This is a genomic window from Hyphomicrobium sp., from assembly GCF_041674905.1.
GTDB lineage: Bacteria > Pseudomonadota > Alphaproteobacteria > Rhizobiales > Hyphomicrobiaceae > Hyphomicrobium_B.
The window spans coordinates 1-57,015 of record NZ_JBAYUV010000011.1 but is presented as its reverse complement, the minus strand read 5'-3'; the positions used below and the strand labels follow the sequence as shown (position 1 = coordinate 57,015).

The window sequence follows — 57,015 nt, the reverse complement described above, 5'->3', positions numbered from 1 at the left end:
AGGACGTGGTCGCTTCAAGGATATCAACCAGTGGCCTGAGCCCGAGCGTACGCTATGGTCCCGTGGCCTCTCTGCAGCTAGCCGCCTGCAAGCAACGGGGCATGCCGCGCGGTGGAGGCCAGCTACCAAGCACAGCAAAAATCGGGGCCTAGGCACATTCCTTCATTGGCTTGATCTTACCGGCCAACTCATCGCGGGAGAAACTCCCGGAGAGCGTACGACGCCCGAGCGTATCGATGCCTACCGGACCTATCTCTCTGAATCTGTAGGAGAGGTCACTGTTGGTATACTGCTAAGTGGGCTTGAGCGCGGATTGAGCGTTGTCGCTCCCGGTCACGACGTGACCTATCTGAACAAAGTAATCGCGACCTACCCGAAGAAAGGCGATCCTCTAAAGAAGCGTGCACGCATGCAGAACCCTGCGGTTCTGCTGCAGCTCGGCTTGGACTTGATGGATGAATCGGAGTTGCAAAAACGAAAAAACAGGCACGATGCGATCCGCTTTCGCGACGGCCTTATGATCGGACTGCTCGCGTGTCGAACACCGCGCTTGAAAAATCTTACGGCAATTGACGTCCGCCGTCATCTGCACGTGAGCGATGCAGGTTGGTCGCTCGAGTTTCAGTCGTCCGAGACAAAAAACCATAAGCATTGGCTAAACTCGTGGCCCCAGATTCTCGACCAGCGTTTAGAGAGATACCTAGCGGTCTATCGGCCCATGCTCTGTGGAGATTACGATGGCGAGGCCCTTTGGATTTCGGATCGTTCTCAGCCCCTCACTGACAACGGCATCTATTACGCCGTCACCGGGCGTACGAAGGCCGCTTTCGGTCGAAGCGTCAATCCGCATCTCTTCCGAGATTGTGCCGCGACTTCGGTCGCTGTCCATTCTCCTGAGCATGTGGCCGTCGGATCTCACGTACTTGGGAACGGCTTCAAGACGTCTCAGACCTATTACAACCAGGCGCAATGCATCGAGGCGAGCCAACAGCTAAACGACGCTATGGAAAGCCGGCGACGGAGGTCACGAAAAAACTGTAGGAGAAACCACCGTCGATAAAATCGCCCCCTGCTGCATCACGACGCGCCGCTCATCAAGAAATCTAGTCCTGCGATAAGCAGCACGAACTTTATCGCAGTTCGCGTGAGCCAACGCAGCTTTAGCAACTTCGTCGCGCACGCCCTGTTCAGCTGCCCAGCCCTTGAATGACTTGAACACGTGCGGACTTCCGAACAGGTCGTTATCTCGCATGAACTTTGAGAGCGTGTTGTGGGAGACAGGTTTTCTGCGCGCAGTTGGAAGTACGACCGCCCCCTCATGCAGGAGGCGCTTGTCTTTCAACACACTCACCGCCTGCCGCAAGGGCGGCACGACATGCTGCTTACCCTGCTTCGTTCACCAACTTGTGGCAGCATCAAACCCTGGGATCGTCCACAACCCATTTCGACATCAATTTCTTGCCAAAGAGCGCTGCGTGCTTGGGCGGAAGCGACGCAGTCAAAATCAAAAATTCGAAGAGTAGTCGGCTAGCTGGCGCTGCCGCGCTAAGCGCCACTCAGGGGCGCAGTGGTGCTTTGTTTTCCGGTGTCCGGTGCCTAGCGGTTATCAACCTACGCAAGAGGCGGCGCAAGGCGGTTCGCCTCCACGTCTGCGCTCGTTGGAGCCGCGTCCGAGTTCTCGTTAGCGTCGTCAGGTCGCCTGCATGCGGATGTGTCGCCGCACTATCGCGTCCTCAACTAACCCGAATCCATGGGATTACCGGTCACGGACCGGTACGAGCGGCGTGCGATTTGCTATCGTTTTTCGAAAGATCGAGGGCCGCCCGAAACTGCCTGTTTGTATGTGGTACTGATCGGTTGCTGCGATCTTTGACCCGGGACACAATTCTGAAAAGGCGCATTTGTTGCGCACAGAGGGAGTGGGACGATGCTTCGGGCCATAAAGATTGCTGGTCAGGCGACGTACGCATCCGATGGGCAGCACCTTGATCCGTGCAAGCAGATCAACTTCATCTTTGGCACCAACGGCTCCGGCAAGACCACGATATCGCGCGTGATCGCCGATCCCGCCGCAAACCCCACTTGCGAACTGAGTTGGGCAAACGGCCGCGAACTGGAGCGGCTCGTCTATAATTCCGACTTCGTCGATAACAACTTTAAGTCGACCGTGAAGGGTATCTTTACGCTCGGTGAGGAGTCCGCCGAAACACTTGAGAATATCGACAAGGCAAAGGACACTCAGCATAAGCTCCAGGAGGGCCTGGCCAATCTTCAGAACAAACTCACCGGTGCTAACGGCGATGGCGGCGTGCTAGGCGATTTGAAGAAGCTACGTCGTGCATTCGAGGAGATGTGCTGGTCTATCAAGGGTCGGCATGAGGCTCATTTTCAAGAAGCTTTCGAGGGCCTGCGCAACTCAAAAGCAAGGTTTTGCGACCGGGTTCTGCTTGAGCAAGAGTACAACACGTCAGCGGCCTATGGTCTAGACGACCTCAAGACCCGGGCGAAGTCCGTATTCCAAAAAGGCCTCATCCATTTCAGCCGGATCGATGTACCGAGCTTCAGTGAACTTATTCAGCTTGAGGAAGCTCGAATCCTCGGCAAGCGGGTGGTCGGCAAGGAAGACGTCAACGTGTCCGCCCTTATCGAACGTCTGGGCAATAGCGACTGGGTTAAGCAGGGCCGTACCTACCTCGATCAGAGCGGCGGTACGTGCCCCTTTTGCCAGCAACAGCTGCAGAACAATCTTGCGCGCGACCTCAACGACTATTTCGACGAAAGCTTTGCACGGGACCTGACGGCCATTGAACGTCTTCAGTCGGCGTACGACTCTTATTCAGCGTCTCTCCTGAAACGGCTCGGCGAGGTCGCGGCGACGGAGGGCAGCCACCTTTCTGTTATGAACCTGGAGTCCAAGATCGACCGGCTCGCGCAACGGATCCAGCTGAACATGCAGTTGATCGCCCGTAAGAAGTCGGAGCCGAGCGCCATCGTCGCGCTTGCGAGCCTAGCAGACGTGGCTGCAGAGATCGTCGAACAGCTGAAAGCTGCTAACGTTCAGATCACCGGGCACAATGAACTGGTCGACAACATCGCGGCTGAACGCAAGCGGCTCATCGCAGAGGCTTGGCGCTACGTCCTGGACGAAAATAAAGCAGATATCGAGCGATATCTCGAAGACAAGGCCGTGCTCGACCGGAATGTCAGCAGCATAAATACTGCCATAGAAGTCAAGAAGGCACAGTTAGCCTCGGTCACAAGAGAAATAGCGGCGCTTGAACGTTCCATTACAAGCGTCGAACCCACGGTCACAGAGATCAATGCCATCCTTGCGTCGTTCGGGTTCACAAGCTTCAGGCTCGCCACGGCAGGCGACCTGGGTAGCCTCTACAAACTCGTGCGCCATGACGGCAGCGACGCGCTAAAGACCTTAAGCGAGGGGGAAAAAAGTTTTATCACTTTCCTCTACTTTTACCACTTGATCCGAGGCAGCGTGTCTTCGAGCGGCATGTCGGCCGACCGGGTCATTGTTTTCGACGATCCCGTCTCCAGCCTCGACAGCGACGTCCTCTTCATCGTGAGTACGCTTATTAAGCGGGTGCTCGAGGATGCCTGCGCCGGTAATAGCCTAGTGAAGCAGGTCTTCGTCCTGACGCACAACATCTACTTCCATAAGGAAGTGACTTACGACGCAAAGCGCCAGCACGGGTGCCGACTCCATGAGACTTTCTGGATCGTGCGCAAGCAGGAAAACGTGTCTCTCCTCGCGCACTACGATCACAACCCGATCAAAACGTCTTATGAGCTGTTATGGTCGCAGGTGCGTGATGCGGACCGCACTAACATCACCATTCAGAACACGCTCCGCCGCATTCTCGAGAGTTATTTCAAGCTTCTGGGCAATATGGATCGCGACGAGATCGTCGCCATGTTCGAAGGCCGCGACAAGCAGATCTGCGCATCACTCTTTTCGTGGGTGAATGATGGCTCGCATGCTGTCCACGACGATCTATACATTTCTGCTGACGGCAGCGTTGTGGAACGTTACCTCACGGTCTTCAAGCAGATCTTCGAAAAGACCAAGCACATGGGGCATTACTGTATGATGATGCGTACAGTTCCGGATGCTAGCTTCGGTGCGCCCCTGGCTGCTGAGGGTGCATCAGCCGCAGCATAGCTCGATGCCTCTCTGTCTCCGCCATCTTGTCGATATGAAGCTGTCCAAAAAGTAGTCGGCCACTATCAAACCATGAGCAATCGGAAATCATAATCAGTCGCACCTTCCAATGCGGAGCCTTCGATCTCCGGTTTGTGTAAAAGCACCTAAATAATTATTCAGCCCCAACGACGAAGCGGGCCCAGTCGTCCATCAAAGCCCGGCGTTCATCTAGAAACCGCGTTCTCAAATAGGCGGCGCGGATTTCATTGCGGTCGGAGTGAGCGAGCGCAGCTTCTGAGACCTCATCTCGAGTGCCGTGTTCTGCGGCCCAATCCTTAAAAGCTGACCTAAATCCGTGCGGCGTTCCGGCAACCGCACCAAGCCGCATCAGCTTCGAAAGTGTATTGTCTGATAGCGGCTCTCCATTCGCGCCGGCGAAAATCAGTTGAGATTGTGGACTGAGTTGGTTCATCTCTTCGAGCACACGTAGAGCCTGTTCAGACAGCGGCACGGTGTGAGTCTTCCGATTCTTCATTCGTCGACCAGTCTCGGCACTGAATCCTGGTATGCTCCACGTTTTTTGCCCGAAGTCTATTTCTTGCCAAAGCGCGCCGCGCGCTTCTCCAGATCGCGTGACGGTAAGGATAAGGAACTCGAAAAGTAGCCTTGTGGTCGGCGATGAAGAGCTTTTTCGCAGAGCCTGAAGGAATGTGGGGACCTCCTGCCAAGGCAACGCGGGGTGATGTTGAACGGTTCGACGAAGGCACCCGAGTTCTTGAGCCACTCCGATGCACGGGTTCGCCTTTTCTCGCGTACCACGCAGGATGGCGCTATCAAACGTCGCCTTCAGACGCTGTAAAACACGCCCGGCGGTCTCGGGCTTGCTAAACCAAATTGGCTTCATGATATCGATCACTTCACCAGCGGTAATCTCGGCGACCGGTCGCTTTCCGATGCTCGGTAACACGTAGTCGCGCATGGTGTTCTGCCATTGCTGGACGTGCTTGCCGTTGGAGAGATGCTGCTTTCGAACCGCGAAAAAATCCTCAAATGCTTGCGTGAAGGTTATGCCCCTGGCTCTCGAGATCCGCCGCTGTTCCTTCCGGATGTCGATTCCGTCCTTCGCGGCCAGCCGCATGGGCACGGCCTTTTTGCGAGCGTCATTCAAACTGACATCTGGCCAGACGCCGAGACCTCGCTCCACACGCCGACCGTTGATCGTCACGCGCAGCACCCAGCGCTTCGTGCCAACCGCTGTCAGGACCAGTCGAAGGCCGGCGCCGTCCTCATAAAGTCCGGGGATCTTCAGCTTTGCGACCTTGAGTGCGGTCAGCCGATTCGCTGTTCGCAGTCGGTGCTTGCTTTCGCCGTCGAGCGGCATGTGCCCTCCGATCAGCCACCCTCATAATCACCCTAAAATCTATTCATTGCCTGTCATCGGCAGGCACGGGCAGGCGGTAAATCCGAGTTTATGACGGCCGCAGATGCTGGGCAAGTTGCTTTAAAGAAGAGAAAAAATGTCTTCGCAGGCGCCGCCTGGCGCATACTGACTGGAGCGAAATGCTACCTCCCCCGACGGTCTTGGCGGAGAGAGTGGGATTCGAACCCACGAGACCCTTACGAGCCTACACGCGTTCCAGGCGTGCGCCTTCAACCACTCGGCCATCTCTCCGCGTCGCAATTGCGAGGCGGCGCGCACTATACGCATCGAGGCTCCGAGCGCAACGTGCAACGGACCGGTATTCGTGCTCTCTGGCCTGTGTCTCTTGACCGCGCTCCCGCCCAGCCGCAAAAAAGCGCGGGTAACCAAGCAAACGGGCTCCATGACCAGTTCGCAGCTTCTCAAAACGCTCGCCGTTTTATCCATTTCCTGTGTTGCTGCTGCCGCTTGGCTATGGCACTCGACGGGCGAGCCGCCGAATCACTGGCTGTTCCGCATCGCGGAGATGGCCTTCTTCGCGGCCTTGATCATCGCCATCGTGAGCCCTGACACGCGGCCCCGCATGCTGATGCGCTTTCTGGCAGCTCTGTTCGCGCTTTTTGCCCTGATCTCATTTGCCTCCGACATTTCTCGCCCGGCCATCGACGGCCAAGGTCCGGGCGCTATGTCGTTGCTGCAGCATATGCAGACGCTTGCCCCGACGTTCGTCGCCGCGCTCCAGCGATCGATCGAGAACGCGACCGGCGCGTTCGTCTGGGACCCTCTCCTTACGTCAATTCTGTCCCTGCCGGCCTGGCTGCTTTTCCTGGCATTTGCCATCGGGGCCGGATTCCTCGGGCGGCCGAGGCGTCGCGTCCGCATATTCGTCAACGACTACTGATAGGATCGGCACGTCTCGCTGTGCCGCATCGGGCCGGCGGCAGAATTGTCCCAGCGCCGCAACGTTCCCGCTCCTGACGACGTATACTAGCCGCAACACCCCAAAAAAGAATAAGGAGCAAATCCATGTTCGCCAAAAGTCGCGCCGCTATGCCGACGCCGGAAACCGCCCTGCGCGGCCGGTCGACGCCGATCCTGCCCGCATCCGCCGAGCATTATCTATTTTCACGACCGCTGCACGGCCCCTATCCTGATGGCTTCGAGACCGCGATCTTCGGTCTCGGCTGCTTCTGGGGCGCGGAGCGTCTGTTCTGGCAGCTCGGCGACGGCATCTGGATCACCGCCGTCGGTTACGCCGGGGGATACACCGAGAACCCGACCTACGAGGAGGTCTGCTCCGGACACAGCGGCCACACCGAGGTTGTCGTCGTCGTGTACGACCCCAAGGTGCTGCCCTACGAGCACCTGCTGAAGACGTTCTGGGAAGCCCATGACCCGACACAGGGCTTTCGCCAGGGCAACGATGTCGGCACGCAGTACCGCTCGGCGATCTACACGACGACTCCCGCGCAGCTCGAAGCGGCCCGCGCGGCCGAGCAGACCTATGCCAAAGCCATCGCCGCGAAAGGCTATGGCCCGATCACGACCGAAATCAAAAGTGCTGGTCCGATATATCTCGCTGAGGACTATCACCAGCAATATCTGGCGAAGGTCCCGCATGGATATTGCGGCCTGGCCGGAACTGGCGTCGCGTGCCCGTCACCGCACGCTTAAACTTTACGAAATCACTGACGACGAACCCGCCGCCGGGATGATCACTTCGTCTCGGCGGTGGTCGTCTTTTTGACATGGGGACGGAGCGCCGGATGCGCCGCGGCCGCCGATGCCGGAACGATGGCGAGACCGGCCGACCTTGCGAACGCCGCGCGCGCCGCAGCCGCTTTCGCCAGCACCTGGTGAACCGTGACCTTCGTCATCAGCGCTTCCTTGGGAACCGGCACCGGGTCTGGGTTAGCAGCCAGCAAGGCACGACATTCGGGTGGCAGGTCCGCCAGCATGATCGGAGGCGCTGGTGGCCGCACGCTGACGCTGGCTGGCGGCTTTGGGACCGGCGGTGACGTCGACGGCTTCGCCGGTATGACTTTCGCCAGCCACTGATCGACTTCTTTACCGCACCCGTCATCGCCCGTCGGCGGAGGCTGTGGTTTGCACCCGGCAAAGTCGGCCGGACATTTGATGCGCATATGGAAATGGTAATAGTGCCCGTAGAACGGCCGCACCTTGCCGAGCCATTGCCGATCCGTACCGGCGGCGGTGCACAGCGCCTTCTTGATCGCCGGATGCACGAAGATGCGTTCGACTTCCGGATACGACGCGGCGCGCTTGATCAGCGAGACTTGCTTGTCCGTGAAGACTTTCGGATCAACCGCGACACCAGTATCGTCGAGCATCGACGTCGCGTTCAGCGTCTCGCGCTCCTTCCGCGTCAGCCGCCGCTTCGGCATCGGCGTCAGCCAAATATCGGCATCGAGACCAACCTGATGGCTCGCATGCCCCGTGATCATCGGACCGCCGCGCGGCTGCGCGATATCACCAACGAGAAGCCCCGGCCAGCCATCCTGGTCCTGCGCCTCGCCGGCAAATCTCTTGATCAGCGAGATGAGCTGCGGATGCCCCCAGTTTCGATTGCGTGACAGCCGCATCTCTTGCCACGTTGGCCCATCGATCGGCAGAGCCTCGGCACCCGAGAGGCAGCCGCGAGAATAATAGCCGATCGCCCGCGCAGCCAGCGGCGCCGGCTTTTTGACGACACCGAATAGCTGTTTCGCGCCAACGAATTCCGGCCACTTCGGCGCGCCACCGCCCGCTTTCAGACTTGCCGTGATCGACGTGCTTGTCCCGGCGATCGGCTCCGTCGTGAGCGTGATCGATCTTGCTGTCGAATTGCCCTGCGCAGGAGCGGCATCCTTGCCTGCATCCTGGGAAGCAGAGTTGTTGCTGTCAGGCTCCGTGCCGCCACCCCCCTCTGCATCAGACGAGCCGTCGGCCGACTGCGTCAGCAGACCGTTGCCGGGAGCGAACGCGGGGAGATTGTGGTCGCCGCTCGCGGGCACCGATTTCGGATCAGGGCTCGATTTCGGCGCAGCAGGCTGCCCGCCGTTGGCCCGCGCCTGCGGGTCCGGCTGCAACGGCCCGGCAAAACTGGCGGTAACCGGCGACAGGCCATCGGCCCCGACCAGGAATATCCCAGCCAAGCCTAGCGCAAAAAACAGCGCGAATAGCCTCACGGCCCTCATGCTCGATCCCGCTTTTGCGAAAGACGAGTCCCCTTATACTCCATAGTCGGGCAAAAATCCGACCCGCGATCCTCAAACGCCGCGAAGCCGGTCGCGCGTGACCCAAAAGCCGGTCTGGCAGGTTGAAAAGCCACTCCGATGATTTGACTCGCTAAGAGAAAACTTCGCCGTGCAATGGACAACGGTGTTCAATTTCCGAAGTTCCCTCGCTATGAAGCGTGGCAGCATAAACGAAAGGACTCGATCTGACATTCTCGCTTGAAACCGGCCCCGCCGACGCCCGCGATCGCCTCATCCTCGCGCACGGCGCGGGAGCAAGCATCGAGTCTCCTTTTTTCGCGAGCATCATGGACTTGCTGGCGGCGCGCAACATCGCGACGACGGGCTTTGAGTTTGCCTACATGGCTGCCCGGCGCACCGGCCGTTCGAAGCGCCCGCCGCCCAAAGCCGAAGCACTGACGGCGGAATATCGCGACGCTGTTCGCTCTCTGACGAAAAACCGGAAGAAGCCGTCGAAACCAGTCATCGGCGGCAAATCCTTGGGCGGAAGGGTCGCGAGCCTGATCGCCGACGAACTTTATGCTGCCGGAGAAATCTCCGGCCTCGTCTGCCTCGGATATCCCTTCCATCCACCGCACCTGCCGGAAAAGCTGCGCACGGCCCATCTCGAAACGCTCGAATGTCCAACGCTGATCATCCAGGGCGAACGCGACCCGTTTGGAAGCCGCGCCGAAGTCGAGGCTTTGCCGCTATCAAAAAACATCAAGCTGGTCTGGATGAACGATGGCGACCACGATTTCGGCCCGCGCGGGCGTTCGGGCTTCACGCGCAAAGGCAATCTTGCTCAAGCGGCGGATGCTGTTGCGGCATTTGTCTCGAGCCTCCCGCAGCCGCGTTGACGCGATCTCCCGTGCAACCTACGGTGCCTGCCATCTACGATATCCGGCCGGACACGCTCACATTTCGCCGCCCGGATACGGCTCGCCTCCCTCACGCCATCTCACAAAACAAAGATAGCCGCCGCAAATGACCTCCCTTGCCTTCACCGACGCACAAGCCGCCGCCAGCGAAGCCTCGAAGGCTTGGCCGTTCGAAGAAGCCCGGCGCTTGATCAAGCGGTTGGAACGGCTTCCAGGCGGCGCTGAAAAGACGGTCCTGTTCGAAACCGGATACGGCCCCTCGGGCCTGCCGCATATCGGCACCTTCGGCGAGGTCGCCCGCACGACGATGGTCCGTCACGCATTCGAGCTTCTGACCGATGGCAAGCGCAAGACGCGGCTGCTGTGCTTTTCCGACGACATGGACGGCATGCGCAAGATTCCGGACACCGTACCGGACAAGAAGGCGCTCGAGCCCTATATCCAGATGCCGCTGACCAAGGTGCCCGATCCCTTCGGCGGCAAGTATCCGAGCTTCGGCGACCACAACAACGCGATGCTCCGCCGCTTCCTCGACACCTTCGGCTTCGACTACGAATTCGCGAGCGCCACCGAATACTATAAGGCCGGCCGCTTCGACGAAATTCTCCTCCGTGCTGTCGAGCGCTACGACGACATCATGGCCGTGATGCTGCCGACCCTCGGCGCCGAACGGCAGGTGAGCTATAGCCCGTTTCTCCCCATCTCGCCGATTAGCGGCCGCGTGCTGTACGTGCCGATGAAGGAAGTCGACGCCAAGGCCGGCACGATCACCTTCGCCGACGAGGACGGCCGTGACGTGACACTCCCCGTCACGGGCGGCCACGTGAAGCTGCAATGGAAACCCGATTTCGGCATGCGGTGGGCCGCACTCGGCGTCGACTTCGAAATGTTCGGCAAGGATCACCAGACAAACGCACCGATCTACGATCGGATTTGCGAAATCTTGGGCGGCGTCGCACCCCAGCATTACGTGTACGAACTCTTCCTCGACGACAACGGCGAGAAGATCTCGAAGTCCAAGGGCAACGGCATCACCATCGACCAGTGGCTGACCTACGCCTCGCCCGAAAGCCTGGCGCTGTTCATGTTCCAGAAACCGAGAAGCGCCAAGAAGCTCTATTTCGACGTCATCCCGCGCGCCGTCGACGAATACCTGCAGTTCCTCTCGGCCTATCCGAAGCAGGACGGCAAGCAGCAGCTCGACAATCCCGTCTGGCACATCCACGCGGGCCAACCGCCAAAACCCGAGCTGCCGATCACCTTCGGCCTGCTCTTGAACCTCGTGTCGGTCTCACACGCCCACAGCAAGGACGTGCTCTGGGGCTTTCTTGCGCGCTATGCGCCGGGCGCAACGCCTGAGAACAATCCGATCCTCGATCGGCTCGCGGGATATGCGATCCGCTACTACGAGGACTTCGTCAAACCGACAAAGAAATTCCGCGCGCCCGACGACGTCGAAACCGCTGCCCTGCAAAGCCTCGACGCCACGCTTGCGGCGCTCCCGGCGGACTCCGACGGCGACAAAATACAGAATGCGCTGCTCGATGTCGGCCGTGCCATCCCCCGCTATCAAGACCCGGCGAAGCTCAGCCCAAGCGGCGGTCCCGGCGTCAAGCTCGACTGGTTCCAGGCCATCTACGAAATCCTGCTGGGACAGGAGCGCGGGCCACGGCTCGGAACGTTCGTCGCATTGTATGGAATACCGGAAACGCGCACCCTTATTGCCAAAGCGTTGAGCGGCTCTCTCGCAACCGCTTGAACGCCTCGCCCAAATCAAGCGGCGGGCGGCATCGGCTTCTTCTGGTCTTCAACCGGCACGACATTACGCGCAGCCGGACGTTGCGACTTGATGTCGATCCGCCAAATCTTTTCTATGAGATCGATCAGTCGCTGCTCGCGCGCTTCGATCTCGGGGCGCCGCCAGTCGCGCTCGCCAAGCACATCGCGCGTCACGGCAAGGAGCGGCGCCTTGCCCACGGACATCGTGCCGTAGATGTCCTTCTTTTCCGCCCATGACGCGTTGCGCGCTCTGTCGTTCTCTTGCTGCGTAATGAGAACGAGATTGCCGAGACAATCGACGAGCTCCGCGCGCCCTTCCGCGCTCGGAACGCTCTGTCGCCACGCGCTCGACGCCGAGGGGCGCTGCGGCAGGACATGCTCGATCGTATAGAGATCGGGATCGACCACGGTCGCGGTATCACCCATCTCATCACTCAAGCGCATCAGCAGCAGACGGCAGACTTTTGGGTTGCGCTTGTGAAGGTCCCTGAGGTGGAAAGCGATGCTGCGGACTTCATCGCGCGACATTTGCAAAACCGGATGCGTCTCGTCGATCAGCTCTTCTGAACGAATGACCTTGATCAGCTCGGCAAAGCGCCGCGTGCGCTTGCCCGATCCTGCGCACAACATCCGCGTCAGCATGGCCAGCCGCTCGATCTCCGCCAGCAGAAACGCCGCGCGGCCCGGATCGCGCTTCCATTGCTTGAGCGCGAGAATAGCGGCGGGCGCCCAGTCGGCGTCGGGCAGGCGGTTCAAATACCGGAGCAGTCGCTGCATATCGCCGGGAAGCACGCCTTCGCCGTCGTTTCGCACCAGCGCGTAGGCCTTGGCGTAAGGAACGAAGACGTCCTTGAAAAATGCTTCCGATCCGCCGGCATCCCGAATCACGCGCCGCACGCCGGTGACGATCGGCAACCGCCCATATCCAAAAATCGTCCGGAGATGCCCGAAGAACGGCTCGAAGTCCTCGCCCATCGCGAGGCTCATGTCATCCCACATCCGCGCAGCCCAGCCGACGTCCCCCGTCGTCATCCGGCTCAGAATGTCCGATTTCAGAATGTCGTCGCGTTGCAGCTTCTTGCCGCGTTCGTTCAGAACGACGAACATCTGGTGCGACCGGTCGATGTCGGTTCCGACGATGACGACTACATAGCAGCGATCGGCGATAAAATCGGCAAGGTCCTTGCGCGCCGATCTCGGCATCTCGGCCAATACCGCTCGAAAACGATCCCGGACGTCGATGAGCGTCGCTTCCGCATGCGAAATCGGCAGAACATCCGGCGGCAAAACCGAATTTCCCGGACGCAAAATGTTGTTTTCGAAGACCGCGCGCTCACGCCCCGCCAGATGCAGCCGGAACCGCTCGGTGCGGCGAAATCTCGATCCTTGCTGCGCCAGAAGCATGCTCTGGACCCGTTTGACGATTGACGTTCGCTGAGCGACTTCAAGATCACGCAGCACCGCCAGCAAAGTCATCAGCGTGACGAGGCGCTGCTGCCCGTCGATGACGCCGAATTCGCGCTGCGCCATCCTCGGCGACAGCTTGGTCGTCTGAACGTCCGGCGCATCCATCAGTACGACGGCACCGAGAAAGTAGTCGCGATTGGGCACGCCTTCGAAACCGAGGCCCGCGGCTTCCATCAAATCGTCGAGCAGTTGTTCGGCTTGTTCACGGCCCCATGAATATGGGCGTTGAAAAATCGGAATATTGAGAAGATAGGGCCCGGAAAGAAGCTCGGAAATACTGAGAGATGCCGTTGGATACACGGAGACTTCGACCTTTTCGCATGGCGCGCACGAGGCCCGGACCTTGATCCTGCGTGTTCACGTGTCGCCCCATTCGCCAAATCCGGTTGTGCAGATATCCGATCGTGATACCAACGATCGGGAAACATCGCTACTACCGTCCACGTCACAAAATATGGTGCCGGTGACACAGCCCGTCAAAGTACAGCCTATCGAATGAGACAGATCGTCTACAAAATCGCAACAGTCATTGATTGGCGGCAAGCCGCCGCGAGCGGATTTTACGCCGGTTCCGCCGACGATGTCCGCGATGGCTTCATTCATCTCTCGTCAAAATCACAACTGGCCGGAACCTTAGAAAAACATTTCAGGGGCAAGACGGGCCTCGTTCTCGTAGCATTCGAAGAAGATAAGCTTGCCCCAGACCTCAAATGGGAAACGTCCCGGGGCGGCGAGCTTTTCCCGCATTTATACGCCAGCCTCCCAGTCGCCAACGCGTTGTGGGAGCGCACGTTGGACACCGCCCCGGCAGGCACGCCTCTTATTCAGGACGAATGGTTCGCATGCTGAACACGCTTTATCGGTTCGCGCGGCCGGCCCTGTTCGCCCTCGATCCGGAAGACGCGCACGAAGCGACGATCAAAGCCCTCGAACGCGGCCTTCATCCGCGACAGATCGGCGCCGACGATCCCGTGCTACGGCAAACGGTGTTCGGTCTTGAATTTCCGAACCCTGTCGGTGTGGCGGCGGGCTACGATAAAGATGCGCGCGCCGCTGACGGCGTGCTTGCAATGGGGTGCGGCTTCGCCGAGATCGGAACAGTGACGCCGCGACCGCAACCGGGAAATCCAAAGCCGCGTATCTTCCGGCTCGTCGGTGATCACGCATTGATCAACAGCCTCGGCTTCAACAACGGCGGCCACGCCGCTGCGCTGACGCGGCTCGAAGCGCGCAAGGGCAAGGCAGGAATCGTCGGCGTCAACATCGGAGCCAACAAGGACAGCGCCGACCGGCCGGGCGATTACGCGCAAGGCATCGAGACGTTCTCCGCGGTCGCAAGTTACTTCACAGTCAACATTTCATCGCCTAACACTCCGGGATTGCGCGATCTGCAAGCTCCGGCAGCACTCGACGAACTGTTGTCGCGCATCATGGAGGCACGAGCCCGCACGGTCTCTCAAGGCGCCCCACGACGCCCGATCATCGTTAAAATCGCACCCGACATCGCACAAGACGACATTCAGCCGATTTGCGACCGCTTGATCGCGCACGCCGTCGACGGCATTGCCATATCGAACACGACGCTTGCCCGCGCCGGATTGACGGACGCCCACGCAACGAAATCCGGGGGACTATCCGGCCGCCCGCTGTTCCGCCGCTCGACCACCATGCTCGCCCGTGTCTTCGAAGCGACCGGCGGCAGAGTTCCGCTGATCGGCATCGGCGGCATCGACAGCGGCGAGACGGCGCTCGAAAAAATCGAGGCCGGTGCCACATTGCTGCAGCTCTATACCGGCCTGGTCTATGCCGGACCCGGCCTCATCGGCGAAATCAAATCATACTTATCGCGCGAGGTGCGCCGCCGCGGATATTCGGACCTCAGCGCCGCGCGCGGCACAAAAGCCAAACAATGGGCCGCCTTACCGTTGTAAACCGAGGCTCGCGGTTCCACCTCGGAGCATGATGCTCACGAAGCCAAAAAAACCCGGACGCAAGCGGCAGGCACCTGCGCCAATAGCGCCAGCGTTGCCCGCCGAAATCGCCGCGTGGTTTTCGCGCCGTGGCTGGCAACCGCGTGCGCATCAGTTGGCACTTCTTGAGGCGGCGCGACAACGGCAATCCACTCTGCTGATCGCACCGACCGGCGCGGGCAAAACGCTGGCTGGATTTCTGCCGAGCCTCGTTGCGCTCGGCGGCGAAAAACGCCCGCGATCCGGCGCCGGTCTTTTCACGCTCTACATCTCGCCGCTGAAAGCGTTAGCAACCGACGTCGAACGCAACCTGATCGAGCCCATCGCCGAAATGGGCCTCAAAATCCGCACCGAAACGCGGACCGGCGACACGTCCATCGCCCGCCGCCAGCGCCAGCGCGTCAAACCTCCGCAGATCATGCTGACGACGCCGGAGCAGGTCGCGCTACTCCTCAGCCACCCTGACGCATCGCATCTGTTCGCCGATCTCGACACGGTCATCCTCGACGAATTGCACGCGCTTGCGCCGTCAAAACGCGGCGATCTTCTGGCACTGGATCTGGCGAGGCTCCGCACGCTCGCACCGAATATGCGGACCGTCGGGCTGTCCGCGACCGTCGCGCGGCCGAGCGAGCTTCGCGGCTATCTCGTTCCGCAGACCGATCCCGACACCGTGACGCTGCTCTCCGATCTCGTCACCGTCGAAGGCGGCGCTAAGCCCGAGATCAGCATCCTCGAGGTCGAGGATGAAATCCCATGGTCCGGACATACCGCGCGCTACGCGATGCACGAGGTCTACGACGCGATCCGCTCCCACAAGCTGACGCTCGTCTTCGTCAACGCGCGCCTGCAGGCTGAGGTCGCGTTCCAGGAACTATGGCGCATCAACGACGACAACCTGCCGATCGGCCTGCATCACGGTTCCCTCGAAGCGCCCCAGCGCCGCAAGGTCGAGGCCGCAATGGCGGCGGGAAAGCTGCGCGCCGTCGTCGCGACATCGACACTCGATCTCGGCATCGACTGGGGCGACGTCGATCTCGTCATTCACCTCGGCGCACCGAAAGGCGCGAGCCGCTTCCTGCAGCGCATCGGCCGCTCCAATCATCGCATGGACGAGCCCTCACGCGGCCTTCTCGTTCCGGGCAACCGCTTCGAGGTGCTCGAATGCCGGGCGGCGCAGCAGGCCGCCGAGGAAGGGGCGCAGGACGCCGTTCTCTCGCGCTCCGGAACCCTTGATGTCCTCGCGCAGCATATTCTCGGCATGGCCTGCGAGGCGCCGTTCGATCCCGATGCGCTTTTTTCCGAGGTGCGCTCCGCGCTCCCCTACGCAGGGCTAACCCGCCATCAATTCGATCGTACCGTCGAATTCGTCTCCACCGGCGGCTACGCGCTGAAATCCTACGAGCGCTTTGCGAAACTGCGACCCGAGCCCGATGGCAAGCTCCGCGTCGCCAATCCGCGCGTCGCGCAGCAATATCGCCTGAACGTCGGAACGATCGTCGACTCACCGATGCTGAAGGTCCGTCTCGTCTCCGCACGCCGCGCCAAAAGCCGGACGAACTTCGGCGGCCGTGTGCTCGGCGAGGTCGACGAATATTTCGCGGAACAGTTGCCGCCGGGCGCGACCTTCGTCTTCGCGGGCGAAGTCCTTCGTTTCGAAGGCATGCGGGATACCGAGGTTTTCGTATCGCGCGCGGCCTCCGAAGATCCGATGGTGCCGAGTTATGGCGGCAACAAATTCCCTCTCTCGACGCATCTCGCCGCGCGCGTCAGAGCCATGCTCGCCAATCCCGCGGCCTGGCCCAGCTTGCCCCCGGCAGTTGGCAACTGGCTGACGCTGCAAAGCGAACGCTCCGTGCTTCCCGCAACCGACGAAGTGCTCATCGAAACGTTTCCGCGCGCCGGCCGGCATTTTCTTGTGACGTATCCGTTCGAGGGCCGCCTCGCACATCAGACCCTCGGCATGCTGCTGACGCGGCGGCTCGACCGCGCCGGCCTGCATCCGCTCGGCTTTGTCGCCAACGACTACGCGCTCGGCCTTTGGACGCACGGCGATCTCTCCGCGCAGATCGCCGACGGCCGCCTGTCGCTTGCTGATCTCTTCGATGAGGACATGCTCGGCGACGACCTCGACGCCTGGCTCGCCGAAAGCAACCTGATGAAGCGGACGTTCCGCCTCTCCGCCGTCATCGCCGGGCTGATCGAGCGGCGGCACCCTGGAAAGGTCAAATCCGGGCGCCAGGTGACGATGTCGACCGACCTCATCTATGACGTCCTGCGCCGCCACGATCCCGGCCATCTTTTGCTCGAAGCAGCCTGGGCCGACGCGGCGACGGGATTGCTGGACATCCGGCGTCTCGGCGACTTTCTTGCCCGCATCAAGAACCGAATCAGGCATCAATCTTTATCGCGCGTGTCGCCGCTGTCTGTTCCGGTGCTGCTCGAGATCGGCCGCGAGGCCGTCGCTGGCCACGCTCGTGACGCATTGCTGCGCGAAGCCGCCGAAGCGCTCGCCGAAGAGGCGATGGGGACATCTGAGAATGGGCATTCTGAAGCCGGAACGCATCGGACTTGACGACTTCGCGGATCAACCCGTTTCGATCTGCGGCAAGGCGTTTCTCGCGCACAAGTCCGGCGCGCTGTACTGGCCGTCGGAACGCGCGCTGATCATCGCGGATCTGCATCTCGAAAAGGGTTCGGCCTTCGCGGCGCGCGGCCAGATGCTGCCGCCTTACGACACGCGCGAGACCTTGATGAAACTCGCCGCGATGATCGACCGCTACAATCCTGAAACGGTCATCGCCCTGGGCGACAGCCTGCACGATCCGGACGGCGCGGCGCGCATGGACCGAAACGACGTCGAGAGCCTGCACATGCTGCAGGAAGATCGCGACTGGATCTGGATCACCGGCAATCACGATCCGAAGATCGATCGCATGCTTGCGGGCTACGTCATGCCGGAAATCGTCGTCGAAGGTATCTCGCTTCGCCACGAGCCGCGCCCCGGCGCCGTGACGCACGAAATTGCCGGACATTTCCATCCTGCCGCCCGGCTCGTCATGCACGGTACGTCGCTCCGCCGCCCATGCTTCGTCGGAAACGGACTGCGGCTCGTCATGCCTGCGTTCGGAGCTTACACCGGCGGGCTCAACATTCTCGATCTCGCGTTCGAGCCGCTGTTCGGTCTGGACGGCGTTGCCGTATGGATGCTCGGGCACGAAGGATTGTATCCCGTCGCCCCGCGCCTGTTGCGCGACGACTGACCGGCTACGCCGCCCGTGGAAACGCGAAGGCTGCGGCAAGCCCCGCGCCCGCTGCCATGATGACCGTCAAAAGCCCATAGAAAAAGGACTTGGTCAGAGCGAACTCGTGAATGAACCGCTCCATGCCTTCACGCTGAAGCATGACACGGCTTTTATATTGCCCGAGCAGCTTGCCCTCCTTGAACAGGTAGACGCTCGCGGTCAGCGGTCCAACCGGCACATTCGGCGGCAGCGCGACGGTTGCGCGGAACAAGCTTCGCCCGATGAAGGAAACCCCAAATTCCGATTTGACGTAAAGCCGCTCCTGTTCCTTGAGGTGCACGAGCGCTTTCCGAAAGCTCGCAAGCTCAGCGGGATCGGGCGATGCATTCCACGCCGAGTGCGCAGGAAGCATTCGAATGTGATCGAACCCGATGCCGTTTGCGTCGAGAATTTTGGGGTCGGCGATTTCGTCGACCGGTCGCGTCGAGACGATCGCATAATAGCTCGGAACCGGCATGAACCGCATGGACGACGTATTGATCCAAAGCCCGACAACCCTCGACTTCTTGCGCACGACGGCCGGAGCATCCACGCCCTCGACGACCGCCACGATATCGTAGGTTCCGGCTTCCGGACTGGGCTGCACGCTATTTTCGACGGTGCCGAACAGCAGAATTTCCGTTCCCGTGAAACTTGACGTGATCGCGACCTGCCGGGTCGAGGCATCGGCCTCGACGCTTTCCTGGGTATCGCGCGCGACACCGGCGCTCGCAAAACTCATGAATCCGAAAAGAATGACGCAGGCCCGCAAGCGCATCACGACCCCTTCAGCGACCCGAGCGAAAAGAGCTCATTCGGCATCGCGACCAGATCATATCCCATCCGCGCCGCGACGACGAGAACGAGGACACCGAGAAGGATCTGCATATGATCACCTCTGAGTTTCTCGCCCGCGGCGGTGCCGAATTGCGCCCCGACGACACCGCCGGCGAGCAGGATAGCCGCGAGAACAATATCGACTGTCTGGTTCTGCCAGGCGTGCAGCAGCGTCGCGAACGCCGCCACGAACACGATCTGAAACAGTGACGTGCCAACGACGACGCTGGTCGGCATCCGCAGAATGTAGATCATCGCCGGGATATAGATGAAACCGCCGCCGATCCCCATGATCGCCGACATGAAGCCGATGAACATGCCGATAACCATCGGCGGCACGACGCTGATGTAAAGCTTCGAGCGCTGAAAGCGCATCTTGAACGGCAGGCGGTCGACCCAGCTGTGCTGACCCGATTTGCGCCGCGACGACACGCCCGCCGTCTGCACGCGCCGCCACGAATTGATCCCCTCGATCAATGTCAGCGTTCCGACGACGCCCAGGAACGTCACATAGGTGAGGGACACGGTCAGCTCGAACAACCCAGCCTTGCGCAGCAGCCGGACGACCTCGACGCCAATGGCCGTCCCGGCAAATCCCGCCAGCAGCATGACGAGCGCCATCTTCACGTCGACATTGTTGCGGCGGTAGTGCACGACGGCGCCCGATACCGACGACGCCACGACATGCGCGTTGCACGTCGCCACTGCCACGGCCGGAGGAATGCCGAGAAACGTCAGCAATGGCGTCATCAGAAATCCGCCGCCGACGCCGAACAGGCCGGAGAGGAAACCGACCGCCGCTCCAAGCAACAGGAAAACGGGGACGGATACCGACATTTCAGCAATCGGCAGATAAAGGGACATCGATCAGGTCTGATTGGCGAGAGCTATAATTCCGGAGCGTACCGGCCTGGATACCGGACTGGGGCGCCTAAGGGACACCAAAGCGCCGCGCACCGCAAGCGCTCAAAACCGCACGCGAAAACGCAAAAAGCAGGCGTGCATATCGCGTTGGCCCGCATTTACGTCAGCGGCTCGCCTAAGCGTAGCGGTTTGCCTCAGCCCGCGATACTTTTCGTCGGAGTTTTCTTCCACTCCTCGCCGACCAGACGGGCATCATTGACGGTACGGTCGACCGGAACCGCCCGCCATTCGCCGATCATGCGCTCAGCTTCGCTGAGGTCTTTGGCCGTCAGTTTGCTGCGCAGGCTACCTTGCCGGCGCACCGCATCGGCGTCCTTGTCCTGCGCTGCCAGTGAGATCCACATGTAGGCTTGCTTCAGGTCTTTGCTCACGCCGAGACCGTTCTCATAAAGGATCGCAAGGTTGAACTGGCTGTCGGCCAGACCGCGCTTCGCGGCCTGCTCGAACCATTGCGCCGCGGTGGTGTAATCCGGCGACTGGTCGTTCTGATTGGCGCTCAGCACCGCGAGATTATGCATCGCCTTGACATTGCCCTTGGCGGCGGCGCGCTTGTACCATGCTTCCGCCTGCGCCCGGTCGGCCTTCATCCCGAGGCCGCGCTCGTAGAACGTTCCAAGACGGTACTGAGCTGGCGCGAGCCCCTGGTCGGCCGCGCGACGATACCATTTTGCAGCGTCCTTGAAGTCCTGCGGCGTTCCTTTGCCTTCGGCAATACGAGCGCCGACTTCGAATTCGGCCGATGCATCGCCGTTGGCGGCCGCGAGGCGCAGCGACAGCGGGCCGACCGTCGCGGGCGGCAGTTCGAAGCGCATCTGGCCGGTCGCATCACTCGACGGGGCGGCAGCGGCGGCAGCGGGCGCTCCCTCCGTCTCGGCTTCCGTCGGAACCATCGAGGCAGGAACGAGCGCCGCGTTATTTGCCTGCGAAGCCGCGTCGCCGAGCTTGCCCGAGAGCTCGGCCATCGCCTGATGGCGTTGCGCCTGCTGCATGCTGGCTTCCGTTGCGGGACTATTGAGATCGACCGCAACGCCGAGCATGGACACATTCGTATTCGCCGTGCCGGTGCCGCCCGGAATGAGCTGGCCCTGCTGATCCCCGCGACCGCCAGCCTCTGGCGACTGTGCGCCGTTGCCCTTCTGATCCGGTACATTTGTACCGGCGCCCGATTTTCCATCGTTGTGGGACGCAGCCGGAGAAACTGACGTCGATGAGCCGGCAACCGGCGCCGGAGTATCCGAACCGACGGTGAACCACAGACCGCCCAATGCCAGAAGCGCAGCAACTGCGAGAACGATCAAACGCGGTGACGGTCCCGACGGGCCTGATGCCTTGGACCGCGTCGCCGTGGGACGAATTGGCCTGCTGCCTTGCGGCCCGCGCACCGCATCCGGCGACGACATTGAAAAAGTATCGGAATGCATTGGCGACGTGACAACGATGTCATCGTCTGCCGCCGACGACAGGCGCATTTTCGCGCGACGCGCTTCGGCGATAAAGTCCTGCCGCAGCTTCTCGTTCTTGCGAGCGCCCTGCTCGATGGCATTTTCATGTTCGAACGGATCAGCGTCGCGCGCGGACGGCATCGCCTCGGGCCGGACCGGCGAAGCGATCTCGTCGCTGAAATCGAGCGGATCGTGGTCGCTCTCGCCCGTCTGGAACGGATAGTCGGAGAGAGGCGGCGGCGCCGTTGCAAAATCCTCGAACGAGGCCTGAGGAATCGGAGCATCTTTGCGCTGCGCGAATTCAATCTCGTCGACGCGATCCAGAAGGCGGATCATCGCCTGCTGCATCGTATCAAGCAGCGCCGAAGTATTTTCGCCGCCGCTGCGGTTTTCTTCCATCATGCGCTCGATGAGCGGGCGCAATTCTCCGGCGGCCTCATGAGATCCGGTCCCCATGCCCGCGAACCGCATCGCCGTCTGTTCGGCGGCCGCCCGCGCGATCGCTTCGACGTCCAGGCCGGACCCCGGCATCGCCATCGCAGTTTGCACGCCTGAAAGTGTCGTCTCGTTCCCGCCGGACAACGTCTGCGTGATCGCCGCAAGCTGATCCTCGATCGCAGTAAGACGCGCCAGCTGATCCTGCGTCTGGACCAGATGATTGACCACCTCGCTCACGTGCTCTTCGATGAGCCGCACGGAATCGAGGTCGGCCCGCGTCGCAACGCTTTCGAGCAGTCCGCTGAACCGCTGCTCGAACTGGTCGAGCCGTTCGCCGATCTGATGAAACCCGCGATCGGGCCTGATTTCAGCAAGCGACTGCTCGATGTCGCGCGCAATTTCCGCAAATCGCGCTTCGAACCACGCCTGGTCAATGCTCGCCTGTGGGGCAAAAGCCGGCGACGCATATGCGGCCGACGACACCTCAGCACTTTTCCGACCGTGGGTCTCGAAGACGTTGCTCAGAGCTTCCGCGTTATCGTGATCCCAGGGGTTGGCGTCCTGGTTCGCCACGGCATCGGAGTCGTTCGCCCGTGCGAGCCGTTTCGCGAGTTCGGCGACGCCCGCCTCGATATGTTCGAAGGTCGGTGCGAACTGCTCGGGGATGTGATCGCGCAGCACCTCGGCCTCCCGGCCCATGACCGCGATCCTGTCCTGCATTTCGCCCAGCGTTTCGGAATGGCGGCGCGTCGCGTCCGAAAGCTGCGCGGCAATCGCGTCGACGAGCGCTTTAAGTTCGCTGTGCTCCTCCTCGTACTCCGAGGAACCTTGCCCGTCGCCGCTGAGTGCATTTTGTTGATTGAATTCTGGACTAGGCATGTTCCCCTCGAAGCGGCACGGCGGTTGCCGGTCCGGCACGATCGAGGCGTTCATCCGCAGGGCACATTGGAGGTCGTCCGTGCCGCGCAAAAACGCGATCGTTGGCGGACGCAGCACTGTTCACGGTGAGCAAGGTCGCAGATCGGCAGTAAATACCGCGTTAAGATGTATGGAAAATCGAGAAAGTACCCATATTTTCAGGGACTAAGGACCGGTCGACCGAAGCCGCGAGAGGCCTGTTTTGGCTCGAATCCGTGATATTGCGGTGTGATTCGTTTTCAACGAGGTAACTGGATTTGCCACACTCATCGTGTATGAGCCCGGCAAACGCGAAGCAGAAGGACGGTTCGGATGCGGAGCAAGATAGCTTGCGGAGCGACGCTGATCGCACTCGCTTTGACAACTGTCGCGGTCGCCGATACTGCGGATAACATTGGCGGCCGCTTTACGATGTCGCCGGTCGACGGCGGCTTCCTGCGGCTCGACAAAGAGACCGGCGCGGTCGCGATGTGCGCGCGTTCCGGCACGGCATGGAGTTGCACGCCCGTCGAGGATCACACGCCCGCCGCCGCGGCCGAGCTTTCGAAGCTCGAACGCGAAAACCGCGATCTCAAGGACCGCGTCAAGGCGCTCGAGGACTCGCTTGAAACGAAACTCCCGCTCGAAGGACCGCCTGGCGGAAAGGCCCAGTTGCCGACCGAACAAGAAATCGATCAGGCGCTCGACTATCTGGAGCGGGTTTACAAAAAAGTCCGCGATCGCGTGAAGGATCTCGACAATCCTCTACCGCCGCCACCCGCCGACGCAACGCCGCCGCCCAAAGGATCGCTTTGAACGCCGCGGCTAGAGCGCTTCCGGAAAAGTGGGAACCGGTTTTCCGGTAGGAAGCACGACAAAATAAAGAGCTAGAGCCTTTCCGCGAGTCCACCAAAATCGGTAAGGCTCTAGTAGCCGGAAGAAAACTGCCGCGTTGCACGAATGAGCTCATGCACGAGTCCGGGCTCCGTCATCGCATGGCCCGCGTCGGCGGCAACCCGCAATTCCGAATCGGCCCACGCCTGATGCAGCAACACCGCGCTTCGAATCGGCGTCACCACGTCATAGCGACCGTGCGCGATGATTCCCGGAATGCCCTTGAGCCGCCCGGCATTGGTCAACAGTTCGCCGTCGCGGCGAAAAAATCCGCCGTTGACGAAATAGTGGCTCTCGATCCGCGCGAACGCGACCGCATACGCATCGGCGCTGAACCGGGCGACGCGATCGGGCTCCGGAACAAGCGATAGCGTCGTCCCTTCCCAAACGCTCCACGCGCGCGCGGCAGACATCACGGTTGCAGGATCGTTCGAGTTCAAACGGTGATGATACGCCGCGATCATGTCGTCGCGCTCGTCGTGAGGAATACGGCGCTGGAATTCGGCAAATGCTTCCGGAAAAATCCAGCTGCAACCGTCCTGGTAGAACCAGCGCAGCTCGGCCTTCGTACTGAGAAAAATTCCGCGCAGGATGAGCGCGTTGACACGTTCCGGGTAGGTTTCCGCATAGGCGAGCGCCAGCGTCGATCCCCACGAGCCGCCGAAAAGTTGCCAACGCTCGATGCCGAACTCCTGGCGAATGCGCTCGATGTCCTCGACCAGATCCTGCGTCGTGTTGTTTTCAATGGATGCGTTCGGAGTTGACTGACCGCAACCGCGCTGATCGAAAAGTACGATCCGGTATCGTTCCGGATTGTGAAAGCGGCGCATCGTCGGATTGCTGCCGCCGCCAGGACCACCGTGAACGATCAGCACCGGTTGACCGTTCGGATTTCCGCACTCCTCGACATAGAGCGTATGCCCGCCGCTGGTCCGAAGGCGATGTTCCCGATACGGGAAGATCGGCGGGTAAAGATCGAGCCGGTCGCGGATAGTCATGTTTTCGCAGCTTTCAAATTTCGCTTGTGCAGCGGCTGTGGTCTCCAGCCGCACCGCTGCGGCAGGCTGATCGACGGTCGCGTTTTTCGGAAAGCGCTGGATGGCTCTCTCCGAACTCAAGCGCAACGCCTGCACAAGCATTAAGCGCTTGCCCTTGGGGCATCAAGTGCGCGCGTGTTTTCGCAGCTGCAAACGCTGCATCTGCCTGTCGTAAATGATTTCGCCGCCCGGAACGCGGATGTCGCGCACGATTTCGAGCGCATGCCGCGATGCACCCGGACGCAGAATGCTGATACTGAGCGCCATTGCGAAGGATACCGGCAATCCCAAGATTCCCGCGATTGGACTTGGCACGCCGAGCGCGCCAACCTCGCTCAGCAGAATGGCGAAGGCAGCGGCGCCGAACCCTGCCACCAGCCCCGCGACCGCGCCATTGGCGGTCAGCCGCTTCCACCACACCGACAAGATCATGACCGGAAACAGACTGGCCCCAGTGATGGAAAGTGCCCAAAGCACCAATCGAAGCGGATCGGTCGGCGCGATTATCGTCAATATCGCTCCGCACACCGCGACGACGCCGACAAAGCTGCGCGTGATCCAAACGCGCGCTTGCGGCGCAACAGGCTCCCACGACATACCTTGCACGACGTCCTCGCCGAGGATCGCCGCCAGTGAGACCATCGTCGAACCCGCCGCCACCAGCACCGCCGCGAGCGCGCCGGCAAGCAGCACGTAGAAAAACGCCTGCGGCAGCCCGGTTGCGATCGGCAACGCGAACAAGACACCGTCACGATCAAACTTCAGACCGCTGAATCCGAGCCGCGTCGCCGTCTGATCGAATGAGACGAGATGCGCGGCCGCGGCATCGTAAAGCCACTTCGGCAACGGTCCGAGCCGCTCGCTAATGACTGCATCGAGCGCGAAGTCGCGCATAAAAATGGCGACCGACGACATCGTGAGCAGCGCCAGGCCGGAAAACACCGTCGCCCACCCGAGCGCCTTGCGCGCTTCGTAGACGCTTGGCGACGCAGCCACGCGCGGCAGCAGCCACGGCGCGGTGCTGACCCCGGCGGCAATCGCGAATGTGCCGATTGCAAAACCGAATGTCCCGACAGCGCCAAAGGGTTGCGTATAGGGCTTGGTCAGCGCCGCGAAACCTTCACCAGGAAAATCGAACGCCAGCGGCCACACCTTGATGAGCTGCAGTCCTTCGCTGATTTCGTTGCGCACAAGGCTGCGCACCATGGGGCCATTGGCGAGCTGCGGGATCGGCAGATTGGTCACGATCACGCTGACCGTCGTTGCAACACCGAGCAGCGCCAAGAAAAGTGCGATGGACTGCGCGACCCCTGCCCACGTCAACGACCGCTTCCCGCCTGCTGCCGTCGTAACCGCGACGCTCAACGCTAAAATGCACACGATCAGATTAGGATTGAGCGCGATCAGCCGCCCCGCGATGCCGGCCCCCATGTGAAGCTCCGCCGAAAGAACGAGCAGCATCGGCACGGCCACGACGACGGCGGCGACGATCCGAAGCGCGCGATTTTCGAAACGGCGTCCGAGATAGCTCGGCACCGTAAATGCTCCGAACTTGCGATAGAACGGAGCCAGCACGATCGCCATCACGACGAACCCCGTGAGCGTGCCCATCAGAAGAACGACCGCATCGAAACCCGCGAAGAAGAACGCACCCGTTCCGGCGACGATCAGTGTGCCGCCGAGCGTGGAGGCCGCGAGCAGAAGCCCCGTATACGCGGCTGGCACACGCCGCCCGGCCGCGAAATAATTGAGCGCGTCATTGGAGCCGACCGAAAGCCCGATGCCCGCGTAAAAGAGCATCGGGACGGCAAAGAATGCCATTTGCAAAAGTGTTTCGTTGAACCTCAGCTGCTCGAAAATCAGAACAAGCAGAAACAGCGCCGTGAACAGCGCCGCGAAAATGCTGAAATAAATTCCGAGGCGAGGATTGACCACCCGCGCGCGCGCACCGAACGCCATGCCTGCCCCTTACATCTCCTCGTGGGCGCCGTGCCAGTGATCGATCGCGTTCTGTCGATTGACGTAACTCGCGACCGTCACGACGGCGATTGCGAAAAACCCGTGCGCCGCGAGGAAGTAACCGAGCGGGAAGCCGAAGAAGCGGCTAGCGTTCAGCTGGTCGGCATAAAGCGGCAGCACGATAACGATCGCGAGAAACGGGATCAGGCTGGCGAGAACCTGCCATTTCGTATGCCGCCAGTACGGTTTGCGCTCTTTGCGTTCGATCATGTGTTTGTCCCCCGGACGGCTTTCGCGTGGCCCCGTTTCAGATTATGCCCGCCGCCACAACCGTTTGTCCAACACGACTGTTTATCCAACCGTGCCGATCTGGAACCCGACGAGGTCTTCTTTGCGGCCACCGTGTCATTCCCTAAAATTAGGGCGCGATTCGAGAAGGGAATGTCGAATTCGCTCCAAACCGCAAATTTAGTGGGCTCCTGCGACGGCGGGATGGGCCGACCGCATACGTCTTCGCGACGTCTTTCAGTAAGCCCAGCTCGACCATATCGGAAAGGATATCTTGCATGAAAATCGTGGACGAATTCAAAGAATTTGCGATGCGCGGCAACGTCATAGACCTTGCCATCGGCGTCATCATGGGCGCCGCCTTCGCGCCGATCGTCTCGACGCTTGTCGAAAACATCATCATGCCCCCGATCGGGTATCTGCTTGCCGGCATCGATTTTTCCAGCCTTGCCGTTGCAATTCCGACGCCGACCGATCCGGTTCTGATCAAGTACGGCGTTTTCCTCAATGCCCTGATCAAGTTTCTCATCACGGCATTCGCGATCTTCCTGCTCGTCAAAGGCATCAATCGGATGCAGAGACCGACGTCTGCGACTGGACCGGCACCCACGCCAAGCGAACTCTATCTGAAGGAAATCCGCGACCTTCTGGCGAACCGAAAATAGCCGCGACCGCTGTCGGACGCGCACAACGCGCCGACAAAGTGCAATCTGAGGAGTTCGCCAATCCGCCGATGCGGAGAGGCGAGCCCTGCAAATCTTATTTGCTGCGTGAAACGGTGACCTCTTGGCTCACCCATCCGCTGACGCTGAGACTGATGGGAGATTTCGGCTGCTGCCCGGCCGCCGTCCGATTGGCTTCCAACTGATCGATGCGCGATGAGAGATCGTCGGCCGCAGCCTTGTCGCCTCCCGAAGCAGCCGGCATGGAGCTGGCGGGAATGGACGTGTCCAACGCACGCGTGTGGACGTCGGCGGCAGCAACCTCGCCGCACGCGAAAACTGAAGCCGCCACAATAGCCAAGCCGGAAATGCGCGCCATCGACTTCATGCGTCCCCCGGACGTTCGACGGCCGCCCCTAGCGGCCACCCCACGGATCAAACAGCTCATATCATAAAACAGGATCTTGGTGACAAACGGACCGGACCTGGAAAATGCGTCGCGGCCAAACGGCTGAATTGACCGATCCTCGCGGGCGAGGTTTGCGCACGCCCCGAAAACATGCCAGAAACCGCGGCGGTCAAGCACCTGCGGGCGTAGTTCAATGGTAGAACGGCAGCTTCCCAAGCTGCATACGAGGGTTCGATTCCCTTCGCCCGCTCCAAAAAATTCCAGACATCACCAATCTTCCCAAGCACTCAGAGCGATCCAGCTCGAGGCAGCGAATCGCCTTGCTCGCACCCAAACAATTCAACAACAATTTCTAAACGCTCGGGAAAAACTCTGACTTAATCGCCACGCGTATCCAAACTGCAACGCTTCGATTTAATTGCAGACTGAATAATCATCCAGGAACATATCCCATATCCCATATCCCGCGAGCGTCGCCGCCCGATAGCAATACGGCAGTGGAAGTATTCTAACGAGGACGGGAATCCTAGGAAGCGACGAAAGCAAACGTCGCAACGTTGAACCTCAGCGCCGGTCGAAGCGCCGCCGCCCACGTCACTTCAAAGCCAATCAAAAAGAAAGAAGCCAACCGGGCCGTTCCCGGGGGCAGGGGGGAACTTATGCCGAAACACAACCAGACATTCAGCATGCGCCGTGGCCACATCGCGCTGGCGACGCTGACCGCGACGCTCATGATGAGCGCGTCGCATCAGGCCTTCGCGGACGAAAATTGCGACTATATCCCGTCGACGTCACCCCCTGTCGGTGTCACGGGAGGAAAGCCCGACGCCATCAATCGGATATGTCGCGGCAAGGCCGTGCTGACGCAGGATGTCACCAGGAGCGGCGCCGGAAACACCAACTCCGCCGCAATCAACAACACGGGCACCGGCGCGCCACTCGACTATGCGGGCATCGGTGCAAACTGGCACGTCGCGGTGGCTTTGCTCGGCCAAAACACCTCGCTTGCTATCATGGATACCGCAAAGATCACTGCGAATCTGGATGTGAATTCCGTCGCGGATCGGAGCGCACACACCGTCGTTGGCGTCGCCGCTATTCAGCACGGCGTATCCGTCTCTGTTGAGAACTGGGGAGACGTGCTCGCGCAGCATGCCGGGACAGGTGCCGTTTACGGCATCGCCGCGCAACAATCCGGCGACGGTCGCAACAATCCGGAAGAAATGACGATCGTAAACCACGGAACGATTACGGCGGAACGCACCGCCACCTCGATCACGATCAACACCAATACCGTCAGCGGAACCGGCTCGGGAAGTACCAACGTGACGGTGCCCGCACCGACCAGCGGCAACGCCAACGCGACATTTTCTGGCAACCTCGGGAATGCCGCTGCTGTCTTCCAGAACGAAGGCACCGAACGCTTCTTCGTTTACAACAAAAAAGACGCAACGATCGAGGGCAAAGGACCTCTAACCGCCGGTGTGTATACGTTCGGCACCTCGTCATACATCGAAAATGACGGCACCATAAAAGCGCCGCTCGCGATCGGCAGCTACGTCGAAGCAAAGCCGGAGAACGAGGACGGTGTCGACAAGATCACCGTCGGCCGCACCAACATCGTCAATAACAAGACCGGCACCATAACGGGCGACATTGTGTCGACTGATGCCAACGCGGTGCGTTGGTTTTCGTCCTATTCGATCGCCGGCAAGTACTATGATGGCTTGAAGCTTGCGCCGAATGATTCCGGTGTCGGCCGTCACGACACATACATCGAGAACGCCGGCACAATCGGCGCCGACAACATCACGTTAGGATCGGGCAGCCATACGATCGTCAACACAGGAACGATCCGCGGCGCGGCCGAGGGAACCGCAACGTCGATCAACGTCGATATGCGACGTAATTTCAATTATGAGCAGACCGGCCTTGGGGCTTGGGACCGGTATGTTTACGCCGACGGCATGCCGCAGGAAGGTGACGACGACGACGATGACGGCGAAGTCTACAAGAAGCTGACGAAAGCCGACACGATCGCAGCATTTTTGAATGCCCGCCCCGACCATTACTTCAAACTCGACAACGCCGGCACGCTCACGGGCGACGTCAATGTTCGCACCGGCGACAGGACAAATTGGACGAACCCCAACGGCTCCGATTCAGGCAATGCCGGCTACAATAGCCCATACAAAGTCGACATCGTGACCCACATCACAGGCAGCGGCGTCGGTCACACCACGGAAGACAACGCCTCGCTCAATAGCGGCTATATCGGCGGTACGCTGTCCATCGGCACCGGCACCTTCAACACCACGACCGGCAAGTTCGACTTCAATGCCAGCACGATCAACACGGGCGGCAACAATGGGGCGATCGTTACCGTTGCTCCAAAGCTCGACGCCATCGTCCACGACGGCGAGTATTTCCTTGTCGCCAATAAGCTCTACGGCGATACGCTGCCGACCATCAATGAAGACGCCAACAGCTTCTTCGTGAACTGGAGCATTGCCAAAAACACGGCTGACCAGCTTGTCGTGGGAGCCGACGTCAAGGATGCGTCCGACGTCGAAGGTCTGTCGAAACCCGGCGTCAGCACGCTGAAAGCTTTATTGGGTTACACCGGCACCGATGACGATCTGCAAGCTCTCGGAGCGGCGGTTTTGAGCCTCAGCGACGAAGACGACGTCAAGAAAGCGGGCAAGCAGCTCTCGCCCGAGACGAACTTCGCCACGCAGCAAGCAGCGATCACGCTGAACAACGCAATCGGCCAGCACATCGATACGCGTCTGAACTCAGTCGGCGCCACCGGCGCATCCCAGGGCTACACGAGCGCACCTTACGGCCTCGGGATGAAACCGCAGCAAACCGACCCCAATCGCTCGAACCTCGGCGGCAGCCTCAAGGACGATCCGGAGTTCATCGCGCCGCGCAGTGCGGCGCTCTGGGGTCAGGCATTCGGCGCCGGCATGAACCAGAACGAACGCCAGGACGTCGACGGCTATGATGCCCGCATCTATGGGCTCATGGTCGGTTACGACAACTGGATCTCACCGGGCATGCGCGTCGGTGTCGCCGGCGGCTACGCCAACACGCGCATCGACGACGAAGGCGACACGACGCACAACCACACAGACATCGACAGCTACCTGATCCAGGCCTACGGCGCCGTGAAAGGCTCCGGTTGGTATGCGACCGGACGCACCGGCTTCACATGGCACGACTACGACACCCAACGCGCAATGACGGAGCCCTTCGAAGACGTCGCCAAGGGAAGCCACAATGGCGATCAGTTCAATGCCTCAGTCGAAATCGGCGCGCCGATGGCCCACTCCGGAACGATCATCACGCCCGTTGCGTCGCTCACCTACTCGCGACTGCATCAGGACGGATATTCCGAGGCCAGTGATGGCGGGATGGCTCTCGCGGTCGGCAGCCAGAACAACGACTCGTTCGTGTCCGGTCTGGGTGTCAAAGCATTGGTGCCGATCGCCAGCGACACGGTCATCGAAGGCCGCGCGCTCTGGCTGCATGAGTTCGCCGACGACGCGCAGGTCGTAAACGCCAGCTTCGCGGCGGGCGGCGGTACCTTCACCGCAGCCGGACCCGGCGTCGGACGCGACAGCGCCGATCTCGGCATCGGCATGCTCGCTCAGATCGGTTTCAATTCAACGTTCGAAATCAACTACGACGCCAATGTTCGCGAAGACTACCTCGCGCACGTCGGCTCGGCTCGCATCGACGTCCATTTCTAAATAGAACCGACCACACGATCCCGTCAGCTGACCGGCGTTCCCGTCCGCCGGTCAGCTTTTTTTGTAGTCTCGATTTTCTTCGTCGCGATGCAATTCGACGAGCTTGTCGCGCACCGCCCCCGAATTTTACCGCACGCGGACGGGATCATCGCCCGACCTTCGGCCCCGCGAGCTACGAATGCTCGCAAGCGACCGCAGTCGCCGATCAGGCGGCTTGCCACGGCCTCAGCCTTCTTTATCTATTTTGGTTTGATGTCCTCGATCCGGTGACCCGGAGCGGCGAAACTTGCGATCGTCCACGCCGAGCAAACAGAAAGCCTGAATTTTGACTATGGAAATGGCCGACCTGAAGCATCTTCTCGACAAAGTGCGCGATGAACTGCAATCAGGCGCGCATCACGGCAAGGTTGCCGACTACATCCCCGAACTCGCGAAGATTGATCCCAAGAAATTTGCGATATCGATCACCAATCTGAAGGGCGACACGGTCTCAACCGGAGATGATGTCGAGGCGTTCTCGATACAAAGCATCTCCAAGGTCTTTGGCCTCGCCCTGGCGCTCGGCAAAGTGGGTGACGGACTGTGGAAACGCGTCGGGCGGGAGCCTTCCGGCAGCGCCTTCAATTCCATCGTGCAGCTCGAACATGAACAAGGCATCCCTCGCAACCCGTTCATCAATTCCGGCGCCATCGTCGTCGCCGACGTCTTGCTTGCGGGACACCAGCCTCGCGAGGCGATCGCCGAAATCCTGCGCTTTGTGCGGATCGCCGCGAACGACGATACGATCATGATCGACCCCGCGGTCGCCCGCTCCGAGCAGGCAACGGGCTTCCGCAATTTCGCCCTCGCGAACTACATGCGTGCGTTCGGAAACCTGCTCCACCCGAGCGAGCTGACGCTCGGCGTATATTTCCATCAGTGCGCAATAGAGATGACGGTTCGGCAGCTTTCGGAAGCCGGAGTTTTTCTGGCGAACGGCGGCCGCGACCCGCGCAGCGGATTGACGATCGTTTCGAAAGAGCGCGCCCGGCGCATTAATGCGCTGATGCTGACGTGCGGTCACTACGACGGTTCCGGCGACTTCGCATATCGCGTCGGCTTGCCGGGGAAAAGCGGTGTCGGCGGCGGAATATTGGCAATTGTTCCGGGAGAGGCATCCATCGCCGTCTGGTCGCCCGCTCTCAATGCGCAAGGAAATTCATTACTCGGCACGCGGGCCTTGGAACTCATCGTGCGCGAAACAGGCTGGTCGGCATTCTAAGCGGCGCCGTTTTCATCTCGCGTCGTCGTGCTGTATCAACCAGCAGGTAGAAGATACGAAACGCATGATCTATATTCGGTTATCGTTCGAAAACGCGAATCGATATTGAAATTATTATAATCTCAAGCTCGGAGTTTGCCGATGAATGCACAAGCCTTGGAAGCATGGGCGCCGCGCGTCCTCAGCATCCTCCGCATCGTAGCCGCCGTGCTCTTCTTCGAACATGGCTCGCAGAAGCTCTTTGGATTTCCGCCGCGTCCCGATGGCGGAGCGGGACCGGAAATCTTTTCGCTCATCGGCGCCGCGGGTGTCCTGGAGCTTGTCGGCGGCGCGCTGCTGATCGTCGGGCTCTTCACCCGGCCCGTCGCCTTCGTGCTCTCCGGCGAAATGGCATTCGCTTATTGGATGGCGCACGCACCCAAAAGCGCCTTTCCGCTTCTGAACGGCAGCGACTCCGCGATCCTGTATTGCTTCATTTTCTTGTACATCTTCTTCGCTGGACCCGGACCCTGGAGCCTGGACGCAAAGCGCTCGGGCTCCACGTTCTAACTCAGCGATCCACATCGGCACGACAGCCAGTCCCGTCGGAATTTCCGACGGGACTGCGTCTCTCCAGCCCGTCAGGTCACCAGACGCGCGCGCAGCCGATCGAACTCCTGACCGGTAATCGATCCAGCCGATTTCAGCTTCTCGAGCTTCGCGATTTCATCCGCAGGGCTGTATCCGACCACGCGCCGAAGTTCTTCCTGGGCGTGGGCGATCTGCGCGTGCCGACGCTCGCCCATACCCCAGGATTGCGTGAGAATGTACGCAAAGACACCGATATATGGCAGCGCAACGAGTACGATCACCCAGAGCACTTTACCGAGCGGCGATATATCGTGGCGGCTGAATAAATCGCTGAATATCGTGATCAACAAATAAAGCCACACGAACAACATGAATATCGCGAGTGCATCCACGAGGAAATTCGCGAATGTAAATCCACCATCAAATAGCATTAGAGTTCTCCACGGCCTGATTGTACGCGGGGCATAAGGGAGCAAGCGGCCGCCTCAAAAGCGCGCCGCTTACTTCAATGTGCGATGAGACCGTTAGCAACCGCGACGCCACACGCATCGACGGTAGTTCGGCCCGCCCCAGCCGAAGCGCCATGCGCAATTGCGCCTGACCACTCCGCAGCTTCTGCCGACGACAACGCCGCCGCCGTAGAACCCCCAACCGGGGCCATACCTGCCACGACGCCAACCGCGCCGGTGCCAGCCGCGATGTCCCCAACCGCCGCGATGACCCCAGCCGCCGCGATGTCCCCAGCCACCGCGATGATGCCAACCACCGTGGCGAACTTGCGTGACAAGAGACTCGCTAGCTGGAGCAACAGGAGTGATGGGTGCTGCCGTCACTGCTCCAGACATCAAAATGCCTGAAGCGGCAAGGAGCGCGAATGCGAGGTTTCTCATGAATCCTCCGAACCTGGCTGATGAGCGTGCCCCGACATCAAACCGAAGTTCAGAGGCTATGACAGATACGGAGCCAGTGCCATTCGTTTTCCGGGCGAATTGGTTTCAATTCTGTTTTTCGCGCGTCGGAATGATTCAAACGGCAACAATCAATCGGCGAGAATATTCCCCGGCTACATCGGTACACTGACATTTTTCGATTCCGTGTTGCAAAAGCATCTTGGATCAATTCAACATTCCTACAAAGCCCTTCTCCGCGCTCGACGGTCATGCGGACTCCAAAAACGGGCCTATTTTCAAAGCTTCTTCGCACCTGCACGCGCGTGCCAGCCTCGCGCACGCTTATCCGGCTATCTGCTTCAAGCGAACGCCTGTGACCCGGATCAGCCAACCCCCGGAAGCCTGCGCGATCGACGGAGAACGATATGCCGCCGCTCCACCAAAGCTCCGCCCTCGCCGCGACACGTCCGGCCGGCCTGATAACGGATGGCGCCCAAGCGACCGCCACGACGCCTCCTTCCGCGCTCGATCTCCTGAAACTTGGACTGGACAACGCGCGGATGGGCCAGCTCAACGCTGCAGCCGACGTGCTGGCGCAATCCATTCTGAAGGACCCGCTCTCGGCCGACGCCCATGATGCGCTCGCGACCGTTCTGCTGGCGTTGGACAACGTCGAATATGCCTGCAAGGCAAAAGCCAAGGCCGTCGGCCTCGGCAACAATTCCGCCGCCGATTGGGAATTGCTTGGCGATATGTTCGTCGCGCTCGGGCAAGCGGACGACGCGGCGCAAGCCTTCGGCACCGCCCTGGCGTTGCGGCCCACTGGCTCGCCGGACCTCGAACGAAAACTGCACATCGTCGCGGCCGCCTCGAGCTTTGCAGCACCGGCGGCGAACGCCATCGCGATACCCACCGACATTCCCGCTGCCTGGCATAGCGTCAACCTCGTCACCATCGAACCTGATGGAAATCCGCACACGGCATCGTTCCACGATCTCGTATCGAGCTTCGACAGCGCGCTCCGCGCGCTCGGGATTACCGTTCGCATTCGCAAGAATGAAGTCGGTGTCGAAGGCGTCAATCTGCTGATCGGCGCGCATCTCATCACGTCGCCCGAGAGCGCTGACCGTATCCCGCCGAATACGGTGATCGTGAATCTCGAGCAGCTGCGCGGCTTCAACATCGGCGCGCGGCCCGTGTATGCGAGCTTGATGCGCCGTCTCGCGGTTTGGGACTATAGTCCGCGCAACATCGCGCAGATCAAAAGCCTGATGCGCACGCCCTACGTCAGTCGCTTCAAGATCGGCTACACGCCCGAGATGACGCGTTGCCGGCCGCAGGCGCCGACGACCGATGTGCTTTTCTACGGCAGCCTCAACGACCGTCGCACCGCCGTGTTGAAAGGACTTCACGAAGCCGGACTCAACGTGAAGCATCTGTTCAGCGTCTACGACGCCGAACGCGATATCGCGATCGCGGATGCCAAGATCGTGCTCAACATGCACTATTATGAAGACAGCCTGCATGAGATCGGACGCACGTCGTATCTGCTCGCGAACAGCAAAGCCATCGTCAGCGAATGCGGCGCCGATACGGAAATCGAGGACGACATCCGCGAGGCGATGATCGCGGTTCCTTATAAAGACATCGTCGCGAGTTGCGTTGCTTTGATCAACGACGAGCCGCGTCGGCTGGCGCTAGAGCGAAAAGCATTCGAAATATTCTCGAAGCGCAGCCAAGCCGACATGCTCCACGACGCGATCGTCGCGACGACGTTTCCCCCGGTCGCGTGAGTGCGCCCGCAGCCCCGTTCGATTGCGGCATCGACTGCAATCTTGACATTGAACGCGCCGGGAACCCGACAAGCACCGGCTTGACACGGGCCCGAAACCCCCGCACGTCAAACTTTCCTGCTTTCGAGCCTGCTGACGCGCCGGGGACCGCACATGACCGCACCGAAAATTAAACTGCACAAGGGCGACCTCCCCGCCGGGCTGACGTTCCCCAACGGCATCGCCATCGACACCGAGACGATGGGGCTGAACCCGCACCGCGACCGGCTTTGCCTCGTGCAGCTATCGGGCGGAGATGGCACGGCCCATCTCGTCAAGTTCGACGGCAAGAGCTTCGACGCACCAAATTTGAAAGCGCTTCTGGCCGATCCGAAGACGCTGAAAATCTTCCACTTCGCCCGCTTCGACGTCGCCGTTCTCGAACATTATCTGGGTGTCGTGACAAACCCCATTTACTGCACGAAGATCGCGTCCAAGCTCGCCCGCACCTATACCGACCGGCACGGCCTCAAAGACCTCGTTGGCGAAATCCTGGGTATCGAAATTTCGAAGCAGCAGCAGAGCAGCGATTGGGGCGCCGCCGAGCTGTCCGATAGCCAGCGAACCTACGCCGCCAACGACGTGCTGCATCTCCACGCGCTCAAAGCCCGCCTCGACGAAATGCTCGCACGGACGGGCCGCCAGGATCTGGCCAAGGCGGCGTTCAGCTTTCTTCCGATTCGGGCCAAACTCGACCTCTTGGGCTTCGAAGACGATATTTTCGCCCATTAACGGTTGCTCAGGGCAGAACGCCACACCTCGCGGAGCCGATTTTACGGGGCGGAATGGGGCCAGATTGGGCGATGTCCCAAAGTCTCCCCAATTGCGGCGGACATTGGGGCGACTTCTGGGGGCAAAATTCATGAGCCGTGATGGCTGCCATATCTGACAGCGCCGTAACGAGCGGCCGTGGGCGTGCGTCCACCAGCAACATCGTGTTCGCGACCGATCGCACGATGAGCCGCCGCGTCGCGCATAACCACACCAAAGCGGTGCGGCGTTTGAAGATCGTGCTGCCGCTGATTGCGATCGGGACGGTCGCCGTCTTTCTGGCGACGGTCCTGAAGAGCGCCGGCATCGGTCCAGCCATGCCCGACATCGAGATCCCGCAGATCGTCGCGGAAAATCTCAAGATGAAAAACCCGCACTATGAAGGCTTCCAGTCCGACGGCGGCCGCTATTGGGTGAAGGCTGAAACGGCCCAGCAGGATCTGAAGACATTCAGCGTCGTGCACCTCGACGGCATCACCGGCGACCTTCTCGACGTCAAGAAGCAGAAAACGCATCTCGTCGCCGCGCGCGGCCTGTTCGACAACAAAGCCAACACGCTCGAACTCTATGACTCGATCAAAGTCACGGGCGACGGCGGATTGAATGCGACGTTGACCCACGCCAAGGTGAAAACCAAGGAAGGCATCATCACGTCCGACCAGCCATCGACGATCATCATGGGCGCCGGCCAGATCACGTCTAATCAGCTGACGATCCGCCAGAAAACAAAAGAGTATACGTTCGTCGACGACGTACGCACCCACATCAAACCGAAAGAGCAGACGCCGTCGAGCAATCAGGCCGCGCAGTCATCGCTGCCGTTCGGCAAATCGAGCGAGCCGATCGACGTGGCCTCCAGTCGCCTCGACGTCGACGATAATAAGAAGGTTGCGCTATTCACCGGTCAGGTCACCGCGACGCAAGGCGGCTCAACGTTGGTCGCGCCGGAAATGTCGGTGACTTACGAGGGCGCGGTGGCACCGCAAGCTGGTGCGGAGAAGAGCACACAGCAGGCGCCCGGAGAGAACGGCACCAAGGTCAAGCAGGTTGTCGCAAAAGACTCCGTGACGCTGACGCAGCCGTCCGGCGAAACGGCGACGAGCCGCACGGCGACATTCGACACCGCAGCCCAGCTTGCCGTTCTCGAAGGCGACGTCGTGCTGACGCAAGGAACGGACAAGAAAGCCGTTGGAGACCGCGCCGAATACGACGAGGCCGACCAGAAATTGACGCTCACCGGCCCCGTCGTCGTCACTCAGGGTCAGAACGTGTTGAAGGGCCGTCGCCTCGTCTTCCATCGCACCACCAACAAGATGCAGCTGACGGCCGCGACCGACACGTCCGCCGGACGAATTACCGCGCATTTCGTGAAGCCGGCGGTCAAGCAGACACCGAAGAACGCCGACTCCGATCAGTCCGAATCCGCGGAGGGAATTCCGTTCGGCCAAGCCTTCAAGACCGACCCGAACGCGCCCTACGACGTCACCTCCGATCGTCTGGACGTCGACGACAACGCCAAGACCGCGCTTTTCACCGGCGACGTCGTGACCGTGCAAGGAAACTTCACGATCCAATCCGGCGAAATGACCGCCTATTATACGGGCCGCAGCGGTCTCGGCGTGTCCGACGACAAAGCCAAGTCGGGCGCGTCGCTGACGCATATTCGAGCCAAAAAAGCGGTCACGGTCGTCTCCAAGGACGGCCAGAAGGCCTCCGGCGACTGGGCGGAAGTCGACGTCAAAACCAATCTGGCGACGCTTGGCGGCAACGTCGTGCTGACACAGGGAAAGAACGTCGTGAGAGGCACGAAGCTGCTGATCGACATGACGACGGGACAGGCGACGATCAAGACCGAGCCCACAGCATCGAGCGAAAGCTCGAGGATTTCCGCGGGCGACGTCAGCAAAGACGGACAAATCATCAAGGCCGATCGGCCGAGCGCCGTCTTCTATCCCGGCGAATTCGGAAAAAAGATAAAGGGCGCGGCGGAAGCGGTCGATGGTTGGCAGGCCCGTTCGTCACGTTGACGTCGATGTCGATTTGAGACCATTTCCCGGAACGTTAGACGCGTGCTGCGTGGAGAGGCGATAAGTGTTCAAGGCTTTACCGATCCGCCTCAAATCGAAAGGCGCCGCAGCCGCTGAGGCGCGCGCAAACGGAGACGCGCGCCAGAACGGCCGCGCGCCCCCTACTAACGCTCAGTCAAACGGCCAGTCAAACGCCGAGCCAAACGCGCCGGGCGAGGACGATCCGCACGCCATCGGCGCGGAGGGCTGGCTCACCGCCTTCCACATTAAGAAGTCCTACCGCAAGCGCATGGTGGTGAAGGGCGTGAGCCTCGCGGTCGGCCGTGGCGAGTCGGTCGGACTTCTCGGCCCGAACGGCGCCGGCAAGACGACCGTTTTCTACATGATCACCGGCCTCGTCGCCGCCGACGACGGCCGCATCACGATCGACGGCGAAAACGTCACCAGCCTGCCGATGTATCAGCGCGCCCGCCTCGGCGTCGGCTATCTGCCGCAGGAAGCCTCGATCTTCCGCGGGCTGACGGTCGAGCAGAACATCATGGCCGTGCTCGAATTGATCGAGCCCGATCGCAAGGCGCGGCGCGAGCAACTCGACAGCCTGCTTGAGGAATTTTCAATCACGCGGCTCAGAAAATCACCAGCTCTGGCGCTCTCCGGCGGCGAGCGGCGACGATGCGAAATCGCCCGCGCCCTGGCCTCACGGCCCTCGTTCATGTTGCTGGACGAACCGTTCGCAGGCATCGACCCGATTGCGGTCGGAGACATCCAGCAGCTCGTCCGCCACTTGACGGAGCGCGGGATCGGGGTGCTGATTACCGATCATAACGTTCGTGAAACGTTAAGTCTCATCGACCGCGCCTATATCATCTACGATGGTCAGGTTCTGACACAAGGCAAACCTTCGGAAATCATATCGAACGAAGACGTACGACGAGTCTACCTTGGCGACATGTTCGTTAATACGCGTTGAGTACAGCTGGCCGCGGGGTTTAACCTACGGAGCCGCGGGTTAGCGCATGGCGCTTTCTGCAAAACTTGAGCTGAGACAAGGCCAGCAGCTGGTGATGACACCACAGCTGCAGCAGGCCATCCGGCTCTTGCAGCTCTCGAACCTCGAGCTGACCGAATTCGTCGACGCCGAGCTTGAAAAAAACCCCTTGCTGGAACGCGAGGAGGCAAGCGCCGCCGCGAAAGCCGCCGACAATCCGTCATCTGAGATCGACGAAAAACCCTCCTCAGGCGATGAAGAACGCTGGCTGGATCTGCGACAGCCCGTGCAGGATCATTCCGGCGGCCTAGATGCCGATTTCGGCAACGTCTTCCAGGGACCGGGAACTGGCGAGCTTGGCGGAGGCCCATCGTCCGGTCTTGGCTGGGCGAACGTCACGCAACGCATGCACTCGGGTAGCGATGACGACAGCGATCTCGAGGACTACGTCGCCAACCAGGTATCGCTTCGCGATCATTTGAACGCCCAGTTGCCGTTGACGATCAGCGATCCGGTCGAACGCATTATCGGACAATATCTCGTCGATCTCGTCGACGAAGCTGGCTACATCCCCCCCAATCTTGAGCCTCTCTCGGAACGTCTCGGCGCTCCCCTCGAACTCGTCGAAAGCGTTCTCGGCAAACTTCAGACATTCGATCCGCCCGGAATTTTCGCCCGCTCGCTCGCCGAATGCCTGGCCTTGCAGCTCAAGGATCAGAACCGTTACGATCCGCTGATGGCCGAGCTGCTGGCCAATCTCGATCTCCTCGGCAATCGCAATCTCACGGCGCTCAAGAAAGCCGTCAACGTCGATATGGACGAGCTTGCGGACATGATCCGCGAGATCAAACGGCTCAATCCAAAACCCGGCCTGAAGTTCGGCTCCGTGCAGATGCAGCCGGTCGTGCCGGACGTCATTGTCCGCGCCGCGTCCGATGGCGGCTGGCACGTCGAGTTGAACAGCGACACGCTGCCCCGCGTTCTCGTCAATCGCACGTACTACACGCGCATCGCCAAGTCCGCGACCAACGAGCGTGACAAGGGCTATCTGTTCGACTGCCTGCAAACCGCGAACTGGCTTGTGAAAAGCCTCGATCAACGCGCCCGCACGATCCTGAAGGTCGCCGAGCAGATCGTTCGCCAGCAGGACAGCTTCTTCATGTACGGCGTGCAGCATCTCAGGCCGCTGAACCTCAGAACCATTGCCGACGCCATCTCGATGCACGAGTCGACCGTCTCGCGCGTCACATCGAACAAATACGTTGCGACGCCGCGCGGCATCTTCGAACTGAAATACTTCTTCACCTCGGCCATCGCCTCCGCCGCCGACGGCGAAGCCCATTCGTCCGAATCCGTCCGTCATCGCATCAAGCAGTTGATCGACGGCGAACACGCCGACGCCGTTCTCTCCGACGATCAGCTTGTCGACCGGCTGAAAGGCGAGGGTATCGACATCGCGCGGCGCACCGTCGCCAAGTATCGCGAGGCTTTGCGTATTCCGTCGTCCGTGCAGCGCCGCCGCGACAAGAGGCTGCTCGAAAGGCTCGGCGGCGCCGGTTGATGCAGATCAGAAACAACGCATTGATTGACCTATATTTTTTAGATAAATTTGTATTCCAAGCGTGATTTGACAGCGATCCGCTCACGGCCTAACGCTTTGGCGAAATAATGGGCTTGTCGCAGCCGGCCGCGCTTGCAATCGTGTATCGGGAACGTCGCTACATCGCGACGTGGGAAAGCACGTAGACATACAGCCCAGATCTCAGCGAGTGCAGATATCCATGACAATCCAAATAACCGGAAAGAATCTCGACGCCGGAAACGCATTCCAGGCTTACGCTAGCGATAAGATTCACACGGTGCTGAAGAAGTATCTGGACCGCGTGCCCGACGGGCACGTCCGTTTGGAGCGTGAGCGTGGTTTCTTCAAAACGTCATGCTCGGTGCGCCTCACCAGCGGCCTTCTGCTGGAGGCCCATGGCGAAGGTGACGACGCCTACACGAGCGTCGACTCCGCTGCCCAGCGCCTCGAGACACGGGTCCGGCGCTACAAAAGCCGGATCAAAAATCATTCCTCTCCGGAAGCAACCGCCCGCCGCAAGATCGACATGGAAGCACGCGACTATGTCGTGAGCGTAACGGAAGAGGATCAACCCGAGCACCACGACGCGAATCCGCTTATTATCGCTGAAGGCCAACGCAACATCGGCCATTTGACAGTCAGCGAAGCGGTCATGCAGCTCGATTTGTCCGAAGCGCCTTTCATGATTTTCAAGAATGCGGCCCACGGGGGGCTCAATGTTGTTTATCGGCGTAACGATGGTCATATCGGCTGGATCGACGCTGACACTTCGGCCGCTGCGAAACCTGTAGACTGAGGACGAAGACACCTTGATCACAGCGCCGGCCGCGATAGTGGGGCGTGTCGCGAGACGCGATTGGCTCGGCGCTGTTTTTCCTATGGAGCTTAGATGAATATCGAAGACATGCTTGCCCCGGATGGAATTGTTCCGCGGCTCAAGGCAGAGGACAAGAAGCAGGCGCTGCAAGCGCTGGCAGCCAAAGCCGAGGCCGCAACCGGCGCTCCAGCGCATGAGATCTACGCCGCACTGTTGCAGCGCGAACGGCTAAGCTCGACGAGCCTCGGCCGGGGCATCGCGATCCCCCACATCAAGCTCCCGGTCGCCAAGGCGATCACCTGCCTGTTCGCGCGGCTCGAGCGGCCCATCCCGTTCGACAGTCACGACGGCGAACCCGTCGACTTGCTGTTTTTCCTTCTGGCGCCTGAGCAGGCTGGCGGCGATCATCTGAAGGCCCTCGCCCGCATCTCACGTCTGATCCGCGATCCGGCAACGCTGGAAGGCCTTCGCAATGCCAAGGATGTCAACGAGCTGCGCCTGGTTCTGACGAAGCCGCTGACCTCGAACGCCGCCTGATATTCGCGTCCGACACGCGCTTCGGCAAAAAATCAAACGCCCCGAAACCGGGGCGTTTTTTTGTGCATCATGCATCAATGCAGGACAGCGAGCGCACCGAGCCCGATGCCGCCGACGAGAAGCCGCCACCAGCCGAAGAACGACAGGCCCCGCTGCGCGATAAAGTCCAGCGCATAGCGGACGACCACGACGCCCGCAACGAAAGCTGCGACGAAGCCGAGCGCGATGAGGCCGACGTCGTCCGGCGTCAGCAGCGACCAGTTTTTGTAAAGATCATAGGCGAAGGCTCCGCTCATCGTCGGCATCGCAAGAAAGAACGAGAACTCCGCTGCCGTGCGCTTGTCTGCCCCCAGCAGCATCGCACCGACGATCGACGAGCCGGAGCGCGACACGCCCGGAATCATCGCGAGGCACTGGCAGAACCCGATACCCAGCGCGCTGAGCAACGGAATATCCATCACGTCATGATAGCGCGGCTTGAGCGGTATCCGGTCGATGAACAGCAGAACGATGCCGCCAAGGACCAGCGCGATGCAGATGATCAGCGGCGACTCGAACAGATAAGTCTTGATGAAGCTATGAGCGGCGGCGCCGATCACCGCCGCCGGCAGAAATGCGATCAGCACCGCCGTCACAAAACGCCGCGACCGGGCATCGCTCGGCAGCGAACTCGCAAGATGCCAAAGGCGGCCGGAATAAACGGTCAAAAGCGCCAGGATCGCACCGAGCTGAATGAGCACCTCGAACGTCCTGCCCGTCGATTTGACTCCAAGAACTTCCTCGGTCAACAGCAGGTGCGCCGTCGACGATACCGGCAGATACTCGGTCAATCCTTCGATCAGCCCAAGAAATACGGCTTCCCAAGACTGCATGAAATCTGTCCCCCCTCAGGCGCAACGGCGCGAGCGTTAGCAGATTTCGCATTCCCGCCAAAGCTCCGGTTTTGGCACGGATGCCTTCGAATCGGCCTAGGCCGAAGGTATAGTCGCCGCGTTGCAATTGAAGAGGCCCGATGCCCACACGCTTGACACAATACCGGCTTTGCCCGCGATCCCGCTCGATCCGCCTCGCGCTCGCCGAATATGGCGTCGAGGTGACGCTGCTCGACGAAAATCCGTGGGAGTGGCGCAAAGGCTTCCTGGCGAAGAACCCCGCCGGCGAAATGCCCGTTCTCGAATACGACAACGGCCTGACGCTGTGCGGCGCCTATTCGATTTCCGAGTTCATCGGCGACGAACCGCTCCCCAGCGCCACGGTGATGGGTCCGAAACCGCCGCCGCTCTTTCCGGGCAACCGCGAGGACCGCGCCGAGGTCCGCCGCCTCGCGGACTGGTATCACGGCAAGTTCGACCGTGAAGTCTCGCGCGAGCTTCTGAACGAGAAGGTTTACCAGACGATGCAGCCGTCGGGCGGCGCGGCCCCCGACCCCGCCGTTCTGCGGGCCGTCCGCGCCAATCTTCGTTACCATCTTGCCTACACCGGCTATCTGGCCGACGCGCGGCGCTGGCTGGCGGGCGACGATTTGAGCTTTGCCGATTTTGCCGCGGCGGCGCATATCTCGATCGTGGACTATCTGGGCGAGATGCCCTGGCATGAGTATCCCGCGGTCAAGGCTTGGTATCAGAAGATCAAGTCGCGGCCGTCGTTCCGCGCGCTCCTCGCCGATCGCGTTCCGGGGTGCACACCGCCGCTCGCTTATTCCAACCTGGATTTTTGACTCGGACTTTGACCCTGCTTTTGACGCTCATTTTGACCCTGGCCGTTGACCGTGCTCGATACCGTGACAGCCGCCGCTGACATCGACGTCATGCTCCGCGACGAGGCCCGTAAGCTTGGCCTCGACGCCATCGGCATCGCACGTCTCGGATCATCCGGCGAGCTTGCCGAACGGCTCGATTATTTTCTGAAGCACGGCCGTCACGGCGACATGGACTGGATGGAAGAGAACGCCGACCGGCGCGGCGATCCCAATCGCCTCTGGCCCGAGGCGAAAAGCGCGATCATGATCGGGCAATCCTATGCGCCGCCCTCAAATCCGCTCGACGCCCTTGCGGACAAAGATCGCGGTGTCATCTCGGTCTATGCCAAGGGCCGCGATTACCACGACGTCGTGAAGAAAAAAATCAAATCGCTGGCGCGCGTGTTCGCGGCGAAGTCGGGCGCCGACGTCAAGGTCTTCGTCGATACCGCTCCGCTGATGGAAAAGCCGCTCGCGATGAAAGCGGGACTCGGCTGGCAGGGCAAACACACCGTCCTCGTCTCGCGCGAGCATGGCGACTGGCTGTTCCTCGGCGCGATCCTGACGACCGCCGATCTTGCCCCGGACGCGGAAGAAGTCAGCCGTTGCGGCTCCTGCACGCGCTGCCTCGACATCTGCCCGACGAAGGCGTTTCCCGCCCCCTATCAGCTCGACGCGCGCCGCTGCCTCGCCTACCTGTCGATCGAGCACAAAGGCCATATTCCGCAGGAATTTCGCATCCCGATGGGCAATCGCGTCTTTGGCTGCGACGACTGCCTCGCGGTCTGCCCGTGGAATAAATTTGCATCCGCCGCGACCGAGATCCGCTTCGCCGCGCAGCCCGCGACCGACAATCCGCCGCTTGCCGAACTGCTGGCTCTCGACGACACGGAGTTCCGCCAGCGCTTCGCGGGAACGCCGGTGAAACGAACGGGACGCAACCGCATCATCCGCAATACGCTGATTGCGGCCGGCAACTCCGGCGATCGATCCTTGCTGCGTCTGATCACGCCGCTGCTCGGCGACGAGTCTCCGCTTGTTCGCGCCATGGCCATCTGGTCGGCGAAACGTCTGATGAGCGACGCTGAACTTGCTCCCCTCAAATCCCGCTACGAACCGCGCGAGGCCGATCCTGAGGTCGCGCTTGAATGGGCTCTGCCCGTCGAAGGACATTCCGGATGAATCGCCTTTTTTGCTTCGGCCTGGGCTACAGCGCGGGCGTCCTATCACGTCGGCTGAGCGAAAAAGGCTGGAGCATTTCCGGAACCGCGACGACCTCCGACAAGGCGGAGCTTCTGAAGCAAAACGGATACGAAGCCTTCGTATTCGACGGACGCACGCGCGATCCTGCAATCGTCGAAGCCCTCGGCAAAGCGACACACGTGCTGCTGTCCATTCCGCCCGGCGATGACGGCGATCCCGCGTTCCGGATTTACGGACGCGACATCGCCTCGAGCCCGTCGATCTCCTGGATCGGATATTTTTCGTCCATCAGCGTCTACGGTGATTCAAAAGGCGAATGGGTCGACGAGACGACGCCGCCAGAACCCGTCACGGAGCGCGGAAAGCGCCGCCTCGACGCCGAGAATGCCTGGGTCGAACTCGGGCGCGAGAGCGGCAAGACGATTATCGTCCTCCGGCTTCCCGGCATCTATGGTCCGGGCCGCAGCGCCATCGATCAGCTTCGCGCCGGCAAAGCGCGCCGAATATTCAAACCGGGCCAAGTCACCAATCGCGTCCACGTCGACGACATCGCGACCACGACCGAAGCCACTCTCGGGCTTCCCGCAGGCATTCACGTCTTCAACGTCACCGACGATTTGCCCGCGCCGCCCCAGGACGTCATTGCCTACGGTGCCGAGATTTTGGGAATGCCTTGCCCTCCGGCGACCGATCCCTCCGATGCGAGCTTGTCGCCCATGGCGCGCAGCTTCTACGCCGAGAGCAAGAAAGTCTCGAATAACCGGATGAAAGACGAACTCGGCGTCAAGCTCGCATATTCCACTTACATCGAAGGGCTGAAGGCCATCGCCGGTTTGTAACTACGAATTTTTTACGATCGTCACACGTTCTCCGCCATTCCGCCGGAATGCCGCGTACATATGCTCGCGCGGATGCCGCGCACACTCCGAGCGTCGGCGTTTCAAAATACAGGCGATTTCCATGCGGGCAACAGTTGTCATAAGCGCCGTGCTCACTGTGCTTGCAGCAGCGCCCGCGTTGCTGGCCGGTCCGGTTGATCCGGCCCAGGCGATTGCCCAGAAATTTCTAGAAGCCGATCAAGCGCCTCCCCAACCCCGCGCGAAGCCGAAACCGCCGCGCGTCGCCAAAGCTGCGCCGACGGCACCCGGTGTCGATTATGAAATGGACATGCTGCAGCGTGCCCGCGCCGAGGAGGCCGAGCGCCGCGAGGAAATCTCAACGCCTGCGCCGCTCGTGATCGCACAGCCCGCGCCTTCCGCAGCGCCTGAACCCATTGCCGAGCCGCCCCCCACGAAGCCATCGGAACCCGAACCCGCTTCGAAACCGAATGCAGCCGTCGAACCGGTCACACCAAAGCTTCCGCAGACGGCTGATACGAAAACAACGACGGAGACGGATGGTGTCGCCGTGCCTCCCGGCATGCGTGCGACCGTCCTGCTCGTCCTCGATCCGGACGACAGCAATCAGGCCAACGTCAAATCCGATCCGATCATCTGCTTCGATCAGCAATGCTGGATCTCGAACGGTCTAGACTCTCCCGCCAAGCCGATACCGCGCTCCGAGGCTATAGCGCTCAAGACGACGGAAACGCCGACCGGCGATTCCTGCAGCGGCAAATCCGCATGCGCATTCCGCAACGTCGCGGTCCATCCCGAGACCCAGATTCAAGTCGTCGAAGTCGGAGAAAGCCGCGGCGTGGCAGATGGCGCCTACACCATCACGGCCGACGCCACGTGCCGCAAGCTGAACGGCGATCTGACGTGCGATAATGCGCTCGTGACCCACGCGTTCCGCATGTGGGTCGTCCCCGAAAAAACAGCGCAACAAGTCGGCGCCCCAGCACTCGAAGATGCCGTCGCGGACGGCCTGCAAGACAACAACGACGACAATTCCGCCGACGGCAAATAGCGGGTGTCGCCGCGCTACACGAGCTTGCCGATCGCATCGAAGAGCAACGCCAAATCCTGCGGCCGCGACAGCCGGTGTTCTCCGTCCGCGATCTCGACGAATTTGACGTGGCCGCCGGTCAGAAATTCCGTGAGTTCGCGCGTATGCGCGTCCGGAACATCCGGGTCCAGAAGCCCCTGCAAGATCACAACTGGCCGTCCCGGATCGAACGGCTTGCGCGCAAGGAGATGTCCGCGTCCGTCCTCGATCAGGCCGCGCGTGATGGGATACGGCGAACCGTAAGCCGACGGTTGCTGGTAAATCCCCTGCTCAAGAATAGCGCGGCGGGCATCATCGCCGAAGCGCTTCCACATCAGCTCTTCCGTCATGTCCCAAGCCGGCGCAATGAGAACCAGCCCCTTGATGCGCGGAGCTTCGGCCGGCTGCTCGCGCAAAAGCCTGCGCAGAAGCAGCAGCGCGATATGTCCACCCATGCTCGAACCGATGATGACCTGCGAACCGGCCGTAACGCGCGTGAACACCGCGCAGGCTTCTTCGAGCCAGCGTCCGATCGTCCCGTCCGTGAACGGGCCGTCGGAAACCCCATGTCCGGAGTAATCGAAACGTGTCGAGGAAAGACTATGCTCCGCGGCCCACTCGGCCACTGCGGTCGCCTTGGTCGAAGCCATGTCGGACATGAAGCCGGACAGCCAGAAGAGTCCGGTTGCGTTTGCCGTTTGAGATAGCGCCGTGCGATAGGCGATAGAGCGCCTGCCCTCACCGTCCCCAACGATCAGCGTTTGCGGTTCATCGCCTGGCACCTTAAACAACCTCGTCATTTCATTTGGAGCGATTCATGGGCCTCAAGCGCCCTACCATATTGCAGATCATTCCGGAACTCGCCACCGGTGGCGCCGAATTGTCGGCGATCGAGATTGCAGCAGCCGTCGTCCGCGCGGGCGGACGCGCGATCGTACTGAGCGAGGGCGGACGCATGGCGGACCGCCTTGCCGCCGTCGGCGGCGAATTGATGATCTTCCCTGCGGCGACCAAAAATCCCTTGAAGCTCCTCGCCAACGCCACAGCGATCGAACGCATCGCGCACCAGGAGAACGTCGATCTCATTCATGCGCGAAGCCGCGCGCCCGCCTGGAGCGCGCTCATCGCTGCGCGCCGCGCGAAGCTGCCGTTCGTCACGACATATCACGGCATCTATAACGAAAAAGGTCGCGCCAAGCGGCTCTATAACAGTGTCATGGCACGCGGCAATATCGTGATTGCCAACTCCCGCTACACCGCCGACATCGTCAAGACGCGCTACGCCACGCCCGAAGATCGCATTCGCGTCATTTATCGCGGCGTCGATCTCGATGCGTTCGATCCCGCAGTCGTCTCGCCAGAGCGAGTTAAAAAACTACGCGACCAGTGGGGTCTCACGAGCAACCAGCGCGTCGTGCTGCACGCCGCGCGCCTGACGACATGGAAAGGCCAGGGCGACGTCATCGCTGCGGCGGCGCGCATTCGTGACAAGATCCGCGATTGCGTTTTCATTCTCGCTGGCGACGCCCAGGGCCGCGATGACTATCGCGGCATGCTACTGAACCAGATCAAAAACGCCGGCCTTGAAGATGTCGTCCGTCTCGTTGGACACGTCGATGATATCCCCGCCGCATTTGCTGCAGCTCATCTCGCGTTCGTCGCTTCGATTGAGCCCGAAGCCTTCGGCCGCGCGGCGGCGGAAGCTCAAGCAATGGCCTGCCCCGTCATCTCGACAAATATTGGCGCGCCGCCGGAAACGGTACTCGCACCACCTCGTGTCGCTGCAAAAGATCGAACAGGCTGGCTCGTCTCGCCCGGCGATATCGATAGCTACGAAACCGTGCTCATCGACGCCCTGTCGCTCGATGCCCTCGCGCGAGCCGAGATCGGGGCTCGCGCCCGCAGTCACGTCACGGACATGTTCTCGTCATTGGAAATGCAGCGCCGTACGCTCGCCGTCTATGACGAGCTGCTGGACACCTCGATGCAGCCGGCTCTCACCATTGCAATAAAGAAGCTATAAGCGCCCAGTCCATCGCAAGTCTTTCCAGTATCAACGAATTCCGCACCCCAAGAGCCGGAGTAACAGGGCAGTACAAAACTGCGCGTATTCCATCAAATTGCCTACATGCTGACTTGCAAGTCTCCTATGGTGCCGCGACGGGCCCAATCTTGGGAAACTCGGGGGAGACCGATATCATGGCAATGCCTGCAAACGCAGTTCGAGAACGCCCCGCGACGAACGCGAACGTCGATCGGATCTTCGATCACATGATGGCGAAGCTCGACAGCATCCCACTCGAGAGGGACCCATACTGCCACTACTACGGCGCAGGCTGGTTTCCGGACGACTTCTATGCGGACATGCTCGCGAATCTTCCCGACCCCAAGCTCTATGAGCCGCTGAATATGCGCCTCTATGTGCGCCCCGACGGTGAGAGCAGCCGCGATCAGTTACATCTGACCGAGGAAGCAATCGCCAAACTGCCGCCGCGTTCGCAGCAGATTTGGCAGGACGTCGTCGATGTCATGACGAAGCCTGAGTATCGCCGTGCAATCTTTAAGAAGCTGGCGCCCGATCTTGCGCTCCGCTTTGGCACGACGGAAAATGCCGCCATCGAAAAGACGTGTGCCTATGAAGTTCGGTTGGTGCGCGACACGGAAGATTACAAGATCAAGCCGCACTGCGACGGCTTGAACAAGATCGTCACCACCCAGTTCTACCTCGCACCCGACATGAGCCAGATGGAGCTCGGCACCTCGGTCTATCGCCGCCATAAGAAACTGTTTGGCAGTTCGTTCGAGGAACTGAAACGTTTCGAGTTCCGCCCAAACAGCGGCTACGGTTTTGCGGTTTCAGACTCTCGCGAAAAACAGAGCTGGCATGGCCGCGAGATGTTGACCAACTTCAAAGGCGTGCGCAACACGCTGATGGTTCTGTTTCAGCAGACGTCGCCAAACAGCTACAACGGCTCGGCGCAAAGCGACAAAGCTGCGAGCGAGTATTGAAACACGTCGGACCGTAGTGGCCGGAAATGCAGCATCTATCGCCGGCGTGTGACGCGCGCACCTTTGGCGGGCGTCGCTTGCGCGAGCAGTTCCGGCTGCCTCTGGCGAAACACGTCCGCTAAGAGATCGAGTCCGTTCTCGACGATGGGCGTGATCGCGTGGAGCTTCGCCAAGACTACATCCGGAGCAAGATCGGCGATCGGCATAGTACGGAGCCAACCGTTGCTCTCAAGGAAGCTACGGTATTCGAGTTCACTTGCGTCCAGGCTGAAGTTGCTCGGAGTGATCGCAATCGTGGGTCGACGCAGCCACACCGATTCGGAAACCATCGAACTGCTATCGGCTGTGCAAAGGATGGCCGATGAGCTTGCGTAGAGCGCGCGAAGCGTGCCGCTCCCGGCGAAACGCACGTCGATAAACTTATGGATTGCGCTGTCGGCTTCCTCGGTGAGCCGAACAAGCGCCTCGCTCAGTTTTTGCGGCGTCCGCCGCGAGTTTGAAACGTAGAACGTCGCACCCGTCGCGGCATGCATATCGCTCATGAAGTTCACTAGGCGCACCAAGTCGGCCTCCGAGAACTTGATGCTGGACGTATTGCCGCCGATAAGAACACCGATCAGCGCCGGTGGTTGGCTCCGCGACAGCGAAGGCAGGATCACCGAATCGGGATCAATGGGACTGGGCTTCATCGTCCTGACATGCCGCGGCCCGGTGGCGACCGCCGCATGAGAGGTGAATACGAGGTCGAAGTCCTTGACGTCGAAATGCTTCCCCGACCCATAGAAATAGTTCGGCACACCGAAATGCCGGGCAAAGGCAACATTCGCCCCAAGGGTGTCGCCCCCACCTGACGCGACAAAGTCGGCACTCTTTACGACATCTGATGAAAGCCCGTACCCCAGGCGCAGAATCGCTTCAGGTCGAACGCCACGGTTGCTCAAAAATGCCAGGAACCGCGTGGGGGTCCAGCGATGCTGGGAAATTTCCAGCCGTGTGACCTCAACTGGCCTGAGGCGCCCAATCGCCGCGATCAGTCCTTCCGCCAGGTGATAATTGCCGGGGCGGCCGTCCGAAATTAGCAGTCCCTTGAGAGGCTCCGCCGAACGGCATTCCGATTGCATCCGATATCCAATTGGTTAGTGAACGGGCAGGCCCATTCGTTTGCGACGCTTTATGGTTTAAGCTCTACCGCCTTTTAAGGACGTTATAGCCTCCGGTTAAGGCTTGACTTTGCGGTCCAGCTTAAGAATCTTGCGCCGGGATGCTCGAGTCTGCGCGCACGCCAGGTAGAGTTGCGTCCAAATAGCGAAACAATAGAGGAGAATGCCCCATCCGTAGACCTATGCGACCCGAGCCCCCGAGCCGGGAAAACCAAGGGCCCCGCATCAACGATCAAATCAGGGCCCGGGAAGTCCGCCTCATTGACGAGAACGGGCAGAACGTCGGCGTCATCGCCAAATTCGACGCCATGGCTCGTGCCGAGGGTGTTGGGCTGGATCTCGTGGAGATCTCGCCGGACGCAGAACCGCCGGTTTGTAAAATTCTCGATTTCGGAAAATTCAAATTCCAGGAACAGAAGAAAGCCGCCGAGGCACGCAAGAACCAGAAGATCGTCGAGCTGAAAGAGATCAAGATGCGACCCGGCATCGATGATCACGACTACGACGTAAAGATGCGCGCCATCAGACGGTTCTTCGACGAGGGCGACAAGGTAAAAATCACCCTTCGCTTCCGCGGTCGCGAGATGGCGCATTCGCAGCTCGGCATGGCTGTGCTTCAGCGCGTGAAGGCCGATACCGAAGCCATCGCCAAGGTCGAAAGTGAACCTCGTTTCGAAGGTCGGCAGATGGTCATGGTGCTCTCCCCCAAGTGACCGCGCGTCTCGGGTGCGACGATCCCGAACCCGGTTCCTCGGTCCACTGACCAATTCGACGAATGTAATTCAGAGCCTTGCTCGGCCACGAGCAGGGCTCTAATTTCGTCATGCCGCCGGTGGAGTGAAATTGATGAGCGAGGACAGCCCTTTTGATTTTTCCGTATTGGATCAAATCGGCGCGCCGTACCGCTTCTTCGACGCCGGTGAGAAAATCTTCCTCGAGGATGACGCTGCCGACGCCATGTACATGGTCCGCTCAGGCCGCGTTGACGTCATCACCTACGGCACGGTTCTCGAAAACGTCCGCGCTGGTGGGATTTTTGGAGAAATGGCGCTGATCGACGACGGACGTCGCAGCGCCGCCGCCATGGCGGCCGAGCCGACAGAAGTTGTTGCAATCGACAAAAGAGCGTTTCTCACGATCATCAGCAACGACCCGCAGTTCGCCCTTCGCGTGATGGGCCTGCTCGCTAACAGACTTCGCCGGATGAACAAGGAACACTAGGAAAGACGAGCAGCGGCGCGTTTGGCGACTGCTCGTCCCGGATCTACCGTTAGCAGCCGTGTCCGATCATGCAGCGGCGGAAGCGCGGACCACCCCAACCCCAGCGATTAGCGCAAATGTTGCGCCATTTTACGCAACGGCCGCCACGCCAGCCGGGACGACGCCAATACTGGACCGGCTGAATGAGCGACTGCGTAATGCCAGTCTGCTGCGAGGGCGAAACGGGAGCCGCCTGGGCGGGGGCACCTGCCGCTAAGGCCAGTCCACCTGCCACGACGACAGCGGCGGTAAGCGATGCGATACGCATAAAGGAAACTCCGTTAACTGATGGCACGCAGGGCGTTGCGTGCATCGGAATTTCGCAGCAGACGCCTGAATGGGCCGTGAATAACGATATAACAATTGGTGATATGGCGCCAACCGAGATCCTCAGTCGAGGTCAATGACTCCCAACGACGCGAGCGTTATGAACGTCGCAATCATAAGCGCGCCAACGATCAGCACTAAAGCCGGATAGAACGCCGCGAACACCACGCCGGCTCGCCAGCCGCTTGCCGAGCGGACGCTGATGAGCAACGTCGGCAGCGCCGCCAGGGATAAAATCATCACGACGAACGGGTCGAGTTTCATTGGCTGCCTCACACACGCACCGGGGGCGGTCAGCAAGCCTAATACTCGCTCCGAGACCGCGTAATGCGCCACCCATCAAGGCGAAAGGGGATGCAACGAGCGATAAGTGCGTTTTTGCCGAAAAATTCCGAATTTCGCGGCACACCGGCCGGTGCGGCACGAAATAACGGAGACGCAAACGGGCAACCGGGTTTAAGAGAGCATGCGTTTATGATTGGCCGTCAGCCCTCCGCAAAAGACGACATATCGAGCAAGAGCCATCGCATGCAATCGAAAGCCGGGCATCTGTTGCGTTACACGGGCACGAACCTCGTTTCGACCGCCGTCGATTATGCCCTGTTGCTGACGCTGACGCACCTTTTCGGGATGCCGGTTTTGCAAAGCGCCATCGCGTACTCCGCTGGCGTCGTGGTCAATTATGCGCTGACGAAACGTTACGTTTTCATCGTCGACACATCGCACAAGAGCCAGCATCGCCTGTTCATGGAATTCGTCGCCACCGGCTTTATCGGCTTGCTGATTACCGCCGCCGTCGTCTGGCTGAGCGTAAACGTGCTGAAAATCCCGGCGATAGAGGGCAAGACTGTCGCCCTGCTCCTCTGCTTCGTCGTATTATATTTCGTACGACGCCACATCGTGTTCACCGCGAACCCAGCGAACTCGCCGGCGGCCTGAATCATCCGAGCGCTACCATCCGCCCGCTGACGGTTCTAGAAATTCACGTGCTGGATCACGTAACTTCCGCCGGCCGCGATCAGTCCGGCGATGAGCACGTAGGGCAGCACCGAGATCAGCACCATCAGCAGATCGATGAAAGCTCTGAAGATCTGTTCCGCCGCGCGCCAGAGCTGAAAGAAGCCCCGGTAGAGTACATAGACGATCGCGATCACCGCGATCGCGAGGACGGCGATTTTCCACGCCGGCAAAGCCTGCCAGTCCGAACGGAAGATCGTGACCATCTCCCCGAAGGACCATTGCCACACGATTTCGATGAACCTGAAGATCGCTGTGATCCCCTGCCGTAGCAGATTGACAATCTGATCGATGATTTCTCTCACGGTTGCATCTCCCTCGCCCCACGGCGCCTCTCCGGCACCTGCGCTCCCAACGCCGGAGCGTTTTACTTCGTTCAGGCCGACCGGATGCTATTTTCGTTGCATGCGAGAGAAGTTCCGGCCGATTGTTGTGAAAATCACATCGTCGATGCGATGCGAATGCGAATGCGAATGAAATGCGATGCTGATGCTGATGCTGATGCGACGCAATGCGATTTGCTCATCATTTTGCGCATCAATGTTGCGATTTGCTCATCGATTTCCTATAAACCCTCCCAGAGCCGCCCGGCGAGGCATGCCGTGGCGGTTCTTATGCTTTTGAAAAACAAGCGGAAACCGCAAAAAGAACCCTTCGCAGGACCGGCAGCTTCGCAGCTGCCGAGAGTGCCCGGGCTGTAAAAAGCTCGATCACTTCGGCTCGCAAGAGCCGTGGGCGCGACCGCGCCCCGCCGCTGAGCGGCGCCCCCGCGGAGGGCCAGGATGTGAAGCGCGTCAGCGCAAACATCCGGTGCGGCCCGCGAGCGAACTAAAGGACACAAAGCAAAATGCCTAAGATGAAGACCAAGAGCGGCGCCAAAAAGCGCTTCAAGATGACCGGCACGGGCAAGGTTGTTGCCGCCCAGGCCGGCAAGCGTCACGGCATGATCAAACGCACGGCGAAGTTCATTCAGAAGGCGCGCGGCACGGGTGTGCTGAACGACTCTGACGCCAAGATCGTCAAGAAATACATGCCCTATAGCCGATGATCTTTTCGACGCTTGCGGCCGGCTCGCGGAACGCGAGTCGCAAGCGTCCAACAAAGACTCATCACACGCACAAATCTTGAAGCATTAGGAGAAATCCCATGGCCCGCGTCAAACGTGGCGTAACCGCCCACGCCAAGCACAAGAAAGTCCTCAAGGCCGCGAAAGGCTATTACGGCCGGCGCAAAAATACGATCCGCGTCGCCAAGCAGGCGGTCGAGAAGGCGCAGCAGTACGCCTATCGTGACCGCAAGCGCCGCAAGCGCAACTTCCGCGCCCTTTGGATTCAGCGCATCAACGCCGCTGTCCGCGAGCATGGCCTGACCTACGGCCGCTTTATCAACGGCCTGACGAACCTCGGCATCGAGGTCGATCGCAAGGTTCTGTCCGACATCGCGATCAACGATCCCGCAGGCTTCAAGGCACTCGTCGACAAGGCCGCGAAAGCCGCCTCTTCGCCCGTCGCCAAGGCCGACGAGGACAAGGCGAAGAAAGCCGCCTGATCTTCGAAGTCCTTTCTGCACGAGCCAAGGCACTCTGCAGATAGCAAATGCGCGGTAGCAATCTCCCACTTCCCCCTCCCCTCAGGGGAGCGGTTAGGGGTGGGGTGAATGGCTAGGCGGACCACACCAAGACAGACCAGGACTAACGAGCGCGCGAAGTGCGCTATACGACCGACTGGCTTTTGTGTCTCTCCCCACCCCGTGCCCCCTCCCCGCTGGGGAGGGGAAGCATCACAAGCTTCGGCATACGGCTGAAGGAGATATCGATGAGCGGTGCTGACGATCTCGCGGTTCTGGAACAGGACCTCATCACCGAAATCGACGGCGCGAAAGATCTCGCCGCACTTGATGCAGTCCGCGTTTCGGCACTCGGAAAAAAGGGCCGCGTCTCGGAACTGATGAGCAAGCTCGGTTCGCTGCCTCCCGAAGAACGCAAGACCTTCGGCCAGACGGTCAACACGCTCAAAGGCAAAATCTCGACCGCGCTCGACGCACGCAAGGCCGCCCTCGAAACAGCCGCTCTCGGCGAGCGGCTCAAAACCGAGCGCGCCGACGTGACGTTACCCGTTCGCTCGGGCCCCGTCGCCGAGGGTCGCATTCATCCCGTCAGTCAGGTTCTCGACGAAGTCATCGAAATCTTCGCCGACATGGGTTTCTCGGTGGCCGAAGGTCCCGACATCGAAACCGACGAGATGAACTTCGATAAACTCAACATCCCGGCCGATCATCCGGCGCGCCAGGACCACGACACGTTCTATTTCTCGCCGAAGGCCGATGGCTCGCGCCTGCTTCTGCGCACGCACACAAGCCCCGT

At 60.5% G+C, this 57,015-nt stretch carries 52 protein-coding genes, 2 tRNA genes and 1 pseudogene (1 of these 55 only partly in view); 35 read left to right on the top strand and 20 right to left on the bottom strand.

The features are described from left to right. Positions 1-1,060: the 3' portion of a hypothetical protein gene (locus WC026_RS06790; RefSeq protein ID WP_372710073.1), read on the top strand. The gene continues 5 nt to the left of window position 1, outside the view; 1,060 of the gene's 1,065 nt are visible here — the last part of the coding sequence; the start codon falls outside the window, past its left edge; the stop codon is at positions 1,058-1,060. On the opposite strand, the gene WC026_RS06785 is transcribed toward WC026_RS06790, so the two are convergent. Beyond that, a complete protein-coding gene (locus WC026_RS06785; RefSeq protein WP_372710072.1) occupies positions 1,025-1,345 on the bottom strand; it encodes a hypothetical protein in 321 nt (106 codons plus the stop codon). The two genes, WC026_RS06790 and WC026_RS06785, sit on opposite strands and share 36 nt — an antisense overlap. Positions 1,346-1,927: 582 nt before the next feature. On the opposite strand from WC026_RS06785, the gene WC026_RS06780 reads away from it, so the two are divergent. Beyond that, positions 1,928-4,177 carry an AAA family ATPase gene (locus WC026_RS06780; RefSeq protein WP_372710071.1) on the top strand — a complete coding sequence of 750 codons (2,250 nt, stop codon included), beginning with the start codon at positions 1,928-1,930 and terminating at the stop codon, positions 4,175-4,177. Between the two features lie 154 nt (positions 4,178-4,331). Here WC026_RS06780 and WC026_RS06775 read toward each other — a convergent pair whose 3' ends face one another. Next, the gene (locus WC026_RS06775) at positions 4,332-5,540 is read right to left on the bottom strand and encodes a tyrosine-type recombinase/integrase (RefSeq protein ID WP_372710070.1); all 1,209 of its coding nucleotides are present in this window, start codon (positions 5,538-5,540) and stop codon (positions 4,332-4,334) included. 201 nt (positions 5,541-5,741) lie between these two features. After that, positions 5,742-5,831, bottom strand: a tRNA-Ser gene (locus WC026_RS06770). 151 nt (positions 5,832-5,982) lie between these two features. Here WC026_RS06770 and WC026_RS06765 point away from each other — a divergent pair. Both WC026_RS06765 and msrA read left to right on the top strand, forming a co-directional pair. Then, entirely contained in the window at positions 5,983-6,480 is a 498-nt protein-coding gene (locus WC026_RS06765) for a hypothetical protein (RefSeq protein ID WP_372710069.1), read from the top strand. 125 nt (positions 6,481-6,605) lie between these two features. Next, entirely contained in the window at positions 6,606-7,253 is a 648-nt protein-coding gene (gene msrA / locus WC026_RS06760) for a peptide-methionine (S)-S-oxide reductase MsrA (protein WP_372710068.1), read from the top strand. A gap of 41 nt (positions 7,254-7,294) precedes the next feature. On the opposite strand, the gene mepA is transcribed toward msrA, so the two are convergent. Continuing rightward, positions 7,295-8,407: a penicillin-insensitive murein endopeptidase gene (mepA, locus tag WC026_RS06755; protein WP_372710114.1), complete on the bottom strand. Its 1,113-nt coding sequence runs from the start codon at positions 8,405-8,407 to the stop codon at positions 7,295-7,297. Positions 8,408-9,021: 614 nt separating this feature from the next. On the opposite strand from mepA, the gene WC026_RS06750 reads away from it, so the two are divergent. After that, positions 9,022-9,675 carry an alpha/beta family hydrolase gene (locus WC026_RS06750; protein ID WP_372710113.1) on the top strand — a complete coding sequence of 218 codons (654 nt, stop codon included), beginning with the start codon at positions 9,022-9,024 and terminating at the stop codon, positions 9,673-9,675. Positions 9,676-9,802: 127 nt separating this feature from the next. Then, complete coding sequence (locus tag WC026_RS06745; protein ID WP_372710067.1) at positions 9,803-11,455, top strand: lysine--tRNA ligase; 1,653 nt, start codon at positions 9,803-9,805, stop codon at positions 11,453-11,455. Positions 11,456-11,469: 14 nt separating this feature from the next. Here WC026_RS06745 and WC026_RS06740 read toward each other — a convergent pair whose 3' ends face one another. Further along, positions 11,470-13,242, bottom strand: a complete 1,773-nt coding sequence (locus WC026_RS06740; RefSeq protein ID WP_372710066.1) for a DUF262 domain-containing protein — start codon at positions 13,240-13,242, stop codon at positions 11,470-11,472. A 195-nt stretch (positions 13,243-13,437) separates the two neighbouring features. On the opposite strand from WC026_RS06740, the gene WC026_RS06735 reads away from it, so the two are divergent. Genes WC026_RS06735 through pdeM form a run of 4 tightly spaced genes read left to right on the top strand, consistent with a single transcriptional unit; the run spans position 13,438 to position 18,175 of the window. Beyond that, positions 13,438-13,791, top strand: coding sequence for a DUF952 domain-containing protein (locus WC026_RS06735; protein WP_372710065.1), 354 nt, complete (start codon positions 13,438-13,440; stop codon positions 13,789-13,791). Further along, a complete protein-coding gene (locus tag WC026_RS06730) occupies positions 13,785-14,873 on the top strand; it encodes a quinone-dependent dihydroorotate dehydrogenase (protein ID WP_372710064.1) in 1,089 nt (362 codons plus the stop codon). Before WC026_RS06735 ends, WC026_RS06730 begins: the two co-directional genes overlap by 7 nt. A 31-nt stretch (positions 14,874-14,904) precedes the next feature. Then, positions 14,905-17,487: a ligase-associated DNA damage response DEXH box helicase gene (locus tag WC026_RS06725; protein ID WP_372710112.1), complete on the top strand. Its 2,583-nt coding sequence runs from the start codon at positions 14,905-14,907 to the stop codon at positions 17,485-17,487. Next, positions 17,453-18,175, top strand: coding sequence for a ligase-associated DNA damage response endonuclease PdeM (pdeM, locus tag WC026_RS06720; RefSeq protein WP_372710063.1), 723 nt, complete (start codon positions 17,453-17,455; stop codon positions 18,173-18,175). The genes WC026_RS06725 and pdeM overlap by 35 nt, the downstream gene beginning before the upstream one ends. A 4-nt stretch (positions 18,176-18,179) precedes the next feature. Here the strand turns inward: pdeM and WC026_RS06715 are convergent, their stop codons facing one another. The 3 genes from WC026_RS06715 to WC026_RS06705 all read right to left on the bottom strand — a co-directional run bounded on the left by WC026_RS06715 (position 18,180) and on the right by WC026_RS06705 (position 22,716). Continuing rightward, a complete protein-coding gene (locus WC026_RS06715; protein WP_372710062.1) occupies positions 18,180-18,974 on the bottom strand; it encodes a TIGR02186 family protein in 795 nt (264 codons plus the stop codon). Next, the gene (locus WC026_RS06710; RefSeq protein WP_372710061.1) at positions 18,974-19,897 is read right to left on the bottom strand and encodes a sulfite exporter TauE/SafE family protein; all 924 of its coding nucleotides are present in this window, start codon (positions 19,895-19,897) and stop codon (positions 18,974-18,976) included. Before WC026_RS06710 ends, WC026_RS06715 begins: the two co-directional genes overlap by 1 nt. 194 nt (positions 19,898-20,091) lie before the next feature. Beyond that, the gene (locus WC026_RS06705) at positions 20,092-22,716 is read right to left on the bottom strand and encodes a tetratricopeptide repeat protein (RefSeq protein ID WP_372710060.1); all 2,625 of its coding nucleotides are present in this window, start codon (positions 22,714-22,716) and stop codon (positions 20,092-20,094) included. 351 nt (positions 22,717-23,067) lie between these two features. Between WC026_RS06705 and WC026_RS06700 the strand changes: the two genes are divergently transcribed. After that, positions 23,068-23,550: a hypothetical protein gene (locus WC026_RS06700; protein WP_372710059.1), complete on the top strand. Its 483-nt coding sequence runs from the start codon at positions 23,068-23,070 to the stop codon at positions 23,548-23,550. A 110-nt stretch (positions 23,551-23,660) separates the two neighbouring features. Here the strand turns inward: WC026_RS06700 and pip are convergent, their stop codons facing one another. From pip to WC026_RS06685, 3 genes are all read right to left on the bottom strand, one after another. Then, complete coding sequence (gene pip, locus WC026_RS06695) at positions 23,661-24,626, bottom strand: prolyl aminopeptidase (protein WP_372710111.1); 966 nt, start codon at positions 24,624-24,626, stop codon at positions 23,661-23,663. Between the two features lie 162 nt (positions 24,627-24,788). Next, the gene (locus WC026_RS06690) at positions 24,789-26,624 is read right to left on the bottom strand and encodes a cation acetate symporter (RefSeq protein ID WP_372710058.1); all 1,836 of its coding nucleotides are present in this window, start codon (positions 26,622-26,624) and stop codon (positions 24,789-24,791) included. Between the two features lie 9 nt (positions 26,625-26,633). Further along, the gene (locus WC026_RS06685) at positions 26,634-26,894 is read right to left on the bottom strand and encodes a DUF4212 domain-containing protein (protein WP_041921501.1); all 261 of its coding nucleotides are present in this window, start codon (positions 26,892-26,894) and stop codon (positions 26,634-26,636) included. Positions 26,895-27,190: 296 nt separating this feature from the next. Here WC026_RS06685 and mscL point away from each other — a divergent pair, with 296 nt between their 5' ends. Beyond that, the gene (gene mscL, locus WC026_RS06680; protein WP_372710057.1) at positions 27,191-27,577 is read left to right on the top strand and encodes a large-conductance mechanosensitive channel protein MscL; all 387 of its coding nucleotides are present in this window, start codon (positions 27,191-27,193) and stop codon (positions 27,575-27,577) included. Between the two features lie 94 nt (positions 27,578-27,671). On the opposite strand, the gene WC026_RS06675 is transcribed toward mscL, so the two are convergent. Continuing rightward, positions 27,672-27,962 (bottom strand): hypothetical protein, encoded by a 291-nt coding sequence (locus WC026_RS06675; protein WP_372710056.1) that lies wholly within the window; start codon positions 27,960-27,962, stop codon positions 27,672-27,674. Between the two features lie 200 nt (positions 27,963-28,162). Here WC026_RS06675 and WC026_RS06670 point away from each other — a divergent pair. The 4 genes from WC026_RS06670 (at position 28,163) to WC026_RS06655 (ending at position 33,548) form a co-directional block, all read left to right on the top strand. Continuing rightward, positions 28,163-28,236: transfer RNA gene (locus WC026_RS06670), tRNA-Gly, on the top strand. A gap of 406 nt (positions 28,237-28,642) precedes the next feature. Beyond that, positions 28,643-31,738 (top strand): autotransporter outer membrane beta-barrel domain-containing protein, encoded by a 3,096-nt coding sequence (locus WC026_RS06665; protein ID WP_372710055.1) that lies wholly within the window; start codon positions 28,643-28,645, stop codon positions 31,736-31,738. Positions 31,739-32,075: 337 nt separating this feature from the next. Then, positions 32,076-32,999, top strand: coding sequence for a glutaminase (locus WC026_RS06660; protein WP_372710110.1), 924 nt, complete (start codon positions 32,076-32,078; stop codon positions 32,997-32,999). 141 nt (positions 33,000-33,140) lie between these two features. After that, positions 33,141-33,548 carry a DoxX family protein gene (locus tag WC026_RS06655; RefSeq protein WP_372710054.1) on the top strand — a complete coding sequence of 136 codons (408 nt, stop codon included), beginning with the start codon at positions 33,141-33,143 and terminating at the stop codon, positions 33,546-33,548. 71 nt (positions 33,549-33,619) lie between these two features. On the opposite strand, the gene WC026_RS06650 is transcribed toward WC026_RS06655, so the two are convergent. Together WC026_RS06650 and WC026_RS06645 are read right to left on the bottom strand one after the other, a co-directional pair. Next, entirely contained in the window at positions 33,620-34,000 is a 381-nt protein-coding gene (locus tag WC026_RS06650) for a PLD nuclease N-terminal domain-containing protein (protein ID WP_372710053.1), read from the bottom strand. Between the two features lie 74 nt (positions 34,001-34,074). Then, positions 34,075-34,356: a hypothetical protein gene (locus WC026_RS06645; RefSeq protein ID WP_372710052.1), complete on the bottom strand. Its 282-nt coding sequence runs from the start codon at positions 34,354-34,356 to the stop codon at positions 34,075-34,077. A gap of 528 nt (positions 34,357-34,884) precedes the next feature. Between WC026_RS06645 and WC026_RS06640 the strand changes: the two genes are divergently transcribed. The 7 genes from WC026_RS06640 (at position 34,885) to WC026_RS06610 (ending at position 43,013) form a co-directional block, all read left to right on the top strand. Further along, positions 34,885-36,252: a tetratricopeptide repeat protein gene (locus tag WC026_RS06640; RefSeq protein ID WP_372710051.1), complete on the top strand. Its 1,368-nt coding sequence runs from the start codon at positions 34,885-34,887 to the stop codon at positions 36,250-36,252. A 153-nt stretch (positions 36,253-36,405) separates the two neighbouring features. Then, a complete protein-coding gene (locus WC026_RS06635; protein WP_372710050.1) occupies positions 36,406-37,023 on the top strand; it encodes a ribonuclease D in 618 nt (205 codons plus the stop codon). A 140-nt stretch (positions 37,024-37,163) separates the two neighbouring features. Next, positions 37,164-39,089, top strand: a complete 1,926-nt coding sequence (lptC, locus tag WC026_RS06630) for an LPS export ABC transporter periplasmic protein LptC (protein ID WP_372710049.1) — start codon at positions 37,164-37,166, stop codon at positions 39,087-39,089. Between the two features lie 64 nt (positions 39,090-39,153). Continuing rightward, positions 39,154-40,059: an LPS export ABC transporter ATP-binding protein gene (gene lptB / locus WC026_RS06625; protein WP_372710048.1), complete on the top strand. Its 906-nt coding sequence runs from the start codon at positions 39,154-39,156 to the stop codon at positions 40,057-40,059. A gap of 46 nt (positions 40,060-40,105) precedes the next feature. After that, positions 40,106-41,638, top strand: a complete 1,533-nt coding sequence (gene rpoN / locus WC026_RS06620) for an RNA polymerase factor sigma-54 (protein WP_372710047.1) — start codon at positions 40,106-40,108, stop codon at positions 41,636-41,638. Positions 41,639-41,858: 220 nt separating this feature from the next. After that, complete coding sequence (hpf, locus tag WC026_RS06615) at positions 41,859-42,455, top strand: ribosome hibernation-promoting factor, HPF/YfiA family (protein WP_372710046.1); 597 nt, start codon at positions 41,859-41,861, stop codon at positions 42,453-42,455. 93 nt (positions 42,456-42,548) lie between these two features. Then, positions 42,549-43,013 (top strand): PTS sugar transporter subunit IIA, encoded by a 465-nt coding sequence (locus tag WC026_RS06610; RefSeq protein WP_372710045.1) that lies wholly within the window; start codon positions 42,549-42,551, stop codon positions 43,011-43,013. 74 nt (positions 43,014-43,087) lie between these two features. Here WC026_RS06610 and WC026_RS06605 read toward each other — a convergent pair whose 3' ends face one another. Further along, complete coding sequence (locus WC026_RS06605) at positions 43,088-43,885, bottom strand: undecaprenyl-diphosphate phosphatase (RefSeq protein WP_372710044.1); 798 nt, start codon at positions 43,883-43,885, stop codon at positions 43,088-43,090. 140 nt (positions 43,886-44,025) lie between these two features. Here WC026_RS06605 and WC026_RS06600 point away from each other — a divergent pair, with 140 nt between their 5' ends. The 4 genes from WC026_RS06600 (at position 44,026) to WC026_RS06585 (ending at position 47,862) form a co-directional block, all read left to right on the top strand. Next, positions 44,026-44,730, top strand: coding sequence for a glutathione S-transferase family protein (locus WC026_RS06600; protein ID WP_372710043.1), 705 nt, complete (start codon positions 44,026-44,028; stop codon positions 44,728-44,730). 90 nt (positions 44,731-44,820) lie between these two features. Then, positions 44,821-45,933, top strand: coding sequence for a tRNA epoxyqueuosine(34) reductase QueG (queG, locus tag WC026_RS06595; protein ID WP_372710109.1), 1,113 nt, complete (start codon positions 44,821-44,823; stop codon positions 45,931-45,933). Beyond that, complete coding sequence (locus tag WC026_RS06590) at positions 45,930-46,793, top strand: SDR family oxidoreductase (RefSeq protein WP_372710042.1); 864 nt, start codon at positions 45,930-45,932, stop codon at positions 46,791-46,793. The genes queG and WC026_RS06590 overlap by 4 nt, the downstream gene beginning before the upstream one ends. 121 nt (positions 46,794-46,914) lie before the next feature. Beyond that, on the top strand, positions 46,915-47,862 hold the full coding sequence (locus WC026_RS06585; RefSeq protein ID WP_372710041.1) for a hypothetical protein: 948 nt from the start codon (positions 46,915-46,917) through the stop codon (positions 47,860-47,862). A gap of 14 nt (positions 47,863-47,876) precedes the next feature. Here the strand turns inward: WC026_RS06585 and WC026_RS06580 are convergent, their stop codons facing one another. Further along, positions 47,877-48,680 carry an alpha/beta hydrolase gene (locus tag WC026_RS06580; RefSeq protein WP_372710040.1) on the bottom strand — a complete coding sequence of 268 codons (804 nt, stop codon included), beginning with the start codon at positions 48,678-48,680 and terminating at the stop codon, positions 47,877-47,879. A gap of 17 nt (positions 48,681-48,697) precedes the next feature. Here WC026_RS06580 and WC026_RS06575 point away from each other — a divergent pair, with 17 nt between their 5' ends. Together WC026_RS06575 and WC026_RS06570 are read left to right on the top strand one after the other, a co-directional pair. Beyond that, the gene (locus tag WC026_RS06575; protein WP_372710039.1) at positions 48,698-49,903 is read left to right on the top strand and encodes a glycosyltransferase family 4 protein; all 1,206 of its coding nucleotides are present in this window, start codon (positions 48,698-48,700) and stop codon (positions 49,901-49,903) included. A gap of 176 nt (positions 49,904-50,079) precedes the next feature. Continuing rightward, on the top strand, positions 50,080-50,889 hold the full coding sequence (locus WC026_RS06570) for a hypothetical protein (RefSeq protein WP_372710038.1): 810 nt from the start codon (positions 50,080-50,082) through the stop codon (positions 50,887-50,889). A 35-nt stretch (positions 50,890-50,924) separates the two neighbouring features. Here the strand turns inward: WC026_RS06570 and WC026_RS06565 are convergent, their stop codons facing one another. Next, a complete protein-coding gene (locus tag WC026_RS06565) occupies positions 50,925-52,010 on the bottom strand; it encodes an ELM1/GtrOC1 family putative glycosyltransferase (protein WP_372710037.1) in 1,086 nt (361 codons plus the stop codon). A 221-nt stretch (positions 52,011-52,231) separates the two neighbouring features. Between WC026_RS06565 and infC the strand changes: the two genes are divergently transcribed. Then, a complete protein-coding gene (gene infC, locus WC026_RS06560) occupies positions 52,232-52,762 on the top strand; it encodes a translation initiation factor IF-3 (protein WP_372710036.1) in 531 nt (176 codons plus the stop codon). A gap of 133 nt (positions 52,763-52,895) precedes the next feature. Further along, on the top strand, positions 52,896-53,270 hold the full coding sequence (locus tag WC026_RS06555; protein ID WP_372710035.1) for a cyclic nucleotide-binding domain-containing protein: 375 nt from the start codon (positions 52,896-52,898) through the stop codon (positions 53,268-53,270). A gap of 49 nt (positions 53,271-53,319) precedes the next feature. On the opposite strand, the gene WC026_RS06550 is transcribed toward WC026_RS06555, so the two are convergent. Continuing rightward, positions 53,320-53,577: a glycosyl hydrolase family 5 gene (locus WC026_RS06550; protein ID WP_372710034.1), complete on the bottom strand. Its 258-nt coding sequence runs from the start codon at positions 53,575-53,577 to the stop codon at positions 53,320-53,322. A gap of 122 nt (positions 53,578-53,699) precedes the next feature. Further along, positions 53,700-53,900 carry a hypothetical protein gene (locus WC026_RS06545; RefSeq protein ID WP_372710033.1) on the bottom strand — a complete coding sequence of 67 codons (201 nt, stop codon included), beginning with the start codon at positions 53,898-53,900 and terminating at the stop codon, positions 53,700-53,702. Positions 53,901-54,164: 264 nt separating this feature from the next. On the opposite strand from WC026_RS06545, the gene WC026_RS06540 reads away from it, so the two are divergent. Beyond that, positions 54,165-54,575, top strand: a complete 411-nt coding sequence (locus tag WC026_RS06540; RefSeq protein ID WP_372710032.1) for a GtrA family protein — start codon at positions 54,165-54,167, stop codon at positions 54,573-54,575. 35 nt (positions 54,576-54,610) lie between these two features. Here the strand turns inward: WC026_RS06540 and WC026_RS06535 are convergent, their stop codons facing one another. Beyond that, complete coding sequence (locus WC026_RS06535) at positions 54,611-54,958, bottom strand: hypothetical protein (protein ID WP_372710031.1); 348 nt, start codon at positions 54,956-54,958, stop codon at positions 54,611-54,613. Between the two features lie 542 nt (positions 54,959-55,500). On the opposite strand from WC026_RS06535, the gene rpmI reads away from it, so the two are divergent. The 3 genes and pseudogenes from rpmI to WC026_RS06520 all read left to right on the top strand — a co-directional run. After that, the gene (rpmI, locus tag WC026_RS06530) at positions 55,501-55,701 is read left to right on the top strand and encodes a 50S ribosomal protein L35 (RefSeq protein ID WP_013214420.1); all 201 of its coding nucleotides are present in this window, start codon (positions 55,501-55,503) and stop codon (positions 55,699-55,701) included. A gap of 98 nt (positions 55,702-55,799) precedes the next feature. Further along, entirely contained in the window at positions 55,800-56,201 is a 402-nt protein-coding gene (gene rplT, locus WC026_RS06525) for a 50S ribosomal protein L20 (protein WP_372710030.1), read from the top strand. 266 nt (positions 56,202-56,467) lie between these two features. Further along, positions 56,468-57,015: pseudogene (locus WC026_RS06520) on the top strand (phenylalanine--tRNA ligase subunit alpha); the annotation flags it as partial.

Excerpts from the sequence above, each read along its gene's own strand:
- WC026_RS06780 (WP_372710071.1), top strand. The coding sequence starts at position 1,928 with ATGCTTCGGGCCATAAAGATTGCTGGTCAGGCGACGTACGCATCCGAT.
- WC026_RS06775 (WP_372710070.1), bottom strand. The coding sequence starts at position 5,540 with ATGCCGCTCGACGGCGAAAGCAAGCACCGACTGCGAACAGCGAATCGG.
- WC026_RS06765 (WP_372710069.1), top strand. The coding sequence starts at position 5,983 with ATGACCAGTTCGCAGCTTCTCAAAACGCTCGCCGTTTTATCCATTTCC.
- msrA (WP_372710068.1), top strand. The coding sequence starts at position 6,606 with ATGTTCGCCAAAAGTCGCGCCGCTATGCCGACGCCGGAAACCGCCCTG.
- WC026_RS06745 (WP_372710067.1), top strand. The coding sequence starts at position 9,803 with ATGACCTCCCTTGCCTTCACCGACGCACAAGCCGCCGCCAGCGAAGCC.
- WC026_RS06735 (WP_372710065.1), top strand. The coding sequence starts at position 13,438 with ATGAGACAGATCGTCTACAAAATCGCAACAGTCATTGATTGGCGGCAA.
- WC026_RS06730 (WP_372710064.1), top strand. The coding sequence starts at position 13,785 with ATGCTGAACACGCTTTATCGGTTCGCGCGGCCGGCCCTGTTCGCCCTC.
- WC026_RS06725 (WP_372710112.1), top strand. The coding sequence starts at position 14,905 with ATGCTCACGAAGCCAAAAAAACCCGGACGCAAGCGGCAGGCACCTGCG.
- pdeM (WP_372710063.1), top strand. The coding sequence starts at position 17,453 with ATGGGCATTCTGAAGCCGGAACGCATCGGACTTGACGACTTCGCGGAT.
- WC026_RS06715 (WP_372710062.1), bottom strand. The coding sequence starts at position 18,974 with ATGCGCTTGCGGGCCTGCGTCATTCTTTTCGGATTCATGAGTTTTGCG.
- WC026_RS06710 (WP_372710061.1), bottom strand. The coding sequence starts at position 19,897 with ATGTCCCTTTATCTGCCGATTGCTGAAATGTCGGTATCCGTCCCCGTT.
- WC026_RS06705 (WP_372710060.1), bottom strand. The coding sequence starts at position 22,716 with ATGCCTAGTCCAGAATTCAATCAACAAAATGCACTCAGCGGCGACGGG.
- WC026_RS06700 (WP_372710059.1), top strand. The coding sequence starts at position 23,068 with ATGCGGAGCAAGATAGCTTGCGGAGCGACGCTGATCGCACTCGCTTTG.
- pip (WP_372710111.1), bottom strand. The coding sequence starts at position 24,626 with ATGACTATCCGCGACCGGCTCGATCTTTACCCGCCGATCTTCCCGTAT.
- WC026_RS06690 (WP_372710058.1), bottom strand. The coding sequence starts at position 26,624 with ATGGCGTTCGGTGCGCGCGCGCGGGTGGTCAATCCTCGCCTCGGAATT.
- WC026_RS06685 (WP_041921501.1), bottom strand. The coding sequence starts at position 26,894 with ATGATCGAACGCAAAGAGCGCAAACCGTACTGGCGGCATACGAAATGG.
- mscL (WP_372710057.1), top strand. The coding sequence starts at position 27,191 with ATGAAAATCGTGGACGAATTCAAAGAATTTGCGATGCGCGGCAACGTC.
- WC026_RS06675 (WP_372710056.1), bottom strand. The coding sequence starts at position 27,962 with ATGAAGTCGATGGCGCGCATTTCCGGCTTGGCTATTGTGGCGGCTTCA.
- WC026_RS06665 (WP_372710055.1), top strand. The coding sequence starts at position 28,643 with ATGCCGAAACACAACCAGACATTCAGCATGCGCCGTGGCCACATCGCG.
- WC026_RS06660 (WP_372710110.1), top strand. The coding sequence starts at position 32,076 with ATGGCCGACCTGAAGCATCTTCTCGACAAAGTGCGCGATGAACTGCAA.
- WC026_RS06655 (WP_372710054.1), top strand. The coding sequence starts at position 33,141 with ATGAATGCACAAGCCTTGGAAGCATGGGCGCCGCGCGTCCTCAGCATC.
- WC026_RS06650 (WP_372710053.1), bottom strand. The coding sequence starts at position 34,000 with ATGCTATTTGATGGTGGATTTACATTCGCGAATTTCCTCGTGGATGCA.
- WC026_RS06640 (WP_372710051.1), top strand. The coding sequence starts at position 34,885 with ATGCCGCCGCTCCACCAAAGCTCCGCCCTCGCCGCGACACGTCCGGCC.
- WC026_RS06635 (WP_372710050.1), top strand. The coding sequence starts at position 36,406 with ATGACCGCACCGAAAATTAAACTGCACAAGGGCGACCTCCCCGCCGGG.
- lptC (WP_372710049.1), top strand. The coding sequence starts at position 37,164 with ATGGCTGCCATATCTGACAGCGCCGTAACGAGCGGCCGTGGGCGTGCG.
- rpoN (WP_372710047.1), top strand. The coding sequence starts at position 40,106 with ATGGCGCTTTCTGCAAAACTTGAGCTGAGACAAGGCCAGCAGCTGGTG.
- hpf (WP_372710046.1), top strand. The coding sequence starts at position 41,859 with ATGACAATCCAAATAACCGGAAAGAATCTCGACGCCGGAAACGCATTC.
- WC026_RS06610 (WP_372710045.1), top strand. The coding sequence starts at position 42,549 with ATGAATATCGAAGACATGCTTGCCCCGGATGGAATTGTTCCGCGGCTC.
- WC026_RS06605 (WP_372710044.1), bottom strand. The coding sequence starts at position 43,885 with ATGCAGTCTTGGGAAGCCGTATTTCTTGGGCTGATCGAAGGATTGACC.
- WC026_RS06600 (WP_372710043.1), top strand. The coding sequence starts at position 44,026 with ATGCCCACACGCTTGACACAATACCGGCTTTGCCCGCGATCCCGCTCG.
- queG (WP_372710109.1), top strand. The coding sequence starts at position 44,821 with ATGCTCCGCGACGAGGCCCGTAAGCTTGGCCTCGACGCCATCGGCATC.
- WC026_RS06590 (WP_372710042.1), top strand. The coding sequence starts at position 45,930 with ATGAATCGCCTTTTTTGCTTCGGCCTGGGCTACAGCGCGGGCGTCCTA.
- WC026_RS06585 (WP_372710041.1), top strand. The coding sequence starts at position 46,915 with ATGCGGGCAACAGTTGTCATAAGCGCCGTGCTCACTGTGCTTGCAGCA.
- WC026_RS06580 (WP_372710040.1), bottom strand. The coding sequence starts at position 48,680 with ATGACGAGGTTGTTTAAGGTGCCAGGCGATGAACCGCAAACGCTGATC.
- WC026_RS06575 (WP_372710039.1), top strand. The coding sequence starts at position 48,698 with ATGGGCCTCAAGCGCCCTACCATATTGCAGATCATTCCGGAACTCGCC.
- WC026_RS06570 (WP_372710038.1), top strand. The coding sequence starts at position 50,080 with ATGGCAATGCCTGCAAACGCAGTTCGAGAACGCCCCGCGACGAACGCG.
- WC026_RS06565 (WP_372710037.1), bottom strand. The coding sequence starts at position 52,010 with ATGCAATCGGAATGCCGTTCGGCGGAGCCTCTCAAGGGACTGCTAATT.
- infC (WP_372710036.1), top strand. The coding sequence starts at position 52,232 with ATGCGACCCGAGCCCCCGAGCCGGGAAAACCAAGGGCCCCGCATCAAC.
- WC026_RS06555 (WP_372710035.1), top strand. The coding sequence starts at position 52,896 with ATGAGCGAGGACAGCCCTTTTGATTTTTCCGTATTGGATCAAATCGGC.
- WC026_RS06550 (WP_372710034.1), bottom strand. The coding sequence starts at position 53,577 with ATGCGTATCGCATCGCTTACCGCCGCTGTCGTCGTGGCAGGTGGACTG.
- WC026_RS06545 (WP_372710033.1), bottom strand. The coding sequence starts at position 53,900 with ATGAAACTCGACCCGTTCGTCGTGATGATTTTATCCCTGGCGGCGCTG.
- WC026_RS06540 (WP_372710032.1), top strand. The coding sequence starts at position 54,165 with ATGCAATCGAAAGCCGGGCATCTGTTGCGTTACACGGGCACGAACCTC.
- rpmI (WP_013214420.1), top strand. The coding sequence starts at position 55,501 with ATGCCTAAGATGAAGACCAAGAGCGGCGCCAAAAAGCGCTTCAAGATG.
- rplT (WP_372710030.1), top strand. The coding sequence starts at position 55,800 with ATGGCCCGCGTCAAACGTGGCGTAACCGCCCACGCCAAGCACAAGAAA.